Annotated in this window: 51 protein-coding genes and 1 pseudogene (1 of these 52 running past the window's edge); 26 read left to right on the top strand and 26 right to left on the bottom strand. The window is 48.8% G+C overall.

What is annotated here, in order from left to right:
* On the top strand, positions 1 to 157 hold the 3' portion of the coding sequence (locus tag HNR50_RS16220; protein ID WP_184747840.1) for a PfkB family carbohydrate kinase. The gene continues 722 nt to the left of window position 1, outside the view; 157 of the gene's 879 nt are visible here — the last part of the coding sequence; its start codon lies beyond the left edge, outside the window; the stop codon is at positions 155 to 157.
* A 28-nt stretch (positions 158 to 185) separates the two neighbouring features.
* Here the strand turns inward: HNR50_RS16220 and HNR50_RS16215 are convergent, their stop codons facing one another.
* Positions 186 to 764, bottom strand: coding sequence for a hypothetical protein (locus HNR50_RS16215; protein ID WP_184747839.1), 579 nt, complete (start codon positions 762 to 764; stop codon positions 186 to 188).
* 138 nt (positions 765 to 902) lie between these two features.
* Here HNR50_RS16215 and HNR50_RS22770 point away from each other — a divergent pair, with 138 nt between their 5' ends.
* On the top strand, positions 903 to 2,687 hold the full coding sequence (locus HNR50_RS22770; protein ID WP_184747838.1) for a methyl-accepting chemotaxis protein: 1,785 nt from the start codon (positions 903 to 905) through the stop codon (positions 2,685 to 2,687).
* A 19-nt stretch (positions 2,688 to 2,706) separates the two neighbouring features.
* Here HNR50_RS22770 and HNR50_RS16205 read toward each other — a convergent pair whose 3' ends face one another.
* On the bottom strand, positions 2,707 to 3,522 hold the full coding sequence (locus HNR50_RS16205) for an AraC family transcriptional regulator (protein ID WP_184747837.1): 816 nt from the start codon (positions 3,520 to 3,522) through the stop codon (positions 2,707 to 2,709).
* Positions 3,523 to 3,617: 95 nt separating this feature from the next.
* Here HNR50_RS16205 and xylB point away from each other — a divergent pair, with 95 nt between their 5' ends.
* The 4 genes from xylB (at position 3,618) to hydE (ending at position 8,059) form a co-directional block, all read left to right on the top strand.
* Positions 3,618 to 5,108, top strand: coding sequence for a xylulokinase (xylB, locus tag HNR50_RS16200; RefSeq protein ID WP_184747836.1), 1,491 nt, complete (start codon positions 3,618 to 3,620; stop codon positions 5,106 to 5,108).
* A gap of 23 nt (positions 5,109 to 5,131) precedes the next feature.
* Positions 5,132 to 6,448, top strand: a complete 1,317-nt coding sequence (xylA, locus tag HNR50_RS16195; protein ID WP_184747835.1) for a xylose isomerase — start codon at positions 5,132 to 5,134, stop codon at positions 6,446 to 6,448.
* Between the two features lie 171 nt (positions 6,449 to 6,619).
* The gene (locus HNR50_RS16190) at positions 6,620 to 6,862 is read left to right on the top strand and encodes a hypothetical protein (RefSeq protein ID WP_184747834.1); all 243 of its coding nucleotides are present in this window, start codon (positions 6,620 to 6,622) and stop codon (positions 6,860 to 6,862) included.
* Positions 6,863 to 6,949: 87 nt separating this feature from the next.
* Complete coding sequence (gene hydE, locus HNR50_RS16185) at positions 6,950 to 8,059, top strand: [FeFe] hydrogenase H-cluster radical SAM maturase HydE (RefSeq protein WP_184747833.1); 1,110 nt, start codon at positions 6,950 to 6,952, stop codon at positions 8,057 to 8,059.
* Here hydE and HNR50_RS16180 read toward each other — a convergent pair.
* The 6 genes from HNR50_RS16180 to modF are packed head-to-tail and all read right to left on the bottom strand — an operon-like array spanning position 8,056 to position 15,616.
* On the bottom strand, positions 8,056 to 10,023 hold the full coding sequence (locus tag HNR50_RS16180; protein WP_184747832.1) for a hypothetical protein: 1,968 nt from the start codon (positions 10,021 to 10,023) through the stop codon (positions 8,056 to 8,058). The two genes, hydE and HNR50_RS16180, sit on opposite strands and share 4 nt — an antisense overlap.
* The gene (locus HNR50_RS16175; RefSeq protein WP_184747831.1) at positions 10,016 to 11,701 is read right to left on the bottom strand and encodes a DNA repair helicase XPB; all 1,686 of its coding nucleotides are present in this window, start codon (positions 11,699 to 11,701) and stop codon (positions 10,016 to 10,018) included. Before HNR50_RS16175 ends, HNR50_RS16180 begins: the two co-directional genes overlap by 8 nt.
* A 55-nt stretch (positions 11,702 to 11,756) precedes the next feature.
* On the bottom strand, positions 11,757 to 12,980 hold the full coding sequence (locus tag HNR50_RS16170) for a sensor domain-containing diguanylate cyclase (RefSeq protein ID WP_184747830.1): 1,224 nt from the start codon (positions 12,978 to 12,980) through the stop codon (positions 11,757 to 11,759).
* A 43-nt stretch (positions 12,981 to 13,023) separates the two neighbouring features.
* Complete coding sequence (locus HNR50_RS16165) at positions 13,024 to 13,974, bottom strand: ketopantoate reductase family protein (protein ID WP_184747829.1); 951 nt, start codon at positions 13,972 to 13,974, stop codon at positions 13,024 to 13,026.
* A 34-nt stretch (positions 13,975 to 14,008) separates the two neighbouring features.
* Entirely contained in the window at positions 14,009 to 14,179 is a 171-nt protein-coding gene (locus HNR50_RS16160) for a hypothetical protein (protein ID WP_184747828.1), read from the bottom strand.
* Positions 14,180 to 14,191: 12 nt separating this feature from the next.
* Complete coding sequence (gene modF / locus HNR50_RS16155; protein ID WP_221439913.1) at positions 14,192 to 15,616, bottom strand: molybdate ABC transporter ATP-binding protein ModF; 1,425 nt, start codon at positions 15,614 to 15,616, stop codon at positions 14,192 to 14,194.
* Between the two features lie 67 nt (positions 15,617 to 15,683).
* Between modF and HNR50_RS16150 the strand changes: the two genes are divergently transcribed.
* Positions 15,684 to 16,724, top strand: a complete 1,041-nt coding sequence (locus HNR50_RS16150; protein WP_221439912.1) for a sensor domain-containing diguanylate cyclase — start codon at positions 15,684 to 15,686, stop codon at positions 16,722 to 16,724.
* Here HNR50_RS16150 and HNR50_RS16145 read toward each other — a convergent pair.
* A complete protein-coding gene (locus tag HNR50_RS16145; RefSeq protein WP_184747825.1) occupies positions 16,719 to 17,981 on the bottom strand; it encodes an MFS transporter in 1,263 nt (420 codons plus the stop codon). The two genes, HNR50_RS16150 and HNR50_RS16145, sit on opposite strands and share 6 nt — an antisense overlap.
* A gap of 140 nt (positions 17,982 to 18,121) precedes the next feature.
* Between HNR50_RS16145 and HNR50_RS16140 the strand changes: the two genes are divergently transcribed.
* From HNR50_RS16140 to HNR50_RS16125, 4 genes are all read left to right on the top strand, one after another.
* A complete protein-coding gene (locus tag HNR50_RS16140; RefSeq protein ID WP_184747824.1) occupies positions 18,122 to 19,459 on the top strand; it encodes a PhoH family protein in 1,338 nt (445 codons plus the stop codon).
* Positions 19,460 to 19,466: 7 nt separating this feature from the next.
* The gene (locus HNR50_RS16135; protein WP_184747823.1) at positions 19,467 to 19,787 is read left to right on the top strand and encodes a hypothetical protein; all 321 of its coding nucleotides are present in this window, start codon (positions 19,467 to 19,469) and stop codon (positions 19,785 to 19,787) included.
* 53 nt (positions 19,788 to 19,840) lie between these two features.
* Entirely contained in the window at positions 19,841 to 20,062 is a 222-nt protein-coding gene (locus HNR50_RS16130; protein ID WP_184747822.1) for a zinc-ribbon domain-containing protein, read from the top strand.
* Between the two features lie 123 nt (positions 20,063 to 20,185).
* On the top strand, positions 20,186 to 21,298 hold the full coding sequence (locus HNR50_RS16125) for an ABC transporter substrate-binding protein (RefSeq protein WP_184747821.1): 1,113 nt from the start codon (positions 20,186 to 20,188) through the stop codon (positions 21,296 to 21,298).
* On the opposite strand, the gene HNR50_RS16120 is transcribed toward HNR50_RS16125, so the two are convergent.
* From HNR50_RS16120 to HNR50_RS16105, 4 genes are read right to left on the bottom strand one after another with little or no spacing between them, the layout of a single operon-like run.
* On the bottom strand, positions 21,295 to 23,502 hold the full coding sequence (locus HNR50_RS16120) for a sensor histidine kinase (RefSeq protein ID WP_184747820.1): 2,208 nt from the start codon (positions 23,500 to 23,502) through the stop codon (positions 21,295 to 21,297). The genes HNR50_RS16125 and HNR50_RS16120 overlap by 4 nt on opposite strands.
* Before the next feature lie 33 nt (positions 23,503 to 23,535).
* Positions 23,536 to 25,581: a tetratricopeptide repeat-containing diguanylate cyclase gene (locus HNR50_RS16115; RefSeq protein WP_184747819.1), complete on the bottom strand. Its 2,046-nt coding sequence runs from the start codon at positions 25,579 to 25,581 to the stop codon at positions 23,536 to 23,538.
* 45 nt (positions 25,582 to 25,626) lie between these two features.
* Entirely contained in the window at positions 25,627 to 26,403 is a 777-nt protein-coding gene (locus HNR50_RS16110; protein WP_184747818.1) for a TIGR02757 family protein, read from the bottom strand.
* Complete coding sequence (locus HNR50_RS16105) at positions 26,376 to 26,768, bottom strand: Fur family transcriptional regulator (RefSeq protein WP_184747817.1); 393 nt, start codon at positions 26,766 to 26,768, stop codon at positions 26,376 to 26,378. Before HNR50_RS16105 ends, HNR50_RS16110 begins: the two co-directional genes overlap by 28 nt.
* A 108-nt stretch (positions 26,769 to 26,876) precedes the next feature.
* On the opposite strand from HNR50_RS16105, the gene HNR50_RS16100 reads away from it, so the two are divergent.
* The 6 genes from HNR50_RS16100 (at position 26,877) to HNR50_RS16075 (ending at position 34,134) form a co-directional block, all read left to right on the top strand.
* Complete coding sequence (locus tag HNR50_RS16100; RefSeq protein ID WP_184747816.1) at positions 26,877 to 29,162, top strand: polysaccharide deacetylase family protein; 2,286 nt, start codon at positions 26,877 to 26,879, stop codon at positions 29,160 to 29,162.
* Between the two features lie 97 nt (positions 29,163 to 29,259).
* Positions 29,260 to 29,682 (top strand): flagellar export chaperone FliS, encoded by a 423-nt coding sequence (gene fliS / locus HNR50_RS16095; protein ID WP_184747815.1) that lies wholly within the window; start codon positions 29,260 to 29,262, stop codon positions 29,680 to 29,682.
* Entirely contained in the window at positions 29,679 to 30,095 is a 417-nt protein-coding gene (locus HNR50_RS16090) for a hypothetical protein (protein WP_184747814.1), read from the top strand. The genes fliS and HNR50_RS16090 overlap by 4 nt, the downstream gene beginning before the upstream one ends.
* Entirely contained in the window at positions 30,092 to 32,785 is a 2,694-nt protein-coding gene (polA, locus tag HNR50_RS16085; RefSeq protein WP_184747813.1) for a DNA polymerase I, read from the top strand. Before HNR50_RS16090 ends, polA begins: the two co-directional genes overlap by 4 nt.
* 3 nt (positions 32,786 to 32,788) lie before the next feature.
* Complete coding sequence (coaE, locus tag HNR50_RS16080; protein ID WP_184747812.1) at positions 32,789 to 33,373, top strand: dephospho-CoA kinase; 585 nt, start codon at positions 32,789 to 32,791, stop codon at positions 33,371 to 33,373.
* Between the two features lie 32 nt (positions 33,374 to 33,405).
* Positions 33,406 to 34,134 carry an SPOR domain-containing protein gene (locus HNR50_RS16075; protein WP_184747811.1) on the top strand — a complete coding sequence of 243 codons (729 nt, stop codon included), beginning with the start codon at positions 33,406 to 33,408 and terminating at the stop codon, positions 34,132 to 34,134.
* A 31-nt stretch (positions 34,135 to 34,165) separates the two neighbouring features.
* Here HNR50_RS16075 and HNR50_RS16070 read toward each other — a convergent pair whose 3' ends face one another.
* The 5 genes from HNR50_RS16070 to HNR50_RS16050 all read right to left on the bottom strand — a co-directional run bounded on the left by HNR50_RS16070 (position 34,166) and on the right by HNR50_RS16050 (position 39,819).
* Positions 34,166 to 34,810, bottom strand: a complete 645-nt coding sequence (locus tag HNR50_RS16070) for a TetR/AcrR family transcriptional regulator (RefSeq protein ID WP_184747810.1) — start codon at positions 34,808 to 34,810, stop codon at positions 34,166 to 34,168.
* A 112-nt stretch (positions 34,811 to 34,922) separates the two neighbouring features.
* A complete protein-coding gene (locus HNR50_RS16065; protein ID WP_184747809.1) occupies positions 34,923 to 36,332 on the bottom strand; it encodes an FAD-binding oxidoreductase in 1,410 nt (469 codons plus the stop codon).
* Positions 36,332 to 37,321, bottom strand: coding sequence for an electron transfer flavoprotein subunit alpha/FixB family protein (locus HNR50_RS16060; RefSeq protein WP_184747808.1), 990 nt, complete (start codon positions 37,319 to 37,321; stop codon positions 36,332 to 36,334). The genes HNR50_RS16065 and HNR50_RS16060 overlap by 1 nt, the downstream gene beginning before the upstream one ends.
* Positions 37,322 to 37,335: 14 nt before the next feature.
* Positions 37,336 to 38,133: an electron transfer flavoprotein subunit beta/FixA family protein gene (locus HNR50_RS16055; protein ID WP_184747807.1), complete on the bottom strand. Its 798-nt coding sequence runs from the start codon at positions 38,131 to 38,133 to the stop codon at positions 37,336 to 37,338.
* A gap of 9 nt (positions 38,134 to 38,142) precedes the next feature.
* Positions 38,143 to 39,819 (bottom strand): L-lactate permease, encoded by a 1,677-nt coding sequence (locus HNR50_RS16050; protein ID WP_221439910.1) that lies wholly within the window; start codon positions 39,817 to 39,819, stop codon positions 38,143 to 38,145.
* 177 nt (positions 39,820 to 39,996) lie between these two features.
* On the opposite strand from HNR50_RS16050, the gene HNR50_RS16045 reads away from it, so the two are divergent.
* From HNR50_RS16045 to HNR50_RS16035, 3 genes are all read left to right on the top strand, one after another.
* Positions 39,997 to 41,070: a lactonase family protein gene (locus HNR50_RS16045; protein ID WP_184747806.1), complete on the top strand. Its 1,074-nt coding sequence runs from the start codon at positions 39,997 to 39,999 to the stop codon at positions 41,068 to 41,070.
* A 141-nt stretch (positions 41,071 to 41,211) separates the two neighbouring features.
* On the top strand, positions 41,212 to 41,859 hold the full coding sequence (locus tag HNR50_RS16040) for a cyclase family protein (RefSeq protein WP_184747805.1): 648 nt from the start codon (positions 41,212 to 41,214) through the stop codon (positions 41,857 to 41,859).
* 3 nt (positions 41,860 to 41,862) lie between these two features.
* Positions 41,863 to 42,201: a hypothetical protein gene (locus HNR50_RS16035; RefSeq protein WP_184747804.1), complete on the top strand. Its 339-nt coding sequence runs from the start codon at positions 41,863 to 41,865 to the stop codon at positions 42,199 to 42,201.
* Positions 42,202 to 42,240: 39 nt separating this feature from the next.
* On the opposite strand, the gene HNR50_RS16030 is transcribed toward HNR50_RS16035, so the two are convergent.
* The 3 genes from HNR50_RS16030 to HNR50_RS16020 are packed head-to-tail and all read right to left on the bottom strand — an operon-like array spanning position 42,241 to position 45,329.
* Entirely contained in the window at positions 42,241 to 42,597 is a 357-nt protein-coding gene (locus tag HNR50_RS16030) for a DUF1667 domain-containing protein (protein WP_184747803.1), read from the bottom strand.
* A 15-nt stretch (positions 42,598 to 42,612) separates the two neighbouring features.
* A complete protein-coding gene (locus HNR50_RS16025) occupies positions 42,613 to 43,872 on the bottom strand; it encodes an NAD(P)/FAD-dependent oxidoreductase (protein WP_184747802.1) in 1,260 nt (419 codons plus the stop codon).
* Positions 43,869 to 45,329, bottom strand: a complete 1,461-nt coding sequence (locus HNR50_RS16020) for an NAD(P)/FAD-dependent oxidoreductase (protein WP_184747801.1) — start codon at positions 45,327 to 45,329, stop codon at positions 43,869 to 43,871. Before HNR50_RS16020 ends, HNR50_RS16025 begins: the two co-directional genes overlap by 4 nt.
* 189 nt (positions 45,330 to 45,518) lie before the next feature.
* On the opposite strand from HNR50_RS16020, the gene HNR50_RS16015 reads away from it, so the two are divergent.
* Positions 45,519 to 45,731 (top strand): hypothetical protein, encoded by a 213-nt coding sequence (locus HNR50_RS16015; protein ID WP_184747800.1) that lies wholly within the window; start codon positions 45,519 to 45,521, stop codon positions 45,729 to 45,731.
* 84 nt (positions 45,732 to 45,815) lie between these two features.
* Positions 45,816 to 47,864: a methyl-accepting chemotaxis protein gene (locus tag HNR50_RS16010; protein ID WP_221439909.1), complete on the top strand. Its 2,049-nt coding sequence runs from the start codon at positions 45,816 to 45,818 to the stop codon at positions 47,862 to 47,864.
* Here HNR50_RS16010 and HNR50_RS16005 read toward each other — a convergent pair.
* Positions 47,861 to 48,847 carry a hypothetical protein gene (locus tag HNR50_RS16005; protein ID WP_184747799.1) on the bottom strand — a complete coding sequence of 329 codons (987 nt, stop codon included), beginning with the start codon at positions 48,845 to 48,847 and terminating at the stop codon, positions 47,861 to 47,863. The genes HNR50_RS16010 and HNR50_RS16005 overlap by 4 nt on opposite strands.
* Before the next feature lie 134 nt (positions 48,848 to 48,981).
* Positions 48,982 to 49,596, bottom strand: a complete 615-nt coding sequence (locus tag HNR50_RS16000; RefSeq protein WP_221439908.1) for a PHP domain-containing protein — start codon at positions 49,594 to 49,596, stop codon at positions 48,982 to 48,984.
* Between the two features lie 257 nt (positions 49,597 to 49,853).
* Here HNR50_RS16000 and HNR50_RS15995 point away from each other — a divergent pair, with 257 nt between their 5' ends.
* From HNR50_RS15995 to HNR50_RS15985, 3 genes are read left to right on the top strand one after another with little or no spacing between them, the layout of a single operon-like run.
* The gene (locus HNR50_RS15995; protein WP_184747797.1) at positions 49,854 to 50,813 is read left to right on the top strand and encodes a 1-phosphofructokinase family hexose kinase; all 960 of its coding nucleotides are present in this window, start codon (positions 49,854 to 49,856) and stop codon (positions 50,811 to 50,813) included.
* 31 nt (positions 50,814 to 50,844) lie between these two features.
* The gene (locus tag HNR50_RS15990; RefSeq protein ID WP_184747796.1) at positions 50,845 to 51,777 is read left to right on the top strand and encodes an AEC family transporter; all 933 of its coding nucleotides are present in this window, start codon (positions 50,845 to 50,847) and stop codon (positions 51,775 to 51,777) included.
* 39 nt (positions 51,778 to 51,816) lie between these two features.
* Positions 51,817 to 52,509 carry an MBL fold metallo-hydrolase gene (locus HNR50_RS15985; RefSeq protein ID WP_184747795.1) on the top strand — a complete coding sequence of 231 codons (693 nt, stop codon included), beginning with the start codon at positions 51,817 to 51,819 and terminating at the stop codon, positions 52,507 to 52,509.
* Between the two features lie 8 nt (positions 52,510 to 52,517).
* On the opposite strand, the gene HNR50_RS15980 is transcribed toward HNR50_RS15985, so the two are convergent.
* A complete protein-coding gene (locus tag HNR50_RS15980; RefSeq protein WP_184747794.1) occupies positions 52,518 to 53,642 on the bottom strand; it encodes a GNAT family N-acetyltransferase in 1,125 nt (374 codons plus the stop codon).
* Positions 53,632 to 54,843: an L-serine ammonia-lyase gene (locus tag HNR50_RS15975; protein ID WP_184747793.1), complete on the bottom strand. Its 1,212-nt coding sequence runs from the start codon at positions 54,841 to 54,843 to the stop codon at positions 53,632 to 53,634. Before HNR50_RS15975 ends, HNR50_RS15980 begins: the two co-directional genes overlap by 11 nt.
* A gap of 143 nt (positions 54,844 to 54,986) precedes the next feature.
* Between HNR50_RS15975 and HNR50_RS15970 the strand changes: the two genes are divergently transcribed.
* Positions 54,987 to 57,047 carry a cation:proton antiporter domain-containing protein gene (locus HNR50_RS15970; RefSeq protein ID WP_184747792.1) on the top strand — a complete coding sequence of 687 codons (2,061 nt, stop codon included), beginning with the start codon at positions 54,987 to 54,989 and terminating at the stop codon, positions 57,045 to 57,047.
* A 95-nt stretch (positions 57,048 to 57,142) separates the two neighbouring features.
* Here the strand turns inward: HNR50_RS15970 and HNR50_RS15965 are convergent.
* Positions 57,143 to 57,671, bottom strand: a pseudogene (locus HNR50_RS15965) (hypothetical protein); the annotation flags it as partial.

The following is a 57,671-nucleotide window of genomic DNA, read 5'->3' as shown; positions in this document are numbered from 1 at the left end:
TGCCGGCGATACATTTCTGGGGTACTATCTGGCTGCGAGGATCGACGGTACAGATGTCCGAAAGGCTATGGAGATGGCGGCTGAAGCTTCTGCGGTAACGGTATCGCGGCCCGGGGCTATGGATTCCATTCCCTTTGCTGCAGAACTGAAGGACTGATTGTCCCGTTGAGAGTCCTGTCTCAAGCTCAAGAGTCATCTCTCATCTTTTTATACCATTTTTCATTGCCGTAAAGCTCGTCTGCGCAATCTTCGCATAATCCATGAGTAAACTGGGTTTCGGAATGCTGTTCGATATAGGATTCGATCTGTTTCCAGTATCCTTCGTCGTCCCGGATCCTTTTGCATTTGGAGCAGATCGGAAGGAGTCCGGACAGTTTATCGATATGGCTATTCTGTTTGAGAATAATCTTCCTTTCTCTCGATAGTTCATTCCCGATATAGATAATTGTTATAAGAGTCAGCAAAGTGACAAGAAATCCCGGCAGTTCGCTTATAAACCTGGAAGATCCGGTTGTCTCGATCAGGCCGATCCACATAAAGAGAGTCAGAATCTGTCTGATAGACATAAGGATATACATGGCCATGAGGAGAAGAAGCTTCCATTCCCTGAGCTTAATGGAATAATAAAGGGCTATCGCTGCGGCCATCAGCCTAATAATGACTGAAATGACGATCTCAGACTGTGGGGTGATAAGGGCCAGCACGGATAATAATGCTCCAGCAGCAAGGGCTGCTGGAGCATATTTGTTTCTATTCTCAGGCATCTCGATAAACTCCAGTTTTCTATTTCTATTGTAAACTTACTGTAACTGTAAAACAAATTATCCCGGTTAATGTTATTCATTTTGAGAATCTTTCTTATTGAATTTGCAGGGCTACTGCTGAAGTTATAATATTGAATTGTGATTATAGCAAAAAATCGTATTCGCCTTCTCCTCTCATTTCTAATCCTTATTCTTGAGAATCTCCTGGTTTTTGTTTTTCTCGTTCCTCAAAATACAGAGCTCAGTTTGGTCGCCATTCTAGTTATTAATCCATTATCAGCCTTTCTGGTTCTCTTTATTAATCTCCGTTATGACCGGAAAGATGTTAACAGCATTGTCAGCTATCTGTCACAAATCAACGGAAAGAACAATATCGACCTGGTAAAATCATTTTCCGGGACAGACCCCGACAGCGATGTCGGGGGAAAACTCAATGATTTTACGACCCATCTTAATTCTGTTTTTCTGGATATTTCCCGGTCTACGAAAAAATTCAATCTCTTCGCTTCCGATATCTTTTTTTCGGCCCGTCATATGTCCGGTCAATCGATAGAACAATCGGAGGGAATGGAAAGGATCTACGGACAGGTGAAGCTATTTCAGGATTCATTGAGTAGACTCGACAGGGATATTTCCGAAATCCTGGAACAGCTCAGCCAATCCTCCCATGTCTATAAAGGACTGGCGGAACGGTCCTCCGACGCCGCCGGAAACCTGCTCCGTCTTACTCAGGACACCCGCTCTGCAACAGAAGCCGCCGACAGCGGTCTTGTCAGCATCGGACAATCTGCCGATGTGGTCGCCGATTTAACCGGAGCTATGAAAAACCTTGAGAGAAGCATGGAACACATGAGTGATCAGACCTCCCGGGTCGGCCATGTCATAGACAATCTGGAGGATATAGCCGAAAGAACACATATCCTCGCGACCAATGCATCGATTGAAGCGGCCAGGGCCGGGAAGTCTGGACAAGGATTTGCTGTAATCGCATCGGAAGTCCGGAAGCTTTCGGAGTATTCCAGAGATTCGATTCAGGAAGTAGGGCTTTACCTTAAGGAAACCAGCCAAAGCATTAATGAGAATAACCGGTATTGGAAGAACGGAGTCGAGAGAATTCACAAAGTGCGGAACTTCGGCGACGAAGCGAGAAGCATTCTCGGTGAGATCAGCGGAAAAACACAGAAACTCAGTGATGCCATGAAGGATTTTCAGAACCAGTTCGAAGAACAGAGCCGGATTATTAAAGAAAATCTTGCTGTTGCCGGTCGATCCCAGGACCGGATAAACGGTTTTGCCGAATCGCTGAAGGAACAGTCGAGCGGTTATGAAGCCATTCTTAAAGATGTCCGTCAGGCCTCGAAGGGAGCAGAAGAGACCTCGCGTACTGCGCAAATCCTTTCTCAGCTGGCCACTTACCTCAAAGTGGGAGGTAAAGAACTTCTCTATGCGGTCAAACATGTGCGTTTCAGTAAAAAAAGGCTTCTCGATCAGTTGGGCCGGAAAGAGGAGCGCCGCGGGCTGCTGTACAACCTGGAGGTCTTTCAGGGAGAAAAATTCATCGGTCATCTGGGGGATTTATCTCTTTCCGGCCTTCTTCTCTACAGCGATTTCAACTTTGAATTAAATTGTGAAGTTCATGCCCAGGTCGTTTTTCCTCTCGGGTTTACGGATAAGAGCGGTATTGACATTGTTTTTACGCCGAGGCGGGTGGAAATGGACGGCAATATCTATCGCCTGGGGTGTTCCATGAGACTTGAGAAACAGGATCAGCTGAGTGAATTTTCAGAAATGCTCGAAAGGCTGACTGTGACGGATTCGAACGAACTGCCCGGCTCCGAAGAGATTTTCGAGGCGGGCACACCGGAAGAGCTTTCAGATTTTGAAGATCCCGATGATCTGGAATTGCTTGAGGAACCGGACTGAGAAAATTCCTGTAGGCAATTCAGGAATTGCCGGTAATCTGTCTGTATTCGTTCCTGTACTGTCTCGGAGAGACTCCCGTGTGCTGCTTGAAAACCCGGCTGAAGTGAAATTCTGAATAGAAATTGAGCCGGTCGGCAATTTCGTATACCTTGAGAGAGCTTGATATCAGCATGGAGGCGCCCGCTTCCACCTTCAGTTTTGTATAGTATTTCATCGGCGTCGTTTTCATCTTCTTTTTGAACAGGCGGATGAAATAGGCGTCGGTGATTTTGAGTTTTTCCGTTATATCGGCCAGAGTCACTTCGGAGAATATGTTGTTCTGCATCATCATCAGGGCTTTTTCAATATGAACGCTCTCCCTGTTGCCGCTTCCCGTCATCAGCTCATCTTCCGATAGCTGATAGAGAAAGGAGAGCAACTGATGATAGGCTGATTTCCTGAGATTGCTGTTCTCCGAAAGTCCTTTCTCTCTCAATTCCTCGAAGAAAAAGCGGTAATTGGTCCCGATATTGTAATAATTGCTGTTCTGCAACTCTTTCCTGAGCAGATCTTCGATCTCGAAATCCCGGGGGTCGGTTTTTATGAGAACGGCGTAGTAGGTGAGAGGGCGGGTCAGGTTTGTGCTGGTTATGGTGTGCTCTTCAAAAGGGGCGGTCAGAAACAGTGACCCTTTGGAAATGTTGTATGTTGTCGCGCCGGTTCTGAATTTACCCTCCCCCTGAAGAAAGTAGTGAATTTCGTACTCTCTCTGATCATGATTGTGGATACGGCTGTGCCACTCCACCTCTTTTTCCTCAATCATCTGATAGACGAAAACCGCATCTTTTATTTCCATAATGTCAATAATATGTATGTTTTGTCATTTCTGTCCATTCTTTAATGGGAAATTCGGGATAATACTGGGATCATAAAAGCAAAGAGGATAACAAAGTGAAAACCATTGTGGGAATCGATCTGGGAACCCAGAGTACCAAAGTTCTCTTTTACGATTTTGAAAATAAAAAGATCATCGCCTCCGCTTCGGCGCCTCATGATATGATCAGCGCCGATGACGGAACGAGAGAGCAGGAAGCCCGGTGGTGGATAGATGCCGCCGTCAAAGCTTTCGGTGAAATAGATAAAGAGGTCCGGGATTCGGCGATTGCCGTCGGTGTTTCAGGACAGCAGCACGGATTTGTTCCTCTCGATAAAGATGGACAGGTCCTCCGTCCCGTCAAGCTCTGGTGCGATACGGCCACGCAGGATCAATGCGATAAAATCAACAGCAAAGCCGGCGGTTTCGATGGCATAATTGAGAAAGCGGGCAATCCCGTTCTGGCCGGCTATACGGCTTCCAAGATCCTGTGGCTCAAGGAAAATCATAAAAATCTCTATGATCGCATGGACACCATCCTCCTTCCCCATGACTACATGAACTACCGGCTCACCGGCGAAAAAGTCATGGAATACGGAGACGCTTCGGGAACGGCCCTGCTCGATGTGAGAAAAAGGACATGGAGCGAAGATGTGCTGGCAGCACTCGATCCGGTTCGGGATCTCTCGGAAGCTCTGCCCCGCTTGATTGAAGCTCACGAACCGGCTGGATATGTCACGAAAGAGGCTTCAGAACTATTCGGGCTGCCCGAAGGCATTCTCGTTTCCTCCGGCGGCGGGGATAATATGATAGCCGCCATCGGGACGGGAGCCGTCGCCGATGGCGTCATGACCATGAGCCTGGGAACTTCGGGAACCATGTTCGGTTATTCGGACAAACCGATTATCGATCCCGAAGGCAATATCGCGGCTTTCTGTTCCTCCACAGGAGGATGGCTGCCTCTTCTCTGTACCATGAACTGCACTGTCGCCACGGAAGTGATGCGCAAGCTCCTGAAAATCGAGGTGGATAAAATCGACAGATTGGCAGAGGAAGCCGGTGCGGGCAGCGGGGGATTGATCATGTTGCCTTACTTTAACGGCGAGAGAACTCCTAACTTTCCCAACGGGGAGGGATCTCTCATCGGTATGAACATGACCAATGTGACCGAAGCGAATATCATACGGGCCTCTATGGAAGCGGCCATTTTCGGGATGAAGGTGGGCCTGGACAGTTTTGTCAGACTCGGTTTTAAACCGGCTGAAATCATTCTGACCGGAGGCGGATCGAAAAGTCTCAGATGGCGTCAGATTGCCGCTGACATTCTCCGGACTCCCATCATTGTGACTGATAATGCCGAAGCGGCAGCCATGGGCGGAGCAGTTCAGGCTCTCTGGGCTTATAACCATATCCACGGCGGTGAAAAAGAGATTAAGAAACTCACTGATGAGCATTGCAGCGGTACGGAACTCTTCCGCTACGAACCGGGGTCCGATGCGGAGAAGTACGATAAGGTGTATGAAAAATACACTAAATATATGAACACCCTGAGTGTTGTATTCAAGTAAATCATAAATAAGGAGTCAGACATATGTCAGAAATCTACAAAGGAAACAAAGAATATTTTCCGGGAATCGGAAAGATCAAATTCGAAGGCAGAGGATCGGACAATCCCCTGGCCTTCAAATTCTACGATGAGAACAAAGTCATCGCCGGAAAGACGATGAAAGAGCATCTGCGTTTTGCCGTTGCCTACTGGCACACATTCTGCGCAGACGGAAGCGATCCTTTCGGAAACGGAACGATTGTCCATCCCTGGAAGAACGCCGAGGAAAAAGCCGATGCAGCCTTTGAATTCATTACAAAAGTGGGTGCTCCCTATTACTGCTTCCACGACATAGACGCGTCTCCCGATGCGGATTCGGTTACCGAATATGAAGCTAACTATAAAAAGACAACGGAACTGCTCCTGGAAAGACAGAAAGCCACCGGTGTCAAACTACTGTGGAACACGGCCAATGCCTTCTCTCATCCCCGCTATATGAACGGAGCTTCCACAAACCCCGATTTCAGAATCCTCGCCAGAGCGGCAGCCCAGATCAAAGCCTCTCTTGACGCGAATGTGATCCTCGGCGGTGAGAATTACGTATTCTGGGGCGGAAGGGAAGGGTACACAAGCCTTCTCAACACCAATATGAAAAAAGAACTGGAGCATATGGCTCAGTTCCTCACTCTGGCAAGAGATTACGGTAGAAAAATCGGATTCAAGGGAACGTTCCTCATCGAACCGAAACCCATGGAACCGTCAAAGCACCAGTACGATGTGGACTCGGCAACTGTTATCGGTTTCCTGAAAGAGCACGGACTGGAAAAGGATTTCAAACTCAATATCGAGGCCAACCACGCGACTCTGGCCGGACATTCATTCGATCATGAGCTGAGAGTGGCTGCCGACGCGGGACTTCTCGGATCGGTAGATGCCAATATCGGTGATCCTCAGAACGGATGGGATACGGACCAGTTCCCCACCAATGTCTACGACGCGCTTAAAGCCATGATGGTTATCATGGACAACGGCGGGCTCGGATCGGGCGGACTCAACTTCGATGCGAAGGTGAGAAGAAACTCCACCGACCTGGAAGACCTCTTCCATGCCCATATCGGCGGTATGGATACTTTTGCTCTGGCTCTTGAAGTAACTGATAAAATCAATCAGGACGGCAAACTGGCCGCTATGCTCGACAAGAGATACGAGTCTTTCAATACAGGCAAAGGTCTCGAGTTCGAACAGGGCAAGATGACTCTGGAAGATCTACGCGATTTCGCCGCTGCCGACGCTCCTGTGCCCCAGATCAGTGGTAAGCAGGAAATGATAGAGAATATGCTTAACCGATATATGTTCGGTTGATAAAGTATATAAGATAGTCTCCTTTTTCGTTTTTTCCGGGGACTGTTCCGTTGTTTGATGATGGGAACGGAGCAGTCCCCCCTTTTTTTTGTTGAAAAAGCCGGTTCGTGACAATAGAATTTAAAGTGGAAGTCCCGTAAAAGACGGGATCCTCCGTGACAGGAGGTTGTCATGATTAAAAGTACTGCCGCACAGAGCATTCAGAGAGCCGCTCAAAATTACCTGAAAAAAATTGACTGGGTTATGGAACACAACCCCGAAGACATCGGCGAACTCGCCTGCCTTTACGCCGGAATCAGCGGGATTAAAGAGTGCATTAAAGCTCTTCAGGAGGATAGCCTGATCACCAAAAGGGAAGAGGAGCTTCTGAATAGCGAGATGGAAGAACTCTATATCCACTGCCAGATTAAATAGATAAAATTATATCAATTCGAGCTGAATCAACCTTGACTAAGTTCACTATCATGGTGAAGAATGTTTTCACCGCAGGAGGAGTGAACATTGTCTGATCTGAACGATCTTCTATATAAAAAAAACTACACGGTGCAGGATATCGAAAAACTGCTCTCTCTCAGAAACACCGAAGATGTGGAGCGGTTGAAAAACAGAGCCAATGAAATTCTCAACTCTCATATCGGCGATTCCGTCTACTACAGAGGAATCGTTGAGTTTTCCAATATCTGCGCCCTCGACTGCCACTATTGCGGCATCCGCAAAAGCAATAAACAGGTGGACCGCTACAGTCTCGATCGCGAGACGGTTGTCTCTTCGGCGAAATGGTGCGCCGATCAGGGCTACGGTTCGGTCGTGCTTCAGTCGGGAGAAAGGCGGGATCCCGCTTTTGTCGATTATGTGGAAGATCTCATCAGGGAAATCAAGAAGGAAACCCGATCGGAAAAGCTTCCCGAAGGTGTCGGCATCACCCTCAGCGTCGGAGAGCAGAGCCTTGAAACTTACAGGCGGTTTTTTGCCGCGGGAGCCCATCGCTATCTCCTCCGCATTGAAACGACAAATGAAGAACTCTATCAGTCTCTCCATCCCGCTTCCCAGAAGCTTGAAGAGAGGATACTCTGCCTCGATTATCTCAAAGAAGCGGGATTTCAGGTCGGGACGGGAGTCATGATCGGCTCTCCCGGTCAGACAACAGCCATGCTGGCCAGGGATATTCTTTTTTTTAAGGAAAAGGACATCGATATGATCGGAATGGGACCCTATCTCGTTCACAATCAGACCCCTATGGCATCAGAAGGTCAAATGGAGAAGGATGAGCTTCTGCAGCTGTCGCTCAATATGATTGCAGTCTGCCGGATTGTTCTCAAAGATGTGAATATAGCCGCCACCACGGCTCTGCAGGCAGTTGTGCCAGACGGCCGGGAGAGAGGGCTTTCCTATGGTGCCAATGTCACCATGCCCAACATTACACCCACAGAGGTTCGCTCCAGCTATAAACTCTATGAAGGGAAACCCTGCATGGATGAAGGGCGGCAGGAGTGCAAGAGCTGCCTTCTGGGCAGAGTCCGGTCGATCGGGAGAGATGTTGCATTCGATCAGTGGGGTGATTCGAAACATTATGCCGCGCGAAAGGCGCAGCTTGAAGCCAATGTATGCTAAAAAAGAGAGCTTCTGATTTTTCGTATTTTTGAGATCTTGCTGACCCTGAGTACAATCGGTTCTTCGTCGGGGAGTATTCTCCCTTCGAGGATCCTGTCGTTTTCCTCTTTTTTCAACTCCAGAGGCTGAACGAGAATACTCCGCGCATCTCCTCCTGAAAAATATGTCAGTTCCAGTCTGTCGGAGCTGTTCTGCAGGGCCGATTCGACGAGACGGACCTTCCCCTGAAAATTCATTCCCCGCGCTTCGGTAATCTCAGGACGGACAATTCCCTTGTTGATTTGATTAGGATGAAAGATCAGCTTCCTTCTTATTCTCGCTTCCAGCTCCTTTTTCTCATCGCCTTTTATTCCGCTCTTATCGAGAATCTTCAGCAGCTTTTCTGTCAGCTCTGTCCCTTTCTCTGAATCCTCTCTGAAAGTCTGATTCCAAAGAGACCGGGTAGTCAGTTTCCAGTTGAAATGCTTTGTCAGTACGGGAGTATTGAACTCTTCCTTCTTCTCTAGCGAACTGTCCATAACTCTTGGGGTTATGGAGAGGTTTTCCAGAGCTTCCAGCCATTGGCGCTCATATCCCTCTTTCATCATATACACGCCATCGGCCAGCACTTCGAGAATGAATGGTTTGAGCACATCAGTTTTTTCAATAAAGATTCTCTTGTCCTCGGCCACTTTCATAACCGTCCCTTTATAGATCATGACTTTTTCATGCTCGCTGGCCCAGTCGTCAAGAGAGATGGATATATTCTGAGGAATGTCCTTACCGCTGAGGGTTTCCAGATGGTCCCTTAACTGAACCGGAGTTAATCCGCCGCTGAAAGCTCTCAGAAAGCTTTTTCTGGTCAGGCTGAAACGGGAGTAGAGATCGTATTGGATCAAATCCAGTGCTCCGGCCGTTTCGATCAGATCGCCGAGAGATGCGGTCTGTCTGACTGTCACTTCAAAATTGGGCTGGACGATCAGGGGGTGATCATCATGTGGGGAATTCTCCTCTCTGAATTGAAGTATCCCGTTTAATTTGAGACCCTGTCCCGAATGGACCAGAATATTGAGATCACAGAGGATTTTCTGCACTTTCTCCGGATGAAAAGCCGGTCCGGTAGAACAGAAAATAAGGAAGTACGGTGCCAGTGAATCGCTGTAGACTGATCGGCCTTCGGGAAAGTTTTTGAAAAACCGCACAAAGAAGTCAGCCATGGCGGCAACGCCTGCGGGACTGTCCGCCAGCGCGGCTCCGTAATAGAGGCTGTATCGGTCTCTCTCCGGTCTATCGGCCAAACGGATCCACTCACCATGATTGAGGGAAATATCCCCTTCTATGATTTCAAGAAGATGGAGATTTGTCAGCATTTTCAAAACCAGATTGAACCGTTCGAGCCCTTCGTCTCCGGCGAAAACATGGGGGAAAAGTTCTTCCAGTTTGTCGGAGCCCCTCTTTTTGACAGAGCCGTCGATTTTTATCAGATTGCTGTCGGAACGGAAGAAGGAGTAGAGGGCTATCATCAGAGGATCGCAGAACCATAAGGGGGGATCGAATCCCGCAGCGGCTTCCTCCGTTTTGATAAGGAGAGAAGGGGAAATGTAATCCCGTTGCAGTTCTTCCTCGAAAAGGGGCGTCAGATTATATATCCCCTTGCGCCGATAGATAAGAAAACGCTCTTCCAGATTCCCGATCCGCGTCAGCAGTTCGAGATAGGTCCATCGGGGAAAACTGGAACGCAGCTGTGATTCCGTCGCTCCGCCCGTCAGTCCTACAGCGGAGAGAAGTCTCGCTTCATCTTCATCTATCAGTGAGAGGAGCGTATCGCGTATGTCGTTGCTGGAAAGAAAATTGACCAGCCTGTTCATCAGATCCTGCTTGTTGAAGGGCGTTTCTATTCTGCCCAGGTAGTTCCGCATGAGATCGAAGAATGTGTTGTCGTTAATGGCCAGAATGATTTTCCGCCATTCCTCATCTTTAGTCATGTATAAATTCGTCTCTTCCCCACATTTCTATATGATACTTGTAACCCTGTTCCGTAAGAAACTGCTGCCGGTTGGCCGCGTACTCCTCTTCAACCGTATACCGGGAGACAACTGAATAAAAGTAGGAATTTTTTTCTTTGGGCCGCAGAATCCTTCCCAGCCTCTGAGCCTCCTCCTGGCGTGAACCGAATGTTCCCGAAATCTGGATGGCCACTGAAGCGTCAGGCAGGTTGATGGCGAAGTTCGCCACTTTCGATACGACAAGAACATGGATTTTTTTCCGGCGGAAATCCTCGAAGATGCGCTCCCTTTCCTGGTTCGGAGTTTTACCCGTGATTATGGGAGCTTTTAATGCTTTGGATATTTTCTGCAGCTGATCGATATACTGTCCGATCACGAGAATTGAATCCTCCCGGTGGTTGGCTATCAGCTCCGAAGTGATTTCCATTTTAATCGGGTTTTCTGAAGCGATGCGGAATTTCCGCCTCTGATCGGCTGTGGCGTAATGGATTTTTTCATCTTCCGGAAGGTCTATGCGGATTTCGTGACAGATCGCCTCGGCTATCCATCCCTGGGCTTCAAGCTGTTTCCAGGGGATTTCAAAGCGCTTGGGACCAACCAGGGAAAAGACGTTTTCCTCCGCGCCGTCCTCTCTTACGAGAGTGGCTGTCAATCCGACCCTCCGAACGGTCTGCAATTCGGCGGTCACCCTGAAAACGGGTGCGGGAAGCAGATGAACTTCATCATATATGATCAGGCCCCAGTTTCTCTCCCGGAATAGTTGAAAATGCTTATAGGCGCTTTCTTTGTCTTTTCGCCACACCAGTATCTGATAGGTCCCGATAGTTATACCCTTAATCTCTTTCCGGTCGCCGGTGTATTCGCCTATTTCCTCGCGGGAGAGGGTGCTCTTGTCAGTCAGTTCGTCGATCCACTGATGGACCGCCGCCACATTGGTCGTCAGAATAAGGGTATTGGTTTTCAGAAGGTCCATTATGGTCATGCCGACGATGGTTTTTCCCGAACCGCAGGGCAGAACAATCGTGCCGAAGCCCGTTCCGGGACGGTTATTGCCCACAAAGGCTTCCGCAGCTTCCCTCTGGTATTCTCTGACCTGGAAATCGCTTCCGTCCAGTCTTTTATCGCGCAGATGGAAATCGAGAGGGTCTCCCTTTTTGAGGGAGGCCAGATCCTCCACCGGGTAGCCCAGCTTAATCAGTTCCAGTTTTATGGTGCCCCTGTCGTAAAGCTGCAGAAGAAAAGAGTTGCCGTGTCTTGTCAGATATCTGGCCAGTTTTCTGTTCGCGGCGATTTCCGCATCGATAAGCTTGTCATCGATATGAAGCTGGAGTATGGCCGGATCTTCAGTTTCGGTCAGTTTCAGTTTTCCGAAGCGGGAAATCAGATCCCGGATGCGGAAGCTGACGTTCTCGGGAATGGGATACCGGGAGTGTTTTTCCAGTATCTCAAGAACTTCATCCGCCCTTATTCCCGCCGAGGCTCCGTTCCAGAGTGAAAGGGGGGAAATTCTGTATGTGTGTATATGTTCCGGCGATTTTTCCAGTTCGCAAAAAGGATTGATATCGGCCCGGGCTGCTTCAAAGCTGTCATTGTGAACTTCCAGGAGTATTGAACTGTCTCCCTGGACGATCAGGGGCTTCATGCTGTTTCCAACCATAAGAGTTCATTTTAAACCACAGAGCCTGAATTTACAATAGAAGGGAAAAATCAGGTCAAGGAAGCTTCTGGGTGGCGCAGTTCCGGCCTGATTCTTTTGAGAGGTATAAAGCCACATCGGCCCGTTCATTCAGGCTGCTGTAAGTGTCGCCTTTGGTATGGGTTGTGATTCCCAGGCTTATGGTGAAGGAGAAAGAACCGAAACCCGTATCGACGCGGATTTCCGAAACGGCCTTGCGAAGCCGCTCCGCCGCTTTCATCGCACTGTTTTCATCGGTAAGCGGTGCTATCACGACAAATTCTTCACCGCCTGTTCTATAAGCGGAGTCGGTGTTCCGAATTTTACCTTTTATGGTTTTCGCCAGCTCTTTCAAGGCGATATCACCGGCTCTGTGGCCGTAAGTGTCATTGATCTGTTTAAAGAGGTCTATATCAATCATAAGAATGGATAATTTGGAACCGTATCTTTCGGCGCGGAGAATTTCATCGCGTATCCGGGCATCATAATGCCTGCGGTTGAAAAGGCTGGTCAATTCATCGGTTATGATCATTTTTTCCAGATTTTCCCGGACTGATTTTTCGCCGGTTATGTCTCTGTGGGAACCGATCATCCGTCTCGCGGAACCGTGATTGTCCAGCTGCTTCTTACCTCTGTCCCTGACCCAGATCCATGTCCCGTCACTTCTTTTCATGCGGTATGTGCATTCGTAAATATCAGTTTTCCCGCTTATATGATCATTGAGAGCTTTAATTGTCTTTTCCAGATCATCGGGGTGGACCAGTTTTTTCCAGAATTCGAATGTATCCTCAATCTCATTTGCCGACAGAGCCAGCATTTCATACCATCTGTCGGAGTAAACGACCGAATCATCAGTCAGATCCCATTCCCAAACGGCTTCTTTCAGAGTCAGCAGCAATTGTTCGTAACGGTTGATCAGATCGTTATGACTTTCCATTTTTCTGTAATAGGCTGATACGTCGTTAAAAAAAAGTTCACAGTACCCGTCCCCGAGTCTGCCTCTGATGCTGACATGTTTTGTGTCGCCTTTCCTGTCCCTGAGTTTGAAGTCGGAAAGCCGGAAAAAGGGTTCCGCTTTATCCAGGGCCGCCTCCAGCTCATCGGAAAAGGCTTTCCTGTCATCGGGATGAATAAACGATGTCAGCTTTTTTTTGTTTTCCGGTTCAAAAAAAGGCGTTTCACCCATGAGGAGAATAGATTTCCTGTCGTGCAGCGAGAGTTTGAGGTATATGTCTGAGAATATCGAGTTCTTATCAATCATGATACTTCTGCTTCTGATATCTTCTTCCTAATCAGTCCTGTTGTCAATTGTTTTGAGTCAGCAGCTCTTCCAGATTCTCTCTCGGCTTATCATCCGGCGCCACCAGAGCCTGCAGTTCTCCGGCCAATTCTCTCATCTCTTCCCGGGCCGTCATACAGTGGTCGTATATGAGAAGCTTGCCTATGGGGGAGGCTAGCAGTTTTTTGACTCTGCTCTTGAGAAAGACGCAGGGCATCAATAGAGTGAGTTTCAGCTTTCCCGGGGCAACGGGATGTCCCTGGCGCCTGAGCGCGGCTGAACCTTCTTTTGCAGCTTTCAGGCTCTTCTGAAGCAGATCACCGTTTTCGGAAAGGGAAACATTGTCTCCTCCGTCACGGTAGAGAGCCAGCGACAGCGGGACCACAAGCGCCAGATGATGTTTCAGCCAGGCATCCATCCGGTTCGTTTTCCTGAGAGAGCAACCGGCCCAGGTGAATATCTTTCCCAGTTTTCTGATTTTTCTGGCTGTCTTTTTATTCACGCCTATGGTGATTCCCGGCTTTTTTCCATGGACCGAGTAAACGGTATCTCCTTCTCTCTTACCGCCGACACCGGCAAAAGCGAGACTGACCTTCTGTACTTTCAACGGCGGGCAGAGCCCGTCGAGCCCGGTTCCGTTATTTCCGGCAAATATGAAGTGATCGGACCGGTTCGATCTCAGGTCTTCCATCAACGGGGCGATCTGGGTCTTGCGGAGAAAAACAAATACGTAATCGTAGATATCTCCGCTTTCCAGTGTTTTTATAACCGGTATGCTGTCTATGGTTGTGACATTCTGTACGACATGATGGATTTTAAGACCATTTTCGCTCAGCCTTTTGTGTGTATCGTTTCTGGCCAGAATTTTCAGCTCAAAGTTTTCCTTCAATTTCCTTTCCAGCTTTTCTCTGCTGCTGGCCAGATAAGAGGCGAACAGGCTGCCGGTTACGCCGGCTCCGATTATCAGTATTCTCATACTGCAATTATAGGGGATAGTATGATTCTCCGCCTTATTCTTTTATGGAATTTCCGATCTGATCTTTATCGAGGAAACCGAGATATACAGCGATGTCGCCGAATTTCATTTCTTTATGGTCTTTCTGGTAATTCAATACCATCTCTGCCTGTTCGAATGACAGAAGATCGAGACGAATGTACTGTTCTCCGATTTTCTCTTTCATAATTAGCTAATCTTAGCTCTCTTTCAGTTCAATTTCAAATGTTTTTCCCCCATAGTCCATTCTCAGTTCCCTCCTGATGGAAGGGATTTTGTCCTCACTGTGATGAGTTACGTAGAGAAGGGTGGTCTCCCCTTTGTTACCCAGGATATCAATGAGCTTGAGGATCATCAATCTGTTCACTTCATCGAGACCCTGGCAGGGTTCATCGAGAATGAGCAGCGGGGGGTGTTTCACCATGGCGCGGGCTATGAGAACGAGACGCTGTTCTCCGAAGGATAGACTCTGAAAAGGTCTGTCGGCTTTGTTTTCCATTTTTATCAGTCTAAGCCATTGCTCCGCCAGTCCCGCTTCACTTTCGCTGTAATGCTGATAGACGCCTATGGAGTCGTAAAATCCCGAAATGATGACCAGTTTGACCGATGTCCGTACACGATATTCTCTCTGCAGCGATGAAGAGACGTAACCTATGTGTTTTTTGATATCCCATACGGTCTCACCGCTTCCTTTTTTCATTCCGAAAAGAGAAATATCATTGGCATAGGCCTGGGGATTATCCCCTGTGATCAGACTTAAAAGAGTGCTTTTCCCCACGCCGTTCGGGCCGACAATTTTCCAGTGCTGCCCCCTCAATACGGTCCAGTCGAGGTTTTTGATTACCTCTCTGCCGTCATAGGCGACACGGATATTTTTCATATTAACCAGCAGCGGACCGCCGTAGAGCCCGTCGTCCGATCGGGGGGTCGAAGGCAGCGGCGGTACCGATTCTCCCTGAAAATGGTGGAGTCTCCAAAGCTCCTCCGACCGGAGTATGAATTCCCTGTCTCCCCGGAGGACCAGAGTCCTGTCCTGCATATAGCCGAGATTCTCAATCGAATCGGGAATTTCACTGAATCGGTTGAGAAGCAGGATGATCTGAATCCCCTGTTCCATCAGCTGGTTTATCAATTGCGACAGATCATGGCGGGAGTCGACATCAAGCCCTTCATAGGGCTCATCGAGAATCATCAGGTCGGGATGGCTCATCAACTCTTCCGCAATGAGTACTTTTCTCAGTTCTCCCGTTGAGAGATACTTCAAGCCCCTGTCCAGCAGATCGGTAAACCGGAATCTTTCGGCCAGACCGGCCATTTCCTGCTCCGTGCCGTTCCGCTCGAGAATGAACCGGGAAGCCGAACGACCGGGGTCGGGTCGGTCGAGGATATCGCTCTCATCCTCCCTTCTCTCCCTGTCAATAATCTCTCTCTCCTTTTCAAAAGAGACGTATCCGCATTTACCCGGCCAGAGGCGGCCTATAAGCTGCCCCAACCGGCTTTTCCCCGAACCGTTGGCACCGAGAAAGACCCAGTCGGCTCCTTTTTCTATTTCCAGATTAATATTTCTCAGATATACGATTCCCCGTATTTCTTCACTATAGTCAGTCAGTTTTAATGATTTCACATCTCTATTCTCCAGGATTCTCCTTTTTTTCTCAAATCCTTTTTTCTGCGGCCGAAAATAGAGAAAGATGAAGGACTCTCTTAAGCTTTTTATTGCCAATTTATCTCTTCTCATAATATTTGCGGCGGCGGGGCTCTGCTTTTTCCCCGGGCTCGAGGTCCCGGTCTATCTGTTGGTCTCCGCGGTTATTATCGCCGGAGGGTTAATCAACGGGCGGCTTCTGCAAAAGCGGAATGGAGAAGGAAGAAGATATGTCTCAGACCTTTCGGAGACTTTGATGCGACAATCTCCTCAGGGAATCTTCATCATTGACCGCGACGGATTTATCGTCGATCTGAACCTGAAAGGGGAGTCCTGGTTCTATGACGCCAGAGAGGATATCTGCGGAAAGTCACTGTTCCGCAACGTCGATTGTTCCCTTACGGGCAACCGCCGCTTCAAAACGATTTTCTTTAACGATATGGGAACCCATTTTCCCGCCGAAGTCCATGTCAGAAGGCTCGATGGGGAAAGAAGGAACCATTATGCGGTTTTTATTGAAGACCTGACTGAAATAGTCCGGGAGCAGGACAAACTGCTCCGCATGGCCAATGAAGACGCTCTAACAGGTCTTCTGAACCGGCGGAGTTTTCTGCTGGAACTGAAAAAAGAGATAGACCGTTCGAACCGGACCGGTCTTGACTGCACTCTGGTCCTGATCGATCTGGATCACTTCAAAAACATTAACGACACCTACGGCCATGATTTCGGTGATGAAGTGCTCCGCGTCTTTTCGGCTGTGCTCCGGGAAAACTGCCGGAGTCTTGATATTATCTGCCGCTACGGAGGTGAGGAATTCGTCGTTCTGCTTCCCCACACAAAACCGGGAAGCGCCTTGAATTATCTGGAGAGAGTCCGTACTGATTTCGCCTCTTATCCCTACAGCCGTAATATCCGGCCCACCTTCAGCTGCGGTGTAACCGGAGGGAAGCTGAAAGGAGCAGAAGGGGAAGTGGACCGGTTGCTCAAAGAAGCCGACACGCTTCTCTACCGGGCAAAGGAGAAAGGGCGCGACCGTATTGAAGTGCCTGAAAACAGCTCTTCTGAAAAAATCCGGGTCGTTTCATAATCGATACTTTTCCGCTTCGGTTACTATCATCGGCGATTCTTTCAGAAGCGATGTGAGAAAAACAGCTGCAATTGTCAGCGCCACAAAAATCATCATCCACAGTTTTATTCCCTGTTCAGTATTCATTTGAGCCACAAAAATCAAGCCGGAAATCTGTCCCGAGAGCAATATGACTCCCTGCGATGTCGATTCCGGAGCGGGAGAACTGACTTCCGCAGCATACTGAAAGCCCAGAGGTCCGGCGCTCATGACAAAAAATCCCAGAAAAAAGGAACTGGCCATCAGAGGTGCGAAAGAGGTGAAAAAAGCCAGGCCCGCAACGGAAGGAAGCATACCTATCATGCATATCTGAAGAAAAATCTTTCTTTTGCGCATTTTATCGGAGAGGACGGGGATTATCAGCGCGCCGATTATTCCTCCCAGCAGCATAATTCCCCCGGTCAGGCCGCTTTGTTCCATGGAAAGCCCTTTGGCGGCACAGATAGAATCGATCACTGTTGAAACGGCGTTAAACAGTCCCAGGCCTATGAAAAAGAGAATCAGGAGAAGCTGCATGTCCCGCAATCCGAATATGCGTTTTATACCTTTGACAAAGCTCTGTTTTTCAATTGTTTCATTAGACGGAGCGGTCGGCGGCTTTTCCCTGATCAGAAGCGCCGCGGCGAGTCCGGAGACAAAAGTGAACGCCCCGTAAATCAGGAGCATGGTATTCATTCCCGATACAGATACGATCTCTCCGGCTTCTCCGTATCCCACGCGGATCATAAAAGGCGTGGCGATCATGACGATAATGATCCCCAGGTACTGGGCCAACGCAGCCAGACCGGCTGCCGTGCCCCGCTCATTAAGGGGAAACCACCTTACAGTAACAGCTGTCACCGAATTGAGTATAAAGGGTTGGGCAATGGCGAGACCGGTCTGAAAAAGCAGGACGGTTTTGAAGTTATCTGCAAAAAGTCCCTTTCCCAGAGCGCTGACCCCGGCGATAAGGGCACCGAGAGCGATTCCCTTCTTTATTCCGTACGTATCGATTATGTAAGAGGCGGGAATGCAGAGAATGAGAAAAACAAACATATAGATCATAGACAGAAAATCAATATTGAAAAGAGAACCCTCTACGAGTTGAGATCTGTAGTGGAACTGAGCGGCTCGCGCGATCGGCGCGAATGTCAGCCACTGTATTTCCACAGCCATGGTAATAAGAAAAAACGCTGCCAGAACAACCCACCGGTATCGGTATAATTTGATATTTTCCATTTAGATCCCCCGGGTTTCCATTGTAAACCTGTAAAAAGTGAGCGGCAACTCATATTTTATGGAAAAATGATCCCTTTAGAGGAAAATTAAGTGTTTTTTCCCTTAAGGCTCTTATAATGATTAATATAAGGGGATGCTTTATGTCAGATAGTGAAAACAACATCAGCAATAATAATAAAAAGATATTCGTTCTCGATACCAATGTCCTCATTCACAAACCCGACGCCATTTTATCATTCAAGGAGAGCCATGTCGTTATACCTTTATGGGTTCTCGAAGAGCTGGACCACCTGAAAACCGAGCATTCCGACCGGGGGCGCAGCGCGCGCCATGCCATTCGTTTTCTCAATGACGCGAATAAAAACTGTAACGGCAATTTGCGGGACGGCTTGAAATTATCCGATAATATCACTCTCCAGGTCATGCTGACTCATCACGATTTCAAAGATCTTGATCTATCATTGACGAAAGCGGACAATAAAATCATTCTCTGCGCTTTCGATCTTCAACAGGAGGGCAATAAAGTCTTTTTTGTTTCCAAGGATATCAACGCGAGAATTAAAGCTCTTTCTCTGGGTGTCCACGCTGTTGATTACGAGAAGCATAAAGTCAGTATCCAGACTCTCTACGCGGGATACCGTCAGGAGAAGGTCGGAGAGGATTTTGTAAAGGAACTGATTGAGAAAGGTGAGGCCGAATGTACCAATAACGATGTCATCGCCAACCAGTTCACGGAATTTTCCACAGAAGAATCGGGCAAAACAGTGTACCTGAGTCGATTCGATAAAACAGCGAACAAATATTTCCATGTTCCTTCCTCCATAGAACCGGTTCTGGGAGTTTCTCCCCTGAATGTTAAACAGAGAATGGCTTTCGAGCTTCTCCTCAATCCCGATATCCAGTGTGTCACCCTGGTGGGCAAAGCGGGGACGGGGAAAACCCTGCTGGCGCTGGCTTCCGGTCTTAAACTGGTACTTGATGACAAGGAGTATACGAGGGTTCTGGTCAGCCGGCCTATTATCCCCATGGGGAAGGATCTGGGATACCTCCCCGGGGCCAAGAAGGATAAAATGTCCCATTGGATGCAGCCTCTTTATGATAACCTGGAGTATATCATCGGATCCTCGCGGTCCCAGAATCTGAAGAGCATAGATCATCTGTTAAGCAACAAGCTTATTGAAGTGGAAGCGCTCACTTATATAAGGGGAAGGACCCTTCCCAAACAGTTTATCATTATAGATGAAGCCCAGAATCTCTCTCCCCATGAAGTGAAAACCATTGTCAGCCGGGCAGGGAGCGATACGAAGGTGGTTCTGACCGGCGATCCCTACCAGATCGACAACCCTTATCTGGATGAAGAGTCCAACGGGCTCACCTATCTGGTCGAGGCGTTCAAAGGGCAGGAACTGGCCGGGCATATCACCCTGGGCAAATCGGAGAGGAGCAAGCTTGCCGAACTGGCAACAGAACTTTTATAGTGGGGTAATGGAAAAATACAGTGATGAACTGCTTGAGCAGATAGAAGTACTCAAGGAAAAGGCCGAGGAGAACCGCCTCCAGAAAAGCCTCGGGAATCTTTCCAGGCAGTTCAACGCCTGGAAAAAAAAGAACCTCGATTCCCGGACCCTGGCTTCTCATATCAAAGAGTGGTACTTTATCAATATGGAAGGCGGAAAATACACCTCCGGTTCCGATCCGGGGATGCCGATCGCCAAAGCTCTGACCGACGGTTACCTGAAAGAGAGCGATATTTCCCCTGAGCTCCTGTCGCGTTTGGAGATACTGATAGAAATTCTGAAAGTATAAAGAAAAAAATTATGTTTCTTGAATTAGATCTTTCATAGGATTATAATAAGGGTATGGAAGAGGAGAAGTTCTGCAAACATTGTCAAAAACCTCTTAAAGCTGAATATCAGTTCTGCCCTTATTGCGGCGCCCTGAATCTGGATGACCGGCAGTTCAAGCTGCCTGTTGAACCGGAAATTGTGGAAGAGCATGAGAATCTGGACAGACTGGATGTGCTTGAGGCTTGTCTGGATATCCTCGATTCCGAAATCTCTCAGTTCCTGGCCACCAAGTAATTACCTTTTTTTCATATTTTCATCAATCTCATCCAAAAAACCGGTAAGAGCGCTGCCTATATTAGTTTTTTTTGCAGCGGGGCTTGCGTTTCATTATCATTTAAGGAAGAGGCGGGGGTAACTATGAAGAGTTTAAGATATTCTGTCCTATTGCTAGCCTGGGTACTGCTTATTTCCTGCGGGGAGAAGGAACCTGTTAAGGTCGGGTTCACGAGCTGGCTCAGCGGCCCTAATTCGGTTCTGGGAATAGCAGGACGGGATGCGGTAGAATTGGCTTTTGATCAGGTTAATGAAGCCGGAGGGATCAACGGCCGGCTCGTCGAACTTGTTATTAAGGATGATCTGGGAGATGCGGAACAGGCGGTAAAAGGTGATCGTGAATTAATTGATGCCGGTTGTGTTGCCATTCTTGGACATATGCATAGTTCCATGTGTATCGCCGCTCTGCCCCAGATCAATGAGCAGAAAATTCTTATGATCAGTCCTACGGCGAGTTCCGATCAGCTTTCGGGGCAGGATGACTATTTTTTCCGCATAGCCCCTCTCGCTTCCATGGAAATTGAAAAGCTGGCGAAATATGCTGTGGATAATCTCAATCTGAAAAATATGGTCTGTGTATACGATATGTCCAATCAGGGATACAGCGAAAGGTGGAACAGCGATTTCAATGGAGAGCTTAAAAAAAGCGGGCGGTCATTTATCAGATCCATCCCGTTCAATTCAGTTGAAAACCCCGATTACGGTAAAATAGCTGAATCCATAATGAGTGCCGAGCCGGACGGACTCCTGCTTGTCGCCAATAGTATCAGCACTGCCCTTATCTGTCAGCAACTGGATAAAAGGGATGCCCGGATAGGGCTCCTCTCAACCGGGTGGGCCAATTCAGATGATTTTATCCAGACGGGAGGACCTGCTGTAAACGGAGTTACATTTGCTCAGGCAAGGGATCTAAACAGTTCCGGGGAAAAGTACCGTGATTTTGTAGACTCCTTCAAAGAGTCATATAACAGAGCCCCCGATATGGCATCAATTTATAGTTATGAGGCGGCTCTGGTTATGATTGACTTGCTGAAAAAAACAACCGATAGAGACAAATTAAGAGAAGAATTAAAATCGACAGGACGTTTTGATGGTCTGCAGCAGGATATTACTTTTGATGCTTTCGGTGAAAACCGGCAGGAAGAGTATTTCTATCTTCAGGTCAGGGATGGAAAACTTGTAACAATCAATCCTTAAGGTGAGTAGGGCAGGTGTATTATAAACCTGGATCCTTTTCCGGGGGCTGATTCGACATTCATCTGTCCGCGGTGTTCTTCGTGTATGATGAAATAGGATACACTCAATCCTAATCCGGTTCCGATGCCCGGTGGTTTGGTTGTAAAAAAAGGTTCGAATATTCTGCTTTTAATATCTTCGTCCATTCCCGGACCATTATCTTCCACTTCAATGCAAGCCATATTATTTTTCTGATCATGATAGATGCGAATGATAAATTGAGGGTCCTCTGTCTGTTTCTCCATAGCCTGGGCGCCGTTTCTCAGAAGGTTGAGAAAGACCTGCTGGAGTTTGGACGACTCACAGACCACAGGATTCATAGGGCTTTGGAATTCCCTTATAATTCTGATATTTCTGAAATCCTGTTCTTTTTTCATATCGTAATCGGTTCCGGCGATTTCTATGGTTTGATCAATCAGTACCGATAGGGAAACCGTCGATTTGCGGGAATCGGATTTTCTGGAGAAATTGAGCATGTTGGACACAATCGAGGAGATACGCTTGCCTGAATCCAGCATGGAGTCTATCATCCGCGGGATTTCCCTCCGTTCCATAAATGTCTTCATATCATCCAGATTGATTCCGAGTTCATCGGCGATCTTTTTATTGGCGGGGATGTCCACTTTATCGATAAGTCTTTTATTCAGGACATTGGCAGTTTGCATTATTCCCGCCAGAGGATTGTTTATTTCATGGGCCATTCCTGCGGCCAGGCCGCCGATGGAAAGCATTTTCTCGCTCTGGATCAGCAGTTCTTCCATTTTTGTTTTTTCTGTCACGTCGTCTATCCGGATAACTGCCCCTTCCGCTTCGTAATCAACCAGAGGGTAAACCAGAATATCTTCAAAATAACTGTGACTCTTCTCTACGCGACGTAATTTTCTTATTTCTTTCGGAATCCCCTTCTCTATGCTCTCTTTTATGGCTGATTCTTCACCTTTCAGCCGGGGTATGAGGACTCCCATCTTTTTGCCCATGGGATCATCATCCATATCAGACAGTCTTTTTTCTGCTGTGCGATTTAGCAGGGTAATATTCAGATCCTGATCAACACATATGAGAGCGGAAGGCATGGAGTTGATTATATCTTTGAGAAAAAATTGCAGCTCCTTAAGTTTCATTTCCCTCTGATTTACCGCGCCTATCATGACTTGAAAAGAATTGATCAGCTGATTAATTTCGCTGTATTTGCTGGAGTGGAAAGGCCGGTCATAATCTCCTTCAGCGGCGAATCTTGAATCGTTGTTAAGGTAGGCCAGAGGCTGGAGAATTCTTTTCAGACTGAGATAGGCTATTAAAATGGACAATACCAACGCCAGAAAGGAACCGAATATGACAATATTTATAATGGTATAAATGGAACTGAAAGCTTCTTTGACCGGCTGTGAAACGAGAACGATCCATCCTGTCGATTCCGTGCGGGATACGCTACCCAGATATTCCCGGTCCAGATGGCTGTAACGGTATGTTCCCGTTTCTCCTGATATACCCTTTTTCACCGGCATAAGGCTGACCAGTTTCTGACGTTCTCTGACAAACTGCCTGTTCTTGTGGGCTATAACTGTTCCGTCTCTGTCTGTCGCCGCGACGAATCCCGTACCGGCAATATTGGTTGCCTCCACAATGCGGCTGAGATAATCCAGATTCAGATACCCCAGGACCATTCCGTTCTTCATGGGAAGGGAAAGGATCACGGTCGGGCTGCCTGACTGAGGGGAAATATACGTAGGCGACCACAATGGTTCGCCGGTTTCTTCGGTTCGTTTGTAAATTTCCAGATAGGAAAGGTTCATCATTCTGATATTTTCATCGACAGGGGCGAGGTGTCGGACACGCCCCTCTGCACTGATTATCTGGATCATATCGAAGTTTTTATTAATGGAAAGCATGGACAGGAGCAAATCATCTGTTTCGCTCTCCGATGCAATTTCATTCTCTTCTGTCAGATCTTTGATCAGCTTGAGGAAATCCATGGATTCGCTTTTAAACACATCGATTTCTCTGGAAAGACTCCGGGAGAGGAGAAGATTTTTCTCTTCTATCTCACTTTGAAGGTTGCGGTTCAGTATCTGCAGAGAGAAAACACCGAAAAAAACAACGGGAAGGAGAGAGATGAGAACAAAACTTAATGTCAGGGCCTTTCTCAGGCTTTTAATAAGAGCCATATGAAGTTAATTATAAGTTATCTCCCTGTAAATCTAAAGCTCCGAACAGGTAATTCTGTTCCGGCCTTTGGATTTGGAGATATACATATTTCTGTCGGCCTGACCTATGATAGCTTCGGTTTCGACAGAATGAGTGTCCGAAAGTCTGGCGCTGCAGAGTCCGATGCTGACGGTCAGTTTTATCTGTTCCCCCCGCCACACAACTTTTTCGTTTTCAATGGCATGGCGGATTTTTTCAGTCATTTCCTCCGCTTCGTCTATGGGCATATCCTGAAGTATGACAAGAAATTCCTCACCGCCGTAACGTCCGTAAATGTCGGAACTGCGCTGGAGGATCGATTTGTACAGCTGTCCGAGAATCTTCAGGCATTCATCACCTGCAGCATGGCCGAATGAGTCGTTTATGTTTTTGAAGTAATCTAGATCAATGAGCAAAATGTGGAGATAATTTCCGGCTCTGCGGCAGAGGTTCCAGCTTTTCTCCAGTTTCTTCTGGAGGTGGCGCCTGTTGTATATGCCTGTCAGATCGTCGTATTTATTCAGCTTTTCCAGTTCCCTGTTCTTCTCCCGGCTGATTTCCGTCTGCCTGGCGTTGCTCAGGGCTATGGACGCATAGGATGTGAGCATTTCCAGGATTTCATAATCTTCTCTGTTAAAGGCTCCTGTTTTCTCTCTGTATATGGAAATCAGACCTTTTTCGTTTCCCGAGTCAAAAGGCAGACAGAGAACGGATGACATATCCGGCAGGGGCACAATTGTTTCCATAACGGGGAAATAGGGGATATAGTCTTCCGAAATTTCATTGAATATAAGCCCTGTTCTGTGTATGGCTACCCATGTTTCGGGATTGCGGGGTTGGATCACGGGAAGAATCGAGCTGCTGATTTTTTCTCCCCGGCTGTTGTAACAATCCAGAGGCAGAAGTTCCTCTCCGCTCATGTAAAGCCCGATAACGAAACAATCCACTTCAAAAATGGATTGGACAGAATGAAAAAGAGTTTTGATAACCTGATCCCTGTCCAGCAGAGCTGTGAGCAGACGTCCCATCTCGCTGATTTTCCGTATGCGGCGGTTCATTTCCCGGAATGATTCGGTCTCCATTTCCCATATCTTCTCGTCGGTTTCCGATGATTTTATCTTTCCCGAAAGCATATGGTAATTCTTGTAATGGATCAGGGCCGACCGGTAGTTCTCCTTGATTTCGTTCAGTCCCGACAGGTAGAGATAAAGATCGCGGTTCTGAATGGAATTGGCGTAATTGATGAGATCTCTTGCCTCATTGAGGACTTGTTCCGCCTTGTCGTATTCTTCCTTTTTTATATAGAGGTCTCCCAGCTTTATTTTGATGCTGAGCTTGAATCGCTTGTGGTAATCGGTACATTTTTCCAGAGCCAGATTGAGGATTTCTATGCCCTTTTCTGAATTCCCCATTTTGCCGTATGTCAGACCGATTTCTTCCAGTATGGGTATCTGGATATCGTTGGATCCGTTTTTCTCCGTTTCTCCAAGGGCTTTGTTCAGATGTTCCAGCGCCTGATCGAATTTCCCCAGGGCTCTGTATGTGCAGCCGAGGTTGTTGAGAATGGAACTCTGCTTTTCCCTCGTTATGAGTTTCAGGGCTTTTTTAAAAAAACGGAGGGCCTGGCTGTAATTTTCCATCTGGAACTGGAGTATCCCCAGAAGATTGACAGCGCGGTATTCCATGTCCTTGAAGTTGTTTTCCCGGGCCAGACCAAGCGCCTTCTGAAGGTAATTGAACGATTCTCTGACCCGGCTCTGTCTTATGCAGATCAGCCCTTTTCCGTTGAGAGCGGCGCATATGCCGGATAAATCGCTGTTCAAGTCGATGAAGATGTGGTAAGCCTGATCTATCTTTCCTGCCGATTGGTCGAGATTTCCCTGTTCCATTTCCAGAAGACCGGAAATGAGGAGGGACCAGGCTATACCCACGGTGTAGTTCGTGCCGTCCAGCAGCTCTCTGGCTTCCTCCAGCATGGCATGGGCGCTGGCTATGTCCGTATAGATTCTGGAATAGGCTTCCCGGTTCAGCTCGTCTATTTTCCTGTGTACAGCCTTCATACGCTCCAAGTATAACACTTCTTTAATTAGTATTATATTAAAAAATCAATCACCGAAAACCGAGTAGTCAAGCGCGGGATGAATTCCCGGCCGGGTTAGAGAGAAATCAAAGCGGACAGGGTCTGCGGAATCGTATTTCCGCAATGTCGAGGTAATATCCAGAGCGGTTTTCATGCCGCCGTCCTTCCGTTCTGTCAATTTGAGAAGAGAGGCTACTTTTAGCATATGGGTATCGAGGGGGATAATAAGCTTCGAGGTCGATACGCCCGTCCAACCTCCGGGATCGATTGAGTCCTTGCGGATCATCCAGCGCATATATAACATCAATCTTTTGCAGGCACTGTTTCTCGATGGATCAGCGAGCATTTTCAGCCTCTTCTCCCGGTTCAGTTCTTTGATAAAGACGTTCAGCGCCGGAAGAACCGTCTCATCCTTTTCTTTATATCCCCGGAGAAAAAGGCCGTTAAGCGATCCTTGGTCCTCTATAGCATGTTTTATGGAAATAAGGAGATCGGCCAAGTCCTCCCCGCTGTAAAAGCGGTAGCGGAAATCACGAAAGCGGTACCGAATATCATCCTCCTTCCATTCGAAAAGATCAGAACGGGGGGAGGGGAGTTCCTGCAGGATCTGTTTTATGGATTTTAAAATGGAATTGACCCGGCCCAGAGCCAGAGAAGAGGATATCAACCCAATAATTTCCCTGTCTCCCGGATCGGGATATCTGTATAGGACCTGAAGGGGGTCCGGCTCTACCAACTCTCTTTTATGGTATTCACCGTATATCCGGTTCAGTGTCAGTTCAACTGTCTTTCGGCGGCGCATTTTTCGCAGTAGCCGTAATATTCCAGTGTATTGCCCAGAACAATCCGGTTGGTCCCGTCTATGGAGCTGATATCCGGTAAATCAATCGCGAAATCCTCCGGGAGATCTTCTACGGATGAACAGTTGACACAACGGAAATGGGCGTGATCCGTCGGCGTGGGGTCAAACCGCTTCTGCCCGCCACCGAGCTCCAGCTTGAGAATCACTCCGGCCTGTGACATTTTTTCGAGATTACGGTACACTGTTCCCAGACTGATTCTGGGCAGTCTCTCCCGTACCTCGCTGTATAGCTGATCGGCGGTGGGATGATCTTTATGAGTCTGCAGTACTTCGAGGATAACACTTTTCTGTTCCGTATTCCTCATGGGGCCTCCATTATTGATAACTATTACTAGTATATTTTCTTTTCTCTCTACGGTCAATCGTTACAAAAAAACTTGATAAAATCCTTCCGATTACCGATGTTCATAGAGATGAAACGTCTCTTTTTTGCGACAGTCTTACTCTGTCTGACAATAACCGGTGCTTTTTCGGAAGTCCTATTCTCCCATATTAACATGAACAGTGAAAACCTGTTTCTTTTTTCAGCAGCTGAATTCTTCCCGGGATACGGCGATTTTCAGACACTTTTTACCGGTTCGGCCGATGACGGGGACTTTTATCCCCTCACTTTCTTTCCCGAGAAAAGCTGGTTCAACAGAGAGACGGAGAAACTGTATGTGCAGAACCGCTTCGGGCTTTACGTGAGCCGTCCCGGATTTAAGGGAATGACGCCTGTAGCCTCTTTTCCCTCTTTTGCCGATGGCGAATATATTAAAGACGGAAAGATCCCCCCGGTCGTTCTCTCTCCCGACGGAACGAAAATCCTCTATGTGAAAGTCCTCTCCCGGGTCAGCGCCGGCCTGTATCTCTTCGACATCCAGTCGGGAGAGCACTTCAATCTCGAAACGACAATCGATCTCCAGTATGAAGGCGAATACGCCTTATGGTCTCCCGATTCGCAGATGTTCATTTATTCCCGCGAAGAGAAGCTCTATTATTTTTCCCTTGAGCAGTTCGAGGAGAACCGGGTTCTCAACGAGCCTTTGAGAGTGGTCGGAGAGGGCAAGCTGAACAGCATCAGCTGGAATGAAGAGGAAGAGAGTTCCATACTCTATTTTATTAACAAAGGAATTGTCTACAGACTGAACAGTTCGGATATTTTCACCCGGTCTCTCTACAGCGGCGAGTTCAATATGAGCTCCGTTACGGGACGGGTTCCCTTCGACTTCGACAGCCGTTCCGACAGCTTTACCATTTCACCCGACGGGATGAGGGGACTGGTTATCCGCAAAGGCGGTGACCTGATTCTCTACGATATGAATAAAACCGACTACAGGGCCGACGGCAAAAGAGTCCGCTCTCTTCCCTATCTTCAGTTGCCCCGGAGCATGAAAGTCAAGCAGATCCTCTGGGCGGAAAGCGGAAAGCTGGCTATTCTGGCATCCAACCGCAACAGCGGCGAAAGCATGGTATTCACCCATGATCCGAAGGGCGATTCCCCTCTGGAATTTGTTCAGACCGTGGACAGGGGAATCGTCGCCATGTCTCTTTCTCCCCTGGAAGACCGTATCGTTCTGGCCGGTGAGGAAGGGGTAACCCTCAGAACCTTTACAAGCTGGAGCGTTCTGGCATACCGGGTCCACAGCAGTCCGGTCAATCTTTTCTGGGTAGATAATTATTCGGTACTGGTAGCGGGAGCCCGCAATTCGCTTGTTTACAACTTCCGGGATGATACGTCATATCTCAGTTTTTTCTCCCAGTTCGACAGTACGGGATTTACTAAAGACGGCCGCATCGTACTGAGACAGGACGATGTGAAATATCTCTATAACGAGTACGACGGCACATGGACTTCGACCGGCCGATATACGACTGTTGTCGATCCTGTTACGTTCACAGAGGATTTCCGGATCTACAGCGAGACAGCGCCGTCCTCGCTTTACAGCAACCGGATTATGATTAAAGAGGCCGGATCTCTACAGTCTAGACCTCTGTTTGAAGCCCCCACTGCCGTTTACGATCCTTTTCCGGAGAAAGAGGAAGCATCGGACGGTATCGTTTTCAGCCATGGATCGCGGGTCAGAGCCCGGGAAGTGGCGCTGGTTTTCAATCTGACCAATTCGGTTGAAGGTTTACCGGAGGTTCTCAACGTTCTGTCCGATTACCGCATCCGCTCTACTTTTTTTGTCAATGGCGAGTTTATCCGCCGGCATCCCGATGCTGTTGTGGAGCTGGAGAAATCCGGCCATGAAGTGGGCTCCATGTTCTACGCCGATTTCGACATGACCGATTCGCGGTTCAATATCGACGAAGATTATATCCGCCAGGGACTTTCCTACAACGAGGAAGAGTATTTTTCCGCCACGGGCAGAGAGCTGGAACCATTCTGGCACGCTCCGTATTATTTCGAAAATTCCACTATTATAAATGCCTCGGCCAAACAGAGCTATATATACGTAGGCCGGGACTTCGATACTCTCGACTGGATCCCGAAGGACGGCGGCGGTGTGCTCGGGAATCTCTACCTGCGCGGTTCGGACATTATTGAAAGAATCATGAAATTCAAAAAGCCGGGATCTATCATTCCCGTAACAATAGGCAAGGAAGCCTACCGGGATGATTATCTTTTTGATAAACTGGATCTCCTGATAGAGGCTCTGACGGCCTCGGGATATGAGCTGGTAACTGTTTCGGATTTGATCGGGAATTCGAGATAATTTCCTGATTAATGCACTATATTTTTAGTAAAGAGCCGGGTTATAGTAACCGATAAATGAAATAGCCTTATTGAGGTTGAGGGGGGAACGCTTTCCTATGAGTTTAAACAGACTTAATGCTTACAAACAGACAAGTGTTAAAACAGCAAGCCAGGGAAGACTGATCGTAATGCTTTATGATGAAGCCATAAAGCAGATGGATCTTGCTGTAAAAGAAATGAGCGCGGAGAAGAAGAAATTCGACACTATCCACAATGCCATTTCCAAAACCCAGGATGTCATAACAGAACTGATGGCCTCTCTCGATTTTGAAAAAGGGGGAGAGATAGCTCAGAATCTTTTCAATCTCTATATGTATTTCAACCGCCAGCTTGTCGAGGCGAATATCCAGAAAGACATTGAACCTATCAAAGAAGTCAGAAAATTTATGGGTGAGCTCCGCGAAGCATGGGCCGCCATTGAAAACACACAGGTCAACTCCAATCCCGGCGCCAACCCCGGTGTCAATATAGCGGGATGAGCGGTTATACAAAAGCCGAAGAATACACTAACACACTAGTAAAACGCCTCCGGTCTCTATACGGTGAATACATCGCGGAACTGGAGATCATAATCAGGGGGCTCGGCGATTCCACAGTCGAAGTCCTTGAAACTTTTCTGTCTATAGAGCAACATAGATTTCAGCAGATCAGTTCCGTCGAGAAGGTTCTGAACACCCATTTGCAGGGCTGTTCGCCTTCCTTTCAGTCCGGTGCGTCGGAGGTCCTCCGATCGCTCAGAATGGATGCATTGATGAAAAGCCGGGAGCTCCGCTCCTCTCTTAAAATCAGAATGGCACGGATTAAAACTGAGCTGAGCTCTATACGCGTTCCGGGAAGAGCGAAAAACTATAGACAGGAATCAGTGCCGGTGCTGATAGATATTGAGAGATGAAGAAACCCCTATATGTACTGGATGCTTTCGCGATAATATTCCGTTCCTATTATGCATTTATCAACAATCCTCTCAGAGGAACCGACGATAAAAACGTATCAGCCGTTTACGGTTTTTTTTCCACTTTATACAAGATTTTCAGCACCTATAAGCCCGAATATTTTGCGGTCCTTCTCGAATCGAGAACCCCGACCTTCCGCCATGAAATGTATGAGGAGTACAAGGCCAACAGGGCCAGGGCTCCTGAAGAGCTGATCGAACAGGTTCCTGTCATTCTTGAAATCCTCAAAGCCCTTAAAATCCCCATGGTACAGGCCGATGGCTACGAAGCGGACGACCTGATGGGAACCTATGCCCGTCTCTGCGAAGAGGAAGGCCGGGATTGCCGTATCATTTCCGGCGATAAAGATATACTTCAGCTGGTCAGCGAGAGGGTGCACGTCCTCAAACCGGAAAAAGGCGGACTCTATACGGATATGGGTCCGGAAAAAGTCCTGAACACCTGGGGGCTTCGGGCCGATCAGATCATCGATTATCTTTCTCTTGTGGGCGATGCGGCCGACAATATTCCCGGGGTTAAAGGGATCGGCGCCAAAGGGGCTGTGAAGCTTCTCAACGAGTTCGACACGCTGGAAGGGCTTTACGAGAATATCGATACCATAACGGCCAAGGCTCAGAAGCAGAATCTGATCGACGGAAAGGAAAACGCCTTTTTCAGCCGCCAACTGGTCATAATCAAACAGGACTGTCCCTGTGAAGAAGATATAGAAAAACTGGCTGCGGGAGAACCGGATTATGGTGCCGCCGTGCCGATCCTGCAGCGCATAGGTCTGAAAAGGCTGGCAGAAGAGAGCGCCGCGAAAGCCGGGGAAGAAGTCGTTGTTCCCGAAGAGAAGAGCGCTGCAAAAGCGGGAAATTACTGCGGCGTCGTCAGCGCAGAACACCTGGATAAATGGATTGAAAGGGCAAAAGAAGCGGGCATTTTCGCCTTTGACTGCGAAACCGACAGTCTCGATTCCGTATCAGCCAATCCCGTGGGCTTCTCCCTCTCCGTCCAGTCGGAAGAGGCCTGTTACATCCCGGTCAGAGCTCCCGAACTTGATTGTATACCCGAAGATGTTATCCGGGAGAAACTGAAGGTGATTCTGGAAGATGAAAATATCAAAATCATCGGTCAGAACTTTAAATACGATATGAAAGTCCTCAAACAATGGGGAATATATCCGCAGGGTTTCTTTTTCGATACGATGATTGCTGCCTGGATGATCGATAGCTCCACGCCTTCGAATATGGACTATCTGGCGGAACAGTATCTCGGGTATAAAACAGTTCACTTCGCCGATATTGTGGAGAAGGGGAAAACTTTCGATACAGTCCCCATTCAGAAAGCCGCCCATTACGCGGCGGAAGATGCGGATATAACGTTCCGTCTCTATGAAATACTCAGCGTGAAACTGAAAGAGCTGGGTATGGAAAAAATCTTTTCCCAAGTGGATATGCCTTTTGTCGATATCCTCTCGAATATGGAGCTGGCGGGGATCCACATAGATGACGGCGAGCTGGCCGAATACAGCGTCGAACTGGAAGAGAAGCTCGAGGCTCTGGAAAAGGAGATTTATTATCTCTGCGGCCGGGAGTTCAACATTAAATCGACCAAACAACTCCAGGAAGTCCTTTTCGAGGAGAGAAAGCTCACTCCCATCAAAAAGACGAAAACCGGCTATTCCACTGATACGGCCGTTCTTCAGGAGCTGGCCAAAGAGGATCCCGTTCCGGAGAAGATTCTCGCCCACAGAGGCCTGGCCAAGCTTAAATCGACCTACGTCGATGCTCTTCCCAGATATATCAATGAAGACACGGGGAAAATCCATACGCATTTCATTCAGACCGGAACGGAAACGGGGCGCATTTCCAGCAAGGATCCGAACCTTCAGAATATACCTGTTCGCGATGAAAACGGCCGTAGAATCCGTGCGGCCTTTAAAGCCTCTCCCGGACATGTTTTCGTCTCCGCCGACTATTCGCAGATCGAGCTCGTCGTTCTGGCTCATCTGTCGGGAGACAAAGCCCTGACGGAAGCTTTTATCTCAGGAGAGGATGTTCACGGCCGCACGGCCGCTCTTATTTTTCATGTGGAACCGGAAGCGGTAACGAAAGAACAGAGACGGATCGCCAAGGTCATCAACTTCGGGGTTATGTACGGCATGTCGGCTTTTCGCCTTTCCAATGAACTGTCCATACCCAGAGGCGAAGCTTCCTCTTTTATCAAATCCTATTTCGAACAGTACAGCGGCATAAAGGACTTTATCGACAAGACCATTGAAAAAGCCGAGGAAACGGAATTGGCCGAAACCCTTTTCGGGCGAATCCGCCATATCCGGATGATCAACAGCCGCAATAAGATGGAGAAAAAAGCCGCCGAGCGTATCGCCGTCAACTCCCGCATTCAGGGAACAGCCGCGGATATCGTGAAAATGGGAATGATCCGTCTGGCCGGAGAACTGAAAAAACGGCAGCTCAAGTCTAAAATCCTCCTGCAGGTTCACGATGAGTGCATTCTCGAAGTTCCCGATGGAGAAGTGGAAATAATAAAACCGCTTATGAAAGAGGCTCTTGAAGGAGCGGCGGAATTATCAGTGCCCCTGCGGGTGAGTGTCGAAAGCGCGACCAGCTGGGGCGAGATTCACTGATCCATGATTCTCGGTCTGGCGGGTAAGGCCTGCAGCGGTAAGAATTCGGCGTCGCGTTTTCTTGAGGAACGGGGATTTCTCTCACTCGACGTGGACAAGCTGGGACATGAGGCTCTGGAGCTGAGAAGAGATGCGGTAATTGAGAGCTTCGGAAATCAGGTCGCCAACGATGACGGCACGGTGAACCGGAAGGCTCTGGGGGAAATCGTCTTTGGTGACAGAAAAAGGATGAAAGAGCTGGAATCGATTACCCATCCCGCTGTTTTTGAAATGGTTCAGAGTTTTCTGGAAGAGAATAAAGGCCGAAACCTCGTTATCAATGCGGCAATTCTGGGACCCGCCGGTCTGGATCGTCTCTGCGACGCGGTTCTCTGGGTCGAAGCCCCACTCATTCACCGGATAATCAGAGCATTTAAACGGGATAAAAATAAAATCTCACATATATTTTCAAGAATTCGTCTCCAGCGGCATCTAACGGTTCAACATTTTTTTTCAGGTGTCGATATTTATATGGTAAGGAACCGGGGAAGTCTTTCGGACCTGAAAAAACAGGTTGACATGTTCCTCTCCGACTATGAGAATTTCTAGAGGGTATGATATTGGACGAAAAAGATGAAAATATGACTAAACGGGAAAATCCGGACCAGTCCAGAATCTTATGGGTTGTTCTCTCTGCGTTAACTGTCATTGCGATAGTTATAGCTGCCGGATTGTTTTTCTTTTTCCCCTCTGAAGAGGGCGCATCCGGTCAGCCCAGGCTCAGTTCTCTGAGCAGTGAAACCCCGGGCCGGGATTTTGATCCCGTGGAATTTGTCCGCAATGCCGACGGCTATCCCGAAATGGTAGCTCCCGCGGAAACAGAAAATGAATTCTCAATGGGTGAAGAATCCGCCCCTGAAGCCGCTGTCGCGCCGGAGGAAACAACTTCTGAACCTGAAGAACTCGCGTCTGAAGCCACCGATGGAACAGCAGAGGAAGATGTTCCCAATGTCATAGAAAAGACTCCCGCCAAACCGGCTGAGACGGTAAAGCCTGCCCAGGCGGCTCCTGTCGCCAAAGCGCCGGAAACCAGAAAGATCAGCGTAACGGTTTATTGGATCCAAGTAGGATCCTATACGGATCTGACTAAAGCGGAAGAGGTCAGAACCTATCTGCTGGGCCGTGATGTCTCGAGTGAAATCCAGACCAGGTCAGTTGACGGTACGACTTATTACCGGGTTAGAATCGGCGCCTTCCAATCCAAAGGGGAAGCCGATAAATTCCTCGATCCCATAAAAGATATGAAGAACTTTGAAGACAGCTATGTTGTTCAGACCACAATGATCCGCGAAGTTCCTGTAAATAATTAAGTGTTCTATTGGTTTTCGATACCCGCAGTTGTCAGCTGCGGGTATTTTTTTGCAGAGCCGCGGTAATGAAGTTATCGCAGTAGCTCACGGCCTCTTCCACCAGGTCAAAATTCTCACCGCTGCTGATGCACCAGTCGAGGAAATTCCCTCTCATGGTCCGGTTGAACCACCTCGCCATCTGTTCCGCCGGGAGATCGGTCCGGAATTCACCGTTTTCCTGACCTTCCGCGATGATATCGGTAATCAGGGCGAACCAGAAGCGCGATTCGTCGATGATGATTTTATTGTCTCCGTAGGTTGACGTCTGGTTGGCATAGAGAATTTTTAGCATATCCACGCCCACCTTGTCGCGGATGAAGCGGGTCTGGGCGCGGGTGAACGACGTCAGCTTCTCGCTTGCTGTCGCGCAGCGCTTCAGGTTCCGGGAGTATTTGCGGTAATAGGCATCGATATCCCAGAACTCTTCCACTATGATATCGCTCTTAGTGGCGAAGTACGTATAGAACGAACCTTTGGCTGTTCCGGCTCTCTGGGCGATTTCCTCTACCGTAACGGCATCGAATCCCTTCTCCTTGAAGAGAGACATAGCGCTTTCCAGCAGTTTCCTTTTTGTTTCCATAGCCCGGGCTTTCCGTTTTCCCGGCTTTTTTGATTGTAATTCTTCCGTGTCAGCCATTAGAGGTCTGATTATATCAGAGATGATAAGGGGGAACAAGAAGAGGGAAAAGGATGCCCCTCCGGCTGCCATGAGCCGGCGGGGCATCCGAAAAAAGAAGGTCCTGAATTGATCAGTTGAAAATTTTACCGGGATTCATGATGTTGTTGGGATCCCAGGCTTTTTTGATCCCTTTCATAAGCTCCAGTTCCACAGGGTCGATCAGCTGCTCAAGATAGTCCCGTCGTTTGATGCCGATTCCGTGTTCGCCTGATATCTTCCCTCCCAGCTTCTGAGTCACCGAATAGAGGTCCCTCAGGGCTTCCGGCTCGGCTTTATGCCATTCTTCCATGGACATTTCGGGATCTTTGACCAGAGTCGCATGGAGGTTGCCGTCTCCGGCATGGCCGTAGCAGGGGATCTTCATGGAGTACTTTTCGCTGATCCTGTCCAGCTCCGGAATGATATCGGGAATGGCCGCTGTGGGAACGACTATATCCTCGAGGCTCTGTATCGGGCTGTAGACCTTGAAGGCCTCGGCTATATTTCTCCGGACGTTCCAGATCCTCTCGACGGCGTTGCGGTCTTCGGCGATATACACTTCCTGGGCGGCGTTTTCCATACAGAGGTCGCCTATGGCGATCATGTCGGACTCCACCTGTTCGGCGCTGCTGCCGTCCACTTCGATGACCAGCATGGCTCCGCAGTTTTCATAGGGTAGTGTTTCGTTCAGGTACTGGCAGGAAGTCTGTACGGACAGCTTGTCCATAAACTCGATGCTGGTCGGTACTATCCCGTTGGAGATGATGACGGGTACCGAATCTATGGCCTGTCTCGCCGTTTCGTAGAGCACCAGAAGAACGGCGCTGGCCGTGGGGAGCCCCGATAGCTTGACGATCGCCTTCGTGACGATTCCCAGAGTCCCCTCGGAACCGATCAGCAGCTGCTTGAGGTCGTACCCCGAAACATCCTTGGCCAGTTTCCCGCCGAGGCTGACGATGTCCCCCTTCGGCGTGACCACTTCCATGCCCTGGATATAACGGCCTGTCACCCCGTACTTGACGGCTTTGCCTCCTCCGGCGTTCTCGGCGATATTTCCCCCGAGATAACAGGTCTGGACCGACATGGGATAGCCGGCGTAAAAGAGGTTCTTTTCCTTTACCATGGAGATGATGTCGTTGGTGACGACACCTGTTTCGGCGGTGACAACCATGTTGTCGAAATCCACCTCCAGGATCTTGTTCATTTTCTCCACGGAGAGAAGAATCCCCCCGAATATGGGAATGGCTCCTCCCGAAAGCCCCGAGCCGGCGCCGCGGGGCGTTACGGGAATCACTTCCCTGTTGGCTAGCTTGACGACCGCGGCAGTCTGTTCAGCCGTTTCCGGCGTCACAACGACTTCCGGCATATGGCCGTATTCCTCTTCATTCGTTTCATCATGGGAATAAGCTTCGATCTTTTCCTCATCGACAAGGACGTTTTTATCTCCCAGAATTTCTTTCAGTTCCCTGATTATCGCTGGTGTGACTGGTGCGTAACCCATCATTTTCCTCCTTCCAGGCGTTTCTGCAGTTCTGGAAGAACGTTGAACAGATCGCCTACGATAGCGAAATCGGCGATTTTATGTAGCGGCGCCTCGGGATCGTTATTAATGGACACAATGATTTCGCTTGTCTTGATTCCCGCCAGATGCTGAATCGAACCGGAAATCCCCGCTCCGATATACAATTTGGGAGAGACTGTTTTTCCCGAAAGACCGATCTGATGGGAATAGCCGATCCAGCCGCGGTCCACCGCATCTCTTGTGGCGCCGACCATGCCTTCGAGGCTGTCGCTCAGGCGGCGGAGCATCTTGAAGTTCTCCGCTTTTTTCATGCCCTTTCCGCCGGCAATGATGATGTCGGCTTCTTCTATGTTCTCGAAATCCCCGGCGTCTTTCCGGTAGCCCAGAAATTCTACCCGCCCGTCGAGCCATTCCTCTTTAAAAGGCACATTGATGATTTTGCCATCCCTGTCTGCATCGGGTTCCGGCGGCCTGGTCGATTTGGGGCGGACCGTCGCCATCTGGGGGCGGTGGTTCGGCGTTTTAATGGTCGCCAGAATGTTGCCGCCGATGGCCGGTCTGGTCTGGAGCAGGTTTCCCGTCGTCTCTTCAATGTCCAGTTCCGTGCAGTCGGCGGTGAGTCCGGTTTTCACTTTGACCGCCACGTAGGGCATAAGCGTGCGGCCCGAAGAGGTCGCCGCGGCAAGTATCGTATGGGGCTGATAGGTCTTGATCAGCTCGACCATGATATTCGAGTAGGTTTCGCAGGAGAAACTGGCCAGACGGGGATCTTCCACGTAGTACACTTCATCGGCGCCCGACTGAATCAGTTCTCTGAGCGCTTCAGCGGAAACTCCGTTTCCGATCAGAAGCGATGCCAGTTTCGTATCGAGAGAGTCGGCCAGCTTTCTCCCTCTGGTCAGCAATTCAAAGGACACCTGCTTCAGATGTCCGTTGGCCTGTTCGGCCAGTGTCCATATATAACTCATTGTTTCTCCTTTATTCACACCACTTCACGCTGACGGAGGAAATCCATCAGCCTGTCGACAGCTTCGGTGACCGAGGCATCGTCCATGGCCTCCACAACAGTTCCGCCTCTTGTCACTTTAGGGGTTTCGATTTTTACGACTTTTGTCGGCGAGCCTTTCAGACCGAGGTTGGTGCTCTCAAGCGTGAGGTTTTCCGTACTGAGGGTCCGGATCTCTGTCTGCATCGCTTTTTTCTTGCCGCGCAGCGTGGGAAGGCGGGGAGAGGCGATCTCTTTGACCACGGTTATGAGAGCGGGCAGAGGAAGCCTCAGCCTTTCGTATCCCTCCTCCACCAGGCGTTCGACTATGAGGCACTTTTCACTTTCCACTTCAATGTCGGATATATAGGTTGCCAGCGGCAGAATCATCCAGGCGGCGATGCCCGGCCCCACCTGGGCTGTGTCTCCATCTGTGGCCCGTTCCCCCGCAATAATCAGATCGACATTTCCCAGGGCCTTGATCGCTTCGGAGAGGGTGTAGCTGGTGGCCCAGGTATCGGCTCCGCCGAATTTCCTGTCCGAAACGAGAACGCCGTCGTCACAGCCCATCGATATGGCCATGTCGAGAACTTTGCGGGCTTTGGGCGGACCCATGGTGACAGCCGTAACGGTCGCTCCGTGGCTGTCCTTCAGGGAGAGCGCGGCTTCGAGGGCATAGAGATCCAGAGGATTGACAACCGATTCCACACCGGAGCGGACCATTGTCCCCGTTTCGGGATCCATTTTGACATTACTGGTTTCGGGAACCTGTTTGATTGGTACGATAATATTCATATTTCTTCCTTAAAAAAGTGCGGGAACAAAGATTCCCATCGCCAGCAGCGCAACGAGGCTGACAACCAGCGAGTAGATCAACGCCGGCACGATATTGGTTCTGATAATTTTTCCTTCTCTTCCGGTCAGACCGACCGTGGTGCTGGCGGCTACGACATTGTGGACGCAAATCATGTTGCCCGCCGCTCCCCCGATGACCTGAAGCCCGAGAATAATCGTCCGGGACAGTTCCGCCTGTGTGGCGACTTCGTACTGAAATCCCGAAAAGAGGATATTGGAGACGGTGTTCGATCCGGTCATGAAAGCGCCGAGTATGCCGACCAGAGGGGCCATGAAGACCCAGACGGGGCTGAGCAGGGCTGCCGCGGCGGTGGACAGGGTTTTCAGCATATCCATGCTTCCCGAAGCGTTGTTTCCGGAAAACCGCATGATATTGACCATGGCCACGGCGAATACAAGGGCGATCGTGGCGGGAACCAGCTGTTTCAGCGATTTCGACCAGGTCGCTTTGACGGCATCGCCTTTCATCCTGTAGAGGAAGATGGTTATCAGAGAGACGAGAACGAAGGGAACCGTTCCGGGAAGGTAGAGCAGCTGAAGGCTGTAACTCAGATTGGTCCCGATCATGTTTTTCCAGGCGATGGTAACGGCGGGAGCCGTGATGAGCTGTTTTATGCCCAGGGCGGGTATGCGGGTTATAACGAGGATTCCCGCTACCAGGATATAGGGCAGCCAGGCCATGAAGCCATTGATTTCTACCGTGGAACTCTCCTGCTCCGGCTCGACTGATCCGATCCAGTCTTCCGACCAGGCTGAGCGATCGGCAAAATCCCAGGTCTTTTTAGGCATGAGGAAACCTTTCTTAGCTGCCGTTATAGTAATCCCGATAGCGATAAGAGCTCCCAGAACGGAGGGAAGTTCCGGTCCGATAAAGACGGCCAGAAGGGTGTAGGGGATGGTGAAACTCAAACCGGCGAAAATGGCGAAAGGAGCCACTTCAAAGGCGTCGCGTATGCTTTTATTCGGTCCGAAGAGCTTTGTGAGAATCATGACGATGAGAAGGGGCATAAGAGTCCCCATGACGAAGTGGGGAATGGCCGACCAGATTCCGATCTGCTGAATGAACGTATCCCAGGACCATCCGTACTGTCCGATTGTCTCTCTGATAGCGGGAGAATCGAGCACCTTGGCTACGCCTCCGATGATGGGCGTGCCCACGGCTCCGAAACTGACGGCTGTCGAGTCTCCGACCAGAGCCAGAACGACAGCTGCGAGCGGGGGGAAGCCCAGGCTAACGAGAAGTGGTCCCGCCAGAGCCGCCGGAGTACCGAATCCAGCGGCGCCTTCGATAAAGGAGACAAAAAGGAACGCGATAATGATCGCCTGTATTCTTCTGTCGGGACTGATGCCGTGAAAAGTTTTGTTTATCGATTTAATGGCGCCTGAGTTTTTCAGAGTGTTCATAAGCAGAATGGCTCCGAAAACGATAATCAGAATGTTGAAGGCACTCAGGGCTCCGGACACAGAGGCTCCGGCGATCCAGTGAACCGGCATTTTCCATACAAGCGCCGCCAGCATCAGAGCGGTAACCCAGGCCAGAGGCATGACTTTTTTGGCCGGCCAGTTTAAGCCGACCATGAGGACGATCGTGAGAAGAATAGGGATAGAGGCTAGTAATGCGTACATAATTGCTCCTTAAATATTCCGAAATTAATATATACTACGCCCTGATTTTTCAAGTTGTCAATGTTTTTATTGACCGCGGTCAATGACTGAGGTCGATGACTGCGGTCATGGTGTTTGTTCGTGAGTTCCCTCTGTTCCAAAAAGATATACCGTGCTAAAGTTGTACCGGGAGACAATATGAGCGAAATGAAACTGGCTGTAGGAACCTATACCATGTGCGCCGGCCATGTGCCCGATGCGAGAGGGAAAGGTGTGGAAATCTTATCATTTGATGAAGTTACCGGGTCCTTTTCCGAACTGTATACAATGGGGGAAATGAAAAATCCCACCTACCTGAGCTGGAACGGAAACACCTCGTCTCTCTACGCCATTGAAGAGGATCCGGAAAACGTCGGAATGATTCGACAGTTCATCAGAGAAAAAGACGGTTCATTCGGCAAAGGAATTTCCCTGAGAGGTCAATGCGGCGCTCTCTGTCATATTTCTGTAAATCATTCAGGGGATAGCCTTTACGCGTCATCCTATCAGAACGGTTCCATCTGCGGATTTCATTTGAATCGGGATTCCGAACCAGAGGAATGGGGTCGGATTTCCTATGAGGGGAAAGGTCCGGATCCGCTCAGACAGGAGGCTCCCCATGCCCATCAGATTCTGCTCGATCCGGAAGAAACCCGGGCGTATATCTGCGATCTGGGGACCGACAGGGTTCATATCCACAGCCTCGAAAGAGGACTGAAAGGGGAAGACGGGTGTCTTGAACTGCCGGCGGGATACGGTCCAAGGCATATGGTTTTTGATCCTTCGGGAGCCTATGCCTTTATTCTCTGTGAGCTGAAAGCCCAATTGATTCTCGCCCGGCGGAACAGAAAAGACGGTACGCTGAAAATCGTAGAAGATATTGCTTTGCCGGCAGAATCGTTTTCAGGCACGCCGGCACCGGCAGCCATTAAAATGCATCCCTCGGGACACACTCTGGCCCTTTCGAACCGTTTTATCGACCGGATTGAAGTCTATGGACTGGTGCGGGAGGAAGATCGGTTGACTTTGCAATGGATCGACGGTTTTTCCTCGGAAGGGAAAACTCCCCGGGATATAACGTTCAGCCCCTCCGGAGACTGGCTGTTCATCGCCAACCAGGATTCCCATAACATTGCGGCAAAACGGTTTGACGGGAAGACCGGCATACCGGAATCCTCCCGTCCCGTATCTTATGAAACAGGGTCGCCTGTCTGTATCGTTCCTCTTCTGTAATATGCCGTTGACCGCTCCGTGCCCAAAGGCCGATTCCTCCATCCATCCCCATATGGCCTTCTGCGGCCCGGCAGTTGAAAAGATATAAAATGGCCGTCTCCACCCATTCCATTTCCCTGTTGATCTGTGAATAATTATAGAATGAAATTAATAGATCTGACACACACTCTCAGCGAGGATATGCCTGTTTATCCCGGTACGGAAAAGCCGGTTTTTCTCAAAGGCAATACCATAGAGGAAGACGGCTTCGCCGAAAAGAAAATCACCATGTTCTCCCATACGGGAACCCATATGGATGCTCCGGCACACTTAATGGCGGGGCGTCCTTCTCTGGATGATTTTCCGATTGATAAGTTTTCCGGCCGTGCCTGTCTCTTCGATTTTTCCGGGCAGGATAGCAAAACTATCGATATAGCCGATCTGACGGTGATCGAGCCGGTTCTGGAGCACTGCGATTTTCTGCTTATCCGCACCGGATGGGACCGTTTCTGGGGAACAGAGCAGTATTTCAGCGACTTTCCCGTATTGACAGAACAGGCGGCTCTCTGGCTCAGTAAAGTACCGCTCAAGGGGATCGGTATAGATGCCATATCCGTCGATCCGGTGGAAACGACCGATTTCACTGTTCATAGAAAGCTGCTGAACAAAAACTTCGTCATTATTGAAAACCTGACCAATCTGGACAGACTTCCGGAATATGGGTTCTCATTTTCCGCTTATCCCCTGAAAATCCAGTCGGCTGACGGTTCCCCGGTCAGAGCTGTAGCAGCAGTTGAAGAAAAGGGGTGATTTATGGACAGATTTCTTAAAATCTCAATATATGTCAATGCGGGGATCTGGTTCCTCTTCGCTTTGCTGGCCATTTCCGGGCTGAACTACGGAATACCCTCTGATTTTTCATCGAGAATTATTATTGCCCTGCTGGCTGCCGGCGCCGGTGGCGCCATGATCCTGGGGCTTTATCTGGCTGAACATTACAGCGTCAGATGGTACTACCTGCTGCTCCTTGAACTGATGCTTATCGTTTTCCTGACTCTGACTGACGAGTTCGGCTGGCCCGATGCTGTTGTTCTGATCACACATATCTTTTCACTGGCGGCAGTCGCGCGGAAAGTGAGACCCCAGGCTTAAAGCTCTCACCTCCGGGATGAACGGAGGGGCGCTTTGCAATCAGCCCGGAAGTGTTTTGGTCGAAACGACATCCACCCCCGAATCTCTGAAATTGGAAAGAATGATGTCTCCCCGGTTAACCGGAGCCTTTAACTCCGTTCTGTAAAGTTCCTCCAGAAGGCTGTTGATAAGTTCCTTAGGCAGAGCTCCTGTCGTTTTTACGGGAATCCTCACCATCAATGCCGATTTGACCGGACAGGTGGCTGTTACCACTCTCTTCGGTGCGAGGAGCTCTTCTTTTCCATAGATTTCTCCGCGGGAACACTTATTGTTTTTTACACTTATCTCATCGCCCTTCTGGGTCACTTCGAGGTGGCAACCCATAGGACAGCTGATACAGATTAACTCTTTTGTCATATTCTCATCTCCCCTCTAGCCGACCAGGCTGATTTCCAGCGTACTGTCATTATTCAGGTCTGAAAGCTGAAGATCCTTCTCCTTGAGAGTGAAGCTTATCATCTCCGAAGGCTGGATATGCCTCAGTTTCTTTCTTCCCATCTCCTTTCCATCGAGCGTCAGAACCAGCTCGGCGTGGTTTCTGACAATCAGACTGCGCATATAGAAATGGTTGTCCCTGTCGGCTCTGAATCTGTTGGGTATAACGTATTTCAGGTTGCTTCCCGGAATCATTCTGAACTGCCTCTCTTCGCTTTGGCTTTCAAGATAGTCGCAGACAAAAGCACCGCATCTATGGGACTCTTCGCTCACGTAATCAACAAGATCGTGAACATGGAGCACATTGCCGCAGGCGAAGATCCCCCGGACGCTGGTCATCAGACTGCTGTCCACGAGAGGACCGTTTGTTTCCGGATTGATATCGATGCCGGCTTTACGGGCGATTTCATTATCGGGAATCAGTCCGACCGAAAGAAGAAGAGTGTCGCATTCGATGTGGAAGGTTTCTTCCGTCAACTCTATTCCGTCTCTCAGCGGTGTGATATCAACCCCTTCCACTCTGTCCTTGCCATAAATCTTCGAAACCACATGGGAGAGATGGAGGGGAATGTTGAAGTCGTTCAGGCACTGGACAATATTTCTGGTCAGACCGGCGGGGTAGGGCTGGATTTCCACGACAGCCCGGACATCTGCTCCCACCCAGGACATCCTCCGGGCCATAATAAGTCCTATATCACCCGAGCCGACGATAACGCATTTGGATCCGGGCATCAGTCCTTCCATATTGACCAGTCTCTGGGCCAGTCCCGCCGTATAGACCCCTGCAGGTCTGGTTCCGGGTGTTCCGATATTGCCCCGGTTTCTCTCCCGGCATCCCATGGCCAGAACGACGGCTCTTACCTGGAAAACTATCATTCCGTGATGGGCTGAAAAGGCATAGACCTTCTTTCCTTCATCATTCTTTTCAATTTCTGTTACGGTTGTTCCCGTAAAAACTTCAATATCCGAATCTTCAATTATTTCAGTATACCGCTCGGCATATTCCGGACCGGTCAGCTCTTCCTTGAAACGGTGAAGGCCGAAACCGTTGTGAATACACTGGTTGAGAATGCCTCCCAGAAGATTGTCCCTCTCCACTATGGCTACGGTATGGTTTCTCCCGCGAATTTCCGCGGCAGCCGCCATTCCCGCCGAACCGCCGCCGATGACCAGTACGTCTCTTTTTATTGTTTTCATGCTCTGTCCCTCAGTGCGAAATCTCCCACTTTTTTATTGACCAGCCAGCTGCCGCCGCCTCTTTTGGTCAGTTCATCCATGGACATTCCCGTCTCCCTGCTTATAATCTTCATGATTTTATGGGTGCAGAATCCCCCCTGGCACCGTCCCATCATAGCTCTTGTATAGAACTTGACTCCATCGAGCGTGTCATGGCCCTGACGGACTGCGGCGACGATCTCAGCTTCGGAAATATTCTCGCACCGGCAGATCACTTCGCCGTAAGCGGGATTTTCGGCAATAAGGGCGTCCAGCTCTTCTTTGCTGCTGTTTCTGAAGCGGGGGACATCTTCTATATAAGGGTCGTACCCGGGTTTTTCCGAGAGGCTCAGACCTTCCACCTTCAGGATGTCCTTAACATGATCGGCTATGGCCGGCGCCGCTGTCAGACCGGGAGACTGGATTCCCGCGACCTGAACAAACCGGGGTTTGATACTGGAGGCTTCTATGTAAAAGTCATCTCCCTCGATGGTCGGGCGGAGTCCTGTGAAAGATGTAATGATATCCCTTTCGGAAACAGCGGGTACAAGCCGCCTGGCACTGGAAAATATTGCCTGGAAATTGGCCTTCGATGTGGAGGCATCCTGTTTATCATCGACCATCTGGGCCGTCGGACCGACCATCGTGGTTCCCTCTGCCGTCGGGATGACCAGCATGCCTTTGGATACATGGCTCGGAGCGGGGAATATGACTTTGCTTGTAAAAGCAGAGGCATTTCGATCGAGAAGGAATTCCTCTCCCTTCCGGGGGGTGATTGTAAAATCCTCGGCTTCGAATATCCGGGATATTTCGTCGCTGTAGAGCCCCGCCGCATTGACGACCCATTTCGATTCGATGGAACGGCCGTCGGCGCTCTCAAGTCTGTAACGGTCATCAGTCTCAACTCTTCCGGTGACTTTGAAGTCTGTGAGCAGTTCCACACCGTTCTTCTTCGCTGATTCGACCAGAGAAAAGACGAAACGGTAGGGTTCTATGATACCTCCGCCGGGAGCGTAGAGACCTCCGACGACATCGCGGTTCAGTTTCGGTTCCAGGTTGAGGATTCTCTCGTGATTGCAGAGTTCAATCCCGATCGCTTTGTTGTTGACTCCATTCTGATAGAGTTTTTCCACTGTGCGCATTTCATCATTGTTAAAAGCTGCGACGAGGATGCCGCATCGGTGAAAGGGAAAATGAAGCTCTTCTTTGAGCTGATCGAACATAAGGTTTCCCTTAACCTCCAGCCGGGACTTCAGCGTCGTGGAATCGTGATGAAATCCCCCGTGGATGATCCCCGAATTGGCTTTGGATACGCCGAAGCTCACATCGCACTCTTTTTCCACCAGTGCGATCTTCAAATCATAGGAGGAGAGCTTTCTGGCAATGGCAGATCCAATTACGCCTGCGCCGATAATCGTTACATCGAATAAACCGGACATTTTTACCCCTTTTGATCATAATTGATTTTTATGATCGTTTTATGTCAGTTATGATATCATTAAGAATCATAAACGATCAATAACAATCAACTGATTTTCTCATTTTTTTAAAAAAGAGAGATACAGATCTCAGATCTCTTCTATAATCATAAGCAATAATTAAACACATAACATTGGAGGAGTGTCCTGGTGAAAAAAGCAAAAGCTCTTAAAATCCTAAACGCCTTTATGGCTGTTGATTTCCTGATTCTTGTCTCAACAGCCATAACCCATAATTTCTGGCTGGAGAGGGGTATCTACGGAATACTTCATGCTGTGCCGGGGTTCCTTTTCGCAGGAATGACAGTGCTGCATCTTGTACTCAACAGAGATTGGATAAAAAAGAATTATATGAAGAAATGATTCTGACATTAGTGATTTCTTTTGACCTGAACCGGCTCTGAAATTAGAATTTGACTTATACAGATTTATAAACAGGGAGAGAGTATGGTAACCAAATTGAAAATCAGGGCTAAACTAATTCTCGCTACATCGCTTCTTGCCGGTTCGGGGATGGTTTTACTGTCTCTTTTCATCATGTCACAGACGGCGTCAATTTATAAAGCTCAAACTATTGAAAAGGTGCAGAACCTGGCAGAAGCTCAGGCTTTTCTCTATCAGGATAAACTGAATCCGATTGCCACGAAAATAATGGGGTTACAGGGGATTTTCCTTGCAGCTATTGAAAATCCAGTTGAAAACAATAGTGAGCTATTCGGCAAGTATCTGGATCACCACTTTGATGATTTTGAAGATATTCTCGCTTTTAATCAATGGAGTATTATTTATCCAGGTTATATAAGCAATTTTGATTATAGAGGTAATACCGGAGAACCTTATGATAAGTGGTTCAACTTCAGCGTCCTAAGGTTGAGAGGTTCGCGAGAAAACGAAACGCTTCTCACTTATAATCCGGCTGACTACGACAGCTGGTGGAATGTCCCTATGAATACTCAGAAAATGGTACTGACCGAACCATATGCCTGGGATTACGGCGGTCAGACCGGCCAGACTTTTGAAACAAGTATGTGCAGGGCCCTCGTTTATCAGGGAAAAAGCATAGGGGTTATCGGTTATTCCATTGAACTTTCCTACTATCAGGAGGAAGTTGAGAAAATCATGCCATACCAGAAGAGCTTTGCTTATTTAACGACAGCGGAAGGAACGATCGTCGGTTATAAGGATGAGTTTCTTGGAAAGACTCTTCAGGAAGCTTTTCCTTTTTACGAAAACGATAAACAGAATTTGAACGAAGTTCTCGTGAAAAATGGATTCTGGCATATATCTGCTCCCATGTACATTAAATATATCGATGAGCCCTGGATACTCACCATAGCTGTTCCGGAAGCAGAGGTCATGAAGCCTTTCAACAGAATGGTTGTAATTGTTCTTATCATTGGAATGGCTTCTCTGATCCTTATGGGGCTGATCGTATTCTTCTATAGCAAATCCATATCGAAACCCATAGTCCAGATTTCCCGTCACGCCGAGTTTCTGGCCGAGGGAGACCTGACTCACAGGGCCGGTTTTGATAACCGCTCTGACGAAATAGGAATGCTCGCCTCTTCGATGGACAATATGAACGGCAAACTGAAAGATATTGTGGAGAACATAATCACTTCTGTTGAAAACGTATCGCAAGGAAGCGATCAGATCAGCTCAAGTGCCCAGCTGCTCTCTCAGGGGGCGACAGAGCAGGCCGCAGGAGCCGAGGAGGTTTCGGCTTCGATGGAGCAGATGAGTGCTAATATCCAGCAGAACAGCGATAACGCCATGCAGACCGAAAGCATAGCCCGCAAAGTCGTGGATGACGCTAATAAAAGCGGCGAGTCGGTAGCCAAGACCGTAACGGCTATGAAACAGATAGCTGATAAAATTTCGATAATCGAGGAGATCGCCAGACAGACTAATCTTCTGGCTCTCAATGCCGCAATCGAAGCTGCAAGAGCGGGTGATCATGGAAAAGGATTCGCTGTGGTCGCATCTGAGGTCAGGAAGCTGGCTGAGCGGAGTGGAGTCGCAGCAGGAGAAATCAGCGGGCTTTCCAATGAGTCAGTTCAGATCGCCGAACAAGCGGGAGATCTGCTTTCGAAACTGGTTCCCGATATTCAGAAGACCGCCGAGCTTGTACAGGAAATAAGCGCTGCGAGCAGCGAACAGAGAACCGGCGTTGAGCAGATCAATACATCTATCCTTCAGCTAGATAAGGTTATCCAGCAGAATTCAGCCTCTTCAGAAGAGCTGGCCGCCACTTCCGAGGAACTCTCTTCCCAGGCAATGACTCTTCTTGAAATGATCCAGTTCTTCAATACAGGCAGGACAGGGGGAAAAATATCTATTCGGGACCGGAATAAAAGGGAGAGCCGAATCACTGCCACGAAGAAAACAGATGCTTCAGTAAAAGAACTTCCTTCTCCTCGAAGGGAAATGAGAATATATCCGGCAGAAGAGGACCTTAAAGATACCTTCGGAGATGGTAATTTCGGAGAATTTTAAGTTCCCGACATGATTTTTTCCAGATCGAATTCTCGATCTTTGGAAAAAACGAGATCATCGGTAATGTAGCAGGAATCCCGTTTGTCCCCGCAGTCGAGAATTCCGTTCTCTTTCAGATAATCATAGGTTTCTCTGTAACGGTCGTAGTGTTTCTCAATGTAACGGCAGATTTTCGTATAGGTTATTTCATTCATGACGGAAGGGTTTTTCAGTTCATCGAACTGCCAGTCAACATGGTCTGCCCAGTCGAATGGTCTCGATATGATTATCCGCCCTTCCTCATTCATTGTAAGAATGCCCTTCCGGTCGTCAAAGAGATTGATAAAGAATTGATAACCTTCCCAATTGGCTTTTAAATCGGCGAATGAGAATACCCCTCCGGCTTTTAATCCGTACCAGCCGTTTTCCGATTCTACGCCGAACTCAATAGCTGCCCGGTCGCTTTCCCCGAAGTGGCTTTTCAGCCAGTAGGAGTAGCCCTGGTCAAAAAAATGATCAATTTTATCGGGGCCGACAAACTCTCCGGCAACCTTGACGATATAGTTTTTATTGAGAGAATCCGGTAAGAGGTCGGAATAAATATTGTCTCCGAGTTTCGTCCACCACGGGCTGTTTTCATCGCTCTGGATCCAGGTCTGTATCGGGCCGTGACCGCTTTTCCCCAATGCGTAGAGAAGGCCTATTCTGTCGGGTATTCTTTCGCTGTATCTGTCCGATTCCTTTCCGGCTGTCATCTTGAAGATTTCAAAGGCTGCCATCTTGCGGATTTCCAGAAAAGACATCTCCGCTGTATCATAATTTTCATTGAAATTGATGACAGCCCGTTCCAGGAGGGTATTGGTATATGTATTCAGCGTATCGGTGAAATCCGGCGCAATATCCTGGTATTTATCACGATCGGTAAGCTGGTCGATCTCTGCGCTGAAAAGAGGATGACAAGTCAGAAAGACAAGGTATAGTATCTGTACAATTCTTAAGTTCATAGTTCCTTCGATTGCCTCTGCAAATAAGCTTAACAGGTTTCTGATAAGAAATTAACACTTCCTTAACAAAATAAACATAGTTTAATATTTGAACACAGAAAATGAGAAAATTTGTCACGTTTTTTATCTTTTTATCAGGAGTGGACAGGCTGATAGAATCGCAGGGGGAAAAGAACCGTCTCCTCGATACCCAGTTTGGCAGCGGCATGCCGGGCGACATTCTGACTCAGCCAGTTGGGCTTGTGGGCGTCGGATCCGATTGTGAACCTGAAGCGGTGAAGGTGAGGGGAGAAGTATGACATATAGTCGTTTTTCCATACGTACCGGTTATTGATTTCAAGCAGACAATCTGTCGGCACTTTATTGAGATCGGCTCCCATGGCCATAGGATGGGAGACAATGACCGGTTTGCCTGTTTCCAGTAGCGTTTCCGCGCCTTTATATTCTGATACTCTGTCTCTGCAGTGATAGATATAGTAGTCGAAAGGATAGGCAGCCGCTTCCCGGGCATCTATGCTGTCGTTGACTTCGCATCCGCACCAGAATCCGAAATCGTGAACCTCTTTTCTGTATTCTTCAAATACCTGTCCGGTCAGATATTCGAAATGATCACTGATACCCCGCACTTCGGCGTGGTCCAGTTCGGCTATGAAAGGTATTGTCTGTTGCGGCTCAACAGAGCTGTCTCCGGTCGAGTAGACGGTGTGAATGTGCAGATCCTGTTTATATTGGTTTTCCATATCTATCATATAGTGAAGAATAAAAAGATTTTTGGGAAGAGGGCGGAGTTTCAAGGGAAAAAACAATTCATTTCTGGCATAATCCGATCCGCTTTCTTTTGGCAGGAATTGATTTTAAAATCCATCCTACAGGGATTTCAGGGCCTGTCAGCCGGCCATCTCTGCCGCAGTTGCAGCTGCTGATCAAGTAATTAGCAGAATAGGTCCGATACCCCTTTTTCTCCCTTCTTGACAGGTCTCCGGACATCTTTTAGCTTGATTTCATTATGAGTAAGAAAATCCTGACAGTTACGCTGAACCCCGCTATAGATTATACAGTTATCGTTCCCGGTTTTGCCGTCGATAGTGTAAACCGTGCCGAATCGGGAAGACGGGATCCCGGAGGAAAGGGGATCAATGTTGCGACGGCGCTCTCACGGGGCGGTTTTGATGTCGCTGTGACCGGATTTCTGGGAAAGGAGAATGCCCTGATTTTCCGGGATCACTTTACAAAAAATTCACTTGAGGATCACTTCGTATATGTAGAAGGTTCGACCCGCGAAGGTATCAAGATCGCCGATCCTGAAGGCGAGATTACTACCGATATCAACTTTCCCGGATTTATGATCGAAAAAAAACAGATTGATGAGCTTCTGGATAAATTCGGCAAACTCGCTTCAGGTTTCCATAGCGTCATTCTGTCGGGAAGCCTTCCTCCCGGTGTTCCCGATTCCTTTTATGGCGATCTGGCCAAAATCGCCCGTGAAGCCGGTTGCTTCGTGGCTCTTGATACGAGCCGCATGGCGCTCAAAGCGGCCGTCGAAACGGGTGCGATCAATCTTATCAAGCCTAATATCGATGAGCTGGCGGAGATCTATGAAGAGATCCGGCAGGCGACTGATCGCCCCCGGGCCGTAGATGCCCTTTCCCTGAAACTGCTGGAGAAAGTCGATATGATAGCTCTCTCACTCGGAGAGGAGGGGAGCCGCCTGTACGGCAGAGGATACACGATTGACGCATCAGCTCCTGCCATTAAAGTGAAAAGTACCGTAGGAGCGGGAGACACCTTCCTCGCCGGTTTTGCCGGCGCACTGGCATCGGGTCTCGAAAAAGGCGATGCGCTGAAGCAGGCTGCATCATGGGCGGCATCGAAGCTCACGATGTACGGTTCCGGGCTCTCTGAAGTTCAGCCTCCCGCATCATTTCTCGATAAAATCAAAATAAAAATAGAACAGAGGGGAGCTTGACTAGAACAGACAATCCCTGTTGAATAAGTAAATGGATCTACTCACGTCTGCTCTGACCGGTATATTTTTACCCATTTTTCTCGGTGTTTTAGCCCGCAGAAAAGATTACATAGCAGCGAAAAACCGCCCGGTTCTCCAGCAGTTTGCTGTTCGCATTGCTATCCCGGCTCTTGTCTTTTCATCGCTTTCAACTATGGATACCGGGACTGCCGGGCAGTTTCTACCCATGTCGCTGGGTCTCTTTCTTTTCTTTTCCATGAGCTGGTCCAGTCTCTTTCTGCTCATATTTCTCCTTCAGAAAAAATCGGCCTGGGTGAAACAGTTCCGCTCCGAACTGCTGATTATGGCATTTACGGGGAATCTGGCTTATATCTGCTGGAGGCTGCATGAGCTGGTCATCGGCCCTGAAGGACTTCAGCGGGGGATATTTTATACGGCTTTCTACTGGCCTTTTCTTCTGACTTTTTCCTTTCTCAGCATTGCCGTATTCGGATTAAAGCAGCAGAAATCTCTGGACAGAAGAGAACTTCTCTATAATGTAACGCCGGTTCTGGTGTTTATGGCTGCCGGTCTGGCTGTAGGAATCTCCGGAGTCAGACTGCCTCTCTGGCTTTCCGGTTTTGTCTCCAGTTTCGGAAATATGGCTATCCCTCTCGTTCTCTTCGGAATGGGACTCTCCCTGACTGTGGGAAAATCTCTCAGAACAGTCGGTTACCTTATTCCCTTTCTGTTTCTCAGGTTGGCTTTATGGATCGGAGCGACCTTAGTCATGGTTCAACTACCATGGTTCGATGAGCCTTCGAGAGGAGTACTCATGATCAACGCTCTGGCTCCGCTGGGTGTCAATCCGATTATAATAGGGGATATGTTCGGGATGGATACGGAGTTTATCGCCAACTCCACAATTATTTCAACATTGCTCTTTCTGCTTTTTATTCCCGTCATTTTCTTTTTATGGGCTTAAAAGTCTTGCCAATTTCCTGACTGATTCTAAAATAGTCATATGAAACATAGAGAAATAAGCAAAGGCGTATACGCATTGGAAACGGGTTTCGTCCGGGTTTTTCTTCTGGAACACGAAGGCGTTCTGACCCTTATCGATACGGGAATACCCGGAATGGGAGAAAAAATCCTTTCGGCAATTGAGTCTCTCGGATATGACCGGAAAGCCCTGAAGCATATACTGATCACTCACTTCCATATGGACCATATTGGCAGTCTGGAGGAAATTAAAAGCCGAACCGGTGCTCTGGTTTATGTACACAAAGATGAGGCAGCGACTATCGGAACCGTGCCCGCGACGGAAGCGGCACCGGGCATCGCTAAAAAACTTATGTTTGAGCTTCTCATTAAAAAATCCCGTCAGACACCCCAGCCCTCTGTTCCCGTCGATGTAACTTTGGAAGGCGGAGAAATCCTGGATTTCGCCGGTGGGCTTCAAGTCATTGCGACTCCGGGGCATTCTCCCGGGCACACGTCCTATTTTCTGTCCCGCGAAGGGGGCATCCTCTTTGTGGGTGATGCGGCTTCGGGAGGCCGGCTTCCGGGATACCCCATGCTCTTCAATAAAAAAGAGACGGCGATCAGAAGTCTCGCCCTGATCGGCAATATGAATTTCGAGAAAGCTTATTTCAGCCATGGAAAGCCTATCGAAAGCGGAGCCCCGGGGAAATTCAGAAAGGCTTTCGGTGTCTGATCATTTTTTCAAATGAGGTCTTTTCTGTAGACCCTGTATTTTTTTACAGGGGTCAGCTCCATCTTTTTCAGGGCGTTCAGAATCCCGGGATTATCTTCCAGCATGTAATTGGCTTCCAGACGGATCCCCCTCGGTTCCAGAGCTCTGTAAAGGCTTACATAAAGAAGAACATCCAGTCCCATCCCGTGGTAGTCCGGTTGTACGGCCAGTCCCCATAGCCTGTAGTCTTTGATTTTCTTTTTTTGCGTCAACAACTTCCAGAGAGTTCCGGGAACCGTCAGGTCACGACCGGACCGGAGAAGAACGTTGATATCGGGAAAGCCCAGCGCTACGCCTATAGGAAATCCCCTGTCTTCCACAAACCAGATGGCCTGTGCATCCATTATGGGTTTCAGCTGCTTAAGAACGACAGCCATTTCATCCTCTTCCACGGGCACATAGCCCCAGTTCCCCGCGACCGAATCATTCAGTATTCTCAGAATATGAAGGGCTTCGCTTTTCAGTTTTCTTTTGTCGATGGGGCGAACTGTAATTTCCGGTTTCCTTTTGAGAATTGTTTCTGCGAATCGGGTGAAGCGGTCCGGTAATACATAACCCTTCCGGGCATCGGCCTCATAAACAAGAAGATCTTTGGCTTTATGAAAACCCGCTTCTCCCGACAGGCGGTTGTAATAGACCGGCGTATGGGGAGAGAGGAATACAGGAGGCGTGTTACCTTCCAGAACAAAGCCCCACGATTCGGAAACGGGATTGATCGGACCGAGAATCTCCTCCATACCCCGTTCCCGGAGCCAGCTTTCCGCTTCTTTAAAAAGCGCCAGGCTCACATCGGTATTATCGATGGACTCAAAAGAACCGAAAAAGCCGGTTCTGCTTTTATGAAAGGAATTATAGCGGGGATCGATGTAGACAATGAGTCTTCCGACCGGTTTTCCATTGGCCTCAGCCATCAGGAATGCATGATCGGAGCGGGCCAGGATCGTGTTCTTTTTACTGCTGTATTCTTGTTTTTCTCCCAGAGGCAGAGGCGGGACCCAGAGAGGATCATCATTGTAGATTAAACGGGGGAGTTTTATAAATTCCTTCAAGCGTCCCGATTTCCGGACATCGTGTATTTCTATTTTATGATTCATTGCTCTTTCCCGAATGCTTGGCCAGACCGGCGATCGAGGTTTCTCTGTAGGAGGAATGGAGGTCCCGCCCCGTCTCTTTCATGGTCTGGACGACTTCGTCGAAACTCACCCGGTGCCGTCCGTCGGAAAACAGGGCGTAGACCGCTGATTCGTAGGCCCGTCCCGCCGCCAATCCGTTTCTTTCTATGCAGGGGATTTGAACGTAACCTCCCACCGGATCGCAGGTGAGTCCAAGGTGATGCTCAATACCCATCTCCGCCGCGTATTCTATCTGGTCGAGCGTTCCCCCGAAGAGTTTGGCTGCAGCGGCGGCGGCCATGGAGCAGGCCGTTCCCACTTCCCCCTGACACCCCACTTCCGCCCCCGAAATGGAGGCGTTGTGCTTGACCAGGTTTCCAATCAGTCCTGCTGTGGCAAGAGCCTTGAGTATTTTACTGTCTCTGTAATTGTACTGTTCCTGAAGGTTGAAAAGAACCGAAGGGAGGACTCCGCAGCTGCCGCAGGTCGGAGCCGTCACGACTTTTCCCCCTCCGGCATTTTCCTCTGAAACTGCCAGCGCGTAGGCGAAAATTTTACCTCTGTGTTTGAGAATCCCTGTAGAATTAATGGCTTTGGCATAGTATGAAGCGGCTTTCCTGGGCAAATTGAGGTCTCCGGGCAGGACATGCTCATTTTCCAGTCCGTTCCTGATGCTCTGTTTCATATGCTCCCAGACTTCTTTCAGGTAATCCCAGATTTCAACGCCTTCCCTGTCTTCGGCAATTTCCCAAAGGGATTTTCCCGATTGTCTGGCGTACCGGATCAGCTCTTTCATCGTCGTCAGATCATAAAGAGAACCGGCGGTTTTCTGCGGTTCCGGTTCCCATCTTATGGCTCCTCCGCCTATGCTGTAGACAGTCGCGGAATCCAACTCACGGCCGCCAGTTTCCATTGCCTTCAGTTTCATTCCGTTTGTGTGAAAGGGGAGGGTTTCTTCCGGCTTCCAGATAATGTCCAGTTTTCCGGCGGGAAATGTCTGTTCCAGGATCCGGTCGGTAAAATGGCCTCTGCCCGTCAGAGCCAGACTGCCATAGAGGATTACTTCGTAGCGGGAAGCTTTCGGGTTTCTGTCCAGGAAGATTTCTGCCGCCCGCTGAGGTCCCATGGTATGGGAACTGGACGGACCGTAGCCGATTCTGTAAATGTTGCGAATGGATTCCATTGTCCTCTCCTCTGTGAGATTCTAACACAGGTCTATATGATCGATTGCATAAAAAGGAGCATAACATATTGATTATTGATATTAATGAGAATACTGTTCCTGTTTGTATATAATAGAATATAAAAGCAGAGAGGATCTATTTAATGGAGCATGAACTGGCACTGAATATATTTCTCATTATCGGATTTCTGGCTATAGCAGTCGCTTCTTCGGTTTTATTGAAAAAACTGCATTTTCCCTATACCATCGGCCTGGTGGTTGTCGGCTTCGTTCTGGGGATTCTGGCGATTCAGGTCGCATATGAGCCGCTGGTCAATCTCAGCCTCACACCCGATACGATTCTGTATCTCATCCTTCCGACACTTATTTACGACGCGTCCATCAATATGGATTTGAAGGCTCTTCAGAAAAACATTGTCCCGATTCTGTTACTCGCTGTCCTGGGCGTTATGATCTCGACGGGTATCGTCGGAGGCTTTCTGAGCTTGTCCGCGACTCTGGGGCTCGGCTCGGCCCTGCTGTTCGGCGCTTTGATTTCCGCCACTGACCCGGTTGCCGTTATCTCTCTTTTCAATGAAATCGGAGCCCCCCGGCAGCTTGTAACCCTGGTCGATGGAGAGAGCATTTTCAATGACGCCACGGCGATCGTTCTCTTTTCCATTATTCTTTCGGCTCTCAACAGCGGCATAAGTACTGTGGGAACCCTTGTTTTCAATTCTGTTATCAGCTTCCTGATCGTGCTGCTCGGCGGCTTGCTGATCGGTTCGGCTGTCGGACTGATCGGCGGTTTTATTGTCCGTCTCCAGCGCAACAATGTGCCTCTTCAGATTACCGTCAGTCTTATCATGGCTTACATCTCTTTTATTACGGCGGACCTCCTTCATGTTTCGGGAGTCATGTCCACTCTGGCGGCGGGAATCGTTGTCACGCTCTTGAGCAACGATGTGCTGAAGCATGAAAACCATTACTTCATGGAAAACTTCTGGGATTATTTCTCCTTCGTGGCCAATAGTTTCGTTTTTCTTCTGCTCGGTCTTACGGAAGCTCAGAATTTTTCCGATCAGACGGGACTGTTTACCAGTCTCAAGCTTATGCTCCTGGTCATCCCCGCTGTTACGGCAGCGCGGGCCGCTGTCATCTATCTGATTATTCCCCTGTACAACCGCTTTGAAGGGGGGATAAAAATCTCACCGGCTTTTCAGGCCATACTCTTCTGGGGCGGGTTGAGGGGGGCCGTTCCCGTCGCTCTGGTTCTGACCATTCCCAACAGTTTTCCCGGCAAGGATGTCATTGTCCACATCACACTGGGTTACATCCTCTTCACTCTCCTCGTTCAGGGGACGACAGTGAAAAAACTTATGGACCTGCTGAATGTCAAAGCGGAAAAATCCTATTTCGATTACCATAAAGGTGTTTCCTATAAAGTTAAGTTTCCCACTGTGCGCCTGGTGGAGCTGGTGGCCTCCCAGGTGATCGGCAGTTTCAAGGACGAGGGATTTTTCGTCACCGATTCAGAGACGCAGCCCGGCCGTTCCTTTCTCATGAGCAGAGGGCAGAAGTACCTCGGTGTGGACCTGAAGGGAAGCGTTATGAAAGTTTCCGCCTCAAATCAGGACGATCTGGCCTACGGCCGTCAGACGGTTTATGAAACTCTGGTTGAGCTGGACAACTCCGTGTCCTCTCTTGAGGAGCTGGTCAAATCGCCTGAAATGCGGGAAATCGTCAAAGAGGATGCGGCGGATTTTAAAACGACGCTCAATATTTCCAAGTATCTCCGGAAGGATCTCATTACCCTCGACCTTAAGAGCCGGGATAAAAACGCCGTCATCAAAGAACTGGTAGACCTCGTTGCCGATGCCGGAGCTATCGAGGACCGCAAAATGGTTCTCGATGCCGTTCTGGAAAGAGAAGCTTCCATGTCCACCGGTTTTGAAAACGGCATAGCCATTCCTCATGCCAAATGCGACGCTTCCGACAATATCGTTATGGCTGTGGGAATCGACAGGGAGGGGATAGAGTTTGATTCTCTCGATAAGAAACCGACAAGACTCTTCTTTCTTATTATCTCTCCCAAATCCCATGTCGGACCGCATATCCAATTACTGGCTGAGATCGGACGGAAGATGAATAATCCCGAATTGAGGGAACAGATTATGAATGCCGACAACAGAGATACGGTTTTTCAGCTTCTCAATCAGAAATAATTTTCTGTCGGATCAGCCCCTGTCCGGTAGGTAAAAAAAAAAGGCGGAATAAAACCTCCTAAGGGTTCCATTCCGCCACTGATTTCTGTTGTCTATCAGTTTCTGTAAAGGGGATCCAATCCCAGGGTTCCCTTGATCCTTTCAAGGAACCGGGGATCTTTTATTTCCTTCAGCTCAGCTTTCGCCTTCTGAATCCTTGAGGGGATACCCAGCTTCATGGCTTCGTCGCGGTGTCTTTCCTGCGCCAGGAATTTATCCATATAGGCCAGGCTGCTCTCGATCTGGGCGATCCTGTTTTCCTGATAGCGGACCAGTCTCGCTTTATACCAGTCGCTCTCCAGAACGTATTCCCTGTCGAAGAGCTTGCGGATTTGCGGATCCTCTGCTGTCTTCCCTTCATAGCTGCCTTCGGCCATGATGTAGATAATCGCTTTGAGGGGAGGAATGGCTCCTTCCACGCTGCCGTCTTCCACATAGGCTTTGGCCACTTTCTGCTGGGCTTCACAGATGTTCCTGATTCCGTCCACGTAGTCTTCCATGCTCTGCAGCTCGGGCTTGAGCATATCTTCGTTGAACACGACCTCGGGGTTGTCGAAGAGGCGTCCCATATAGGCGCTGAGGAAC

This window comes from Spirochaeta isovalerica (assembly GCF_014207565.1).
GTDB classification, from domain to species: Bacteria; Spirochaetota; Spirochaetia; order DSM-2461; family DSM-2461; genus Spirochaeta_F; species Spirochaeta_F isovalerica.
Note: the sequence above shows the minus strand (reverse complement) of the source record. Positions and strands in the feature narration are given on the sequence as shown.

Bases quoted from the DNA above. Each gene is read 5' to 3' on its own strand.
- HNR50_RS16215 (WP_184747839.1), bottom strand. From the start codon at position 764: ATGCCTGAGAATAGAAACAAATATGCTCCAGCAGCCCTTGCTGCTGGA.
- HNR50_RS16205 (WP_184747837.1), bottom strand. From the start codon at position 3,522: ATGGAAATAAAAGATGCGGTTTTCGTCTATCAGATGATTGAGGAAAAA.
- xylA (WP_184747835.1), top strand. From the start codon at position 5,132: ATGTCAGAAATCTACAAAGGAAACAAAGAATATTTTCCGGGAATCGGA.
- HNR50_RS16190 (WP_184747834.1), top strand. From the start codon at position 6,620: ATGATTAAAAGTACTGCCGCACAGAGCATTCAGAGAGCCGCTCAAAAT.
- HNR50_RS16180 (WP_184747832.1), bottom strand. From the start codon at position 10,023: ATGACTAAAGATGAGGAATGGCGGAAAATCATTCTGGCCATTAACGAC.
- HNR50_RS16175 (WP_184747831.1), bottom strand. From the start codon at position 11,701: ATGGTTGGAAACAGCATGAAGCCCCTGATCGTCCAGGGAGACAGTTCA.
- HNR50_RS16170 (WP_184747830.1), bottom strand. From the start codon at position 12,980: ATGATTGATAAGAACTCGATATTCTCAGACATATACCTCAAACTCTCG.
- HNR50_RS16165 (WP_184747829.1), bottom strand. From the start codon at position 13,974: ATGAGAATACTGATAATCGGAGCCGGCGTAACCGGCAGCCTGTTCGCC.
- HNR50_RS16160 (WP_184747828.1), bottom strand. From the start codon at position 14,179: ATGAAAGAGAAAATCGGAGAACAGTACATTCGTCTCGATCTTCTGTCA.
- HNR50_RS16150 (WP_221439912.1), top strand. From the start codon at position 15,684: ATGAAGGACTCTCTTAAGCTTTTTATTGCCAATTTATCTCTTCTCATA.
- HNR50_RS16145 (WP_184747825.1), bottom strand. From the start codon at position 17,981: ATGGAAAATATCAAATTATACCGATACCGGTGGGTTGTTCTGGCAGCG.
- HNR50_RS16140 (WP_184747824.1), top strand. From the start codon at position 18,122: ATGTCAGATAGTGAAAACAACATCAGCAATAATAATAAAAAGATATTC.
- HNR50_RS16135 (WP_184747823.1), top strand. From the start codon at position 19,467: ATGGAAAAATACAGTGATGAACTGCTTGAGCAGATAGAAGTACTCAAG.
- HNR50_RS16130 (WP_184747822.1), top strand. From the start codon at position 19,841: ATGGAAGAGGAGAAGTTCTGCAAACATTGTCAAAAACCTCTTAAAGCT.
- HNR50_RS16125 (WP_184747821.1), top strand. From the start codon at position 20,186: ATGAAGAGTTTAAGATATTCTGTCCTATTGCTAGCCTGGGTACTGCTT.
- HNR50_RS16120 (WP_184747820.1), bottom strand. From the start codon at position 23,502: ATGGCTCTTATTAAAAGCCTGAGAAAGGCCCTGACATTAAGTTTTGTT.
- HNR50_RS16115 (WP_184747819.1), bottom strand. From the start codon at position 25,581: ATGAAGGCTGTACACAGGAAAATAGACGAGCTGAACCGGGAAGCCTAT.
- HNR50_RS16110 (WP_184747818.1), bottom strand. From the start codon at position 26,403: ATGCGCCGCCGAAAGACAGTTGAACTGACACTGAACCGGATATACGGT.
- HNR50_RS16105 (WP_184747817.1), bottom strand. From the start codon at position 26,768: ATGAGGAATACGGAACAGAAAAGTGTTATCCTCGAAGTACTGCAGACT.
- HNR50_RS16100 (WP_184747816.1), top strand. From the start codon at position 26,877: ATGAAACGTCTCTTTTTTGCGACAGTCTTACTCTGTCTGACAATAACC.
- fliS (WP_184747815.1), top strand. From the start codon at position 29,260: ATGAGTTTAAACAGACTTAATGCTTACAAACAGACAAGTGTTAAAACA.
- HNR50_RS16090 (WP_184747814.1), top strand. From the start codon at position 29,679: ATGAGCGGTTATACAAAAGCCGAAGAATACACTAACACACTAGTAAAA.
- polA (WP_184747813.1), top strand. From the start codon at position 30,092: ATGAAGAAACCCCTATATGTACTGGATGCTTTCGCGATAATATTCCGT.
- coaE (WP_184747812.1), top strand. From the start codon at position 32,789: ATGATTCTCGGTCTGGCGGGTAAGGCCTGCAGCGGTAAGAATTCGGCG.
- HNR50_RS16075 (WP_184747811.1), top strand. From the start codon at position 33,406: ATGACTAAACGGGAAAATCCGGACCAGTCCAGAATCTTATGGGTTGTT.
- HNR50_RS16070 (WP_184747810.1), bottom strand. From the start codon at position 34,810: ATGGCTGACACGGAAGAATTACAATCAAAAAAGCCGGGAAAACGGAAA.
- HNR50_RS16065 (WP_184747809.1), bottom strand. From the start codon at position 36,332: ATGGGTTACGCACCAGTCACACCAGCGATAATCAGGGAACTGAAAGAA.
- HNR50_RS16060 (WP_184747808.1), bottom strand. From the start codon at position 37,321: ATGAGTTATATATGGACACTGGCCGAACAGGCCAACGGACATCTGAAG.
- HNR50_RS16055 (WP_184747807.1), bottom strand. From the start codon at position 38,133: ATGAATATTATCGTACCAATCAAACAGGTTCCCGAAACCAGTAATGTC.
- HNR50_RS16050 (WP_221439910.1), bottom strand. From the start codon at position 39,819: ATGTACGCATTACTAGCCTCTATCCCTATTCTTCTCACGATCGTCCTC.
- HNR50_RS16045 (WP_184747806.1), top strand. From the start codon at position 39,997: ATGAGCGAAATGAAACTGGCTGTAGGAACCTATACCATGTGCGCCGGC.
- HNR50_RS16040 (WP_184747805.1), top strand. From the start codon at position 41,212: ATGAAATTAATAGATCTGACACACACTCTCAGCGAGGATATGCCTGTT.
- HNR50_RS16035 (WP_184747804.1), top strand. From the start codon at position 41,863: ATGGACAGATTTCTTAAAATCTCAATATATGTCAATGCGGGGATCTGG.
- HNR50_RS16030 (WP_184747803.1), bottom strand. From the start codon at position 42,597: ATGACAAAAGAGTTAATCTGTATCAGCTGTCCTATGGGTTGCCACCTC.
- HNR50_RS16025 (WP_184747802.1), bottom strand. From the start codon at position 43,872: ATGAAAACAATAAAAAGAGACGTACTGGTCATCGGCGGCGGTTCGGCG.
- HNR50_RS16020 (WP_184747801.1), bottom strand. From the start codon at position 45,329: ATGTCCGGTTTATTCGATGTAACGATTATCGGCGCAGGCGTAATTGGA.
- HNR50_RS16010 (WP_221439909.1), top strand. From the start codon at position 45,816: ATGGTAACCAAATTGAAAATCAGGGCTAAACTAATTCTCGCTACATCG.
- HNR50_RS16005 (WP_184747799.1), bottom strand. From the start codon at position 48,847: ATGAACTTAAGAATTGTACAGATACTATACCTTGTCTTTCTGACTTGT.
- HNR50_RS16000 (WP_221439908.1), bottom strand. From the start codon at position 49,596: ATGATAGATATGGAAAACCAATATAAACAGGATCTGCACATTCACACC.
- HNR50_RS15995 (WP_184747797.1), top strand. From the start codon at position 49,854: ATGAGTAAGAAAATCCTGACAGTTACGCTGAACCCCGCTATAGATTAT.
- HNR50_RS15990 (WP_184747796.1), top strand. From the start codon at position 50,845: ATGGATCTACTCACGTCTGCTCTGACCGGTATATTTTTACCCATTTTT.
- HNR50_RS15985 (WP_184747795.1), top strand. From the start codon at position 51,817: ATGAAACATAGAGAAATAAGCAAAGGCGTATACGCATTGGAAACGGGT.
- HNR50_RS15980 (WP_184747794.1), bottom strand. From the start codon at position 53,642: ATGAATCATAAAATAGAAATACACGATGTCCGGAAATCGGGACGCTTG.
- HNR50_RS15975 (WP_184747793.1), bottom strand. From the start codon at position 54,843: ATGGAATCCATTCGCAACATTTACAGAATCGGCTACGGTCCGTCCAGT.
- HNR50_RS15970 (WP_184747792.1), top strand. From the start codon at position 54,987: ATGGAGCATGAACTGGCACTGAATATATTTCTCATTATCGGATTTCTG.